54 protein-coding genes (2 of these 54 running past the window's edge) are annotated in these 56,520 nt (G+C 59.6%); 29 read left to right on the forward strand and 25 right to left on the reverse strand.

Features of this window, described 5'->3' with window-relative positions:
- Window positions 1-109, reverse strand: the 5' end (the start) of a protein-coding gene (locus B2P82_RS15355; protein ID WP_290497851.1) for a SulP family inorganic anion transporter. 1,154 nt of this gene lie to the left of the window's left edge; 109 of the gene's 1,263 nt are visible here — the first part of the coding sequence; the start codon lies at window positions 107-109; its stop codon lies beyond the left edge, outside the window.
- A 266-nt stretch (window positions 110-375) separates the two neighbouring features.
- On the opposite strand from B2P82_RS15355, the gene B2P82_RS15360 reads away from it, so the two are divergent.
- The 6 genes from B2P82_RS15360 (at window position 376) to B2P82_RS15385 (ending at window position 6,271) form a co-directional block, all read left to right on the forward strand.
- Entirely contained in the window at window positions 376-1,605 is a 1,230-nt protein-coding gene (locus B2P82_RS15360) for a sensor domain-containing phosphodiesterase (RefSeq protein ID WP_290497852.1), read from the forward strand.
- 70 nt (window positions 1,606-1,675) lie between these two features.
- A complete protein-coding gene (locus B2P82_RS15365) occupies window positions 1,676-2,095 on the forward strand; it encodes a hypothetical protein (RefSeq protein WP_290497854.1) in 420 nt (139 codons plus the stop codon).
- A 20-nt stretch (window positions 2,096-2,115) separates the two neighbouring features.
- On the forward strand, window positions 2,116-3,066 hold the full coding sequence (locus B2P82_RS15370; protein WP_290497855.1) for a pseudouridine synthase: 951 nt from the start codon (window positions 2,116-2,118) through the stop codon (window positions 3,064-3,066).
- Window positions 3,067-3,114: 48 nt separating this feature from the next.
- A complete protein-coding gene (locus B2P82_RS15375; RefSeq protein ID WP_290497857.1) occupies window positions 3,115-4,446 on the forward strand; it encodes a cytochrome P450 in 1,332 nt (443 codons plus the stop codon).
- The gene (locus B2P82_RS15380; protein WP_290497858.1) at window positions 4,443-5,201 is read left to right on the forward strand and encodes an enoyl-CoA hydratase/isomerase family protein; all 759 of its coding nucleotides are present in this window, start codon (window positions 4,443-4,445) and stop codon (window positions 5,199-5,201) included. The genes B2P82_RS15375 and B2P82_RS15380 overlap by 4 nt, the downstream gene beginning before the upstream one ends.
- A complete protein-coding gene (locus B2P82_RS15385; protein ID WP_290497859.1) occupies window positions 5,198-6,271 on the forward strand; it encodes a DUF2855 family protein in 1,074 nt (357 codons plus the stop codon). The genes B2P82_RS15380 and B2P82_RS15385 overlap by 4 nt, the downstream gene beginning before the upstream one ends.
- A 63-nt stretch (window positions 6,272-6,334) precedes the next feature.
- On the opposite strand, the gene B2P82_RS15390 is transcribed toward B2P82_RS15385, so the two are convergent.
- From B2P82_RS15390 to B2P82_RS15425, 8 genes are all read right to left on the reverse strand, one after another.
- The gene (locus B2P82_RS15390) at window positions 6,335-7,204 is read right to left on the reverse strand and encodes an OmpA family protein (protein WP_290497860.1); all 870 of its coding nucleotides are present in this window, start codon (window positions 7,202-7,204) and stop codon (window positions 6,335-6,337) included.
- Window positions 7,205-7,318: 114 nt separating this feature from the next.
- Window positions 7,319-8,602, reverse strand: coding sequence for a metal-dependent hydrolase family protein (locus tag B2P82_RS15395; protein WP_414652056.1), 1,284 nt, complete (start codon window positions 8,600-8,602; stop codon window positions 7,319-7,321).
- 24 nt (window positions 8,603-8,626) lie between these two features.
- Complete coding sequence (locus tag B2P82_RS15400) at window positions 8,627-9,664, reverse strand: alcohol dehydrogenase catalytic domain-containing protein (RefSeq protein ID WP_290497862.1); 1,038 nt, start codon at window positions 9,662-9,664, stop codon at window positions 8,627-8,629.
- Window positions 9,665-9,674: 10 nt separating this feature from the next.
- Window positions 9,675-10,586, reverse strand: coding sequence for a hypothetical protein (locus tag B2P82_RS15405; RefSeq protein WP_290497863.1), 912 nt, complete (start codon window positions 10,584-10,586; stop codon window positions 9,675-9,677).
- Between the two features lie 48 nt (window positions 10,587-10,634).
- Window positions 10,635-11,420, reverse strand: a complete 786-nt coding sequence (locus tag B2P82_RS15410) for an acyl-CoA thioesterase (RefSeq protein ID WP_290497864.1) — start codon at window positions 11,418-11,420, stop codon at window positions 10,635-10,637.
- Entirely contained in the window at window positions 11,413-12,669 is a 1,257-nt protein-coding gene (locus B2P82_RS15415; protein WP_290482411.1) for an MFS transporter, read from the reverse strand. Before B2P82_RS15415 ends, B2P82_RS15410 begins: the two co-directional genes overlap by 8 nt.
- Window positions 12,666-13,754 (reverse strand): phosphotransferase family protein, encoded by a 1,089-nt coding sequence (locus B2P82_RS15420; RefSeq protein ID WP_290497865.1) that lies wholly within the window; start codon window positions 13,752-13,754, stop codon window positions 12,666-12,668. The genes B2P82_RS15415 and B2P82_RS15420 overlap by 4 nt, the downstream gene beginning before the upstream one ends.
- A gap of 48 nt (window positions 13,755-13,802) precedes the next feature.
- Window positions 13,803-14,060 carry a hypothetical protein gene (locus B2P82_RS15425; protein WP_290497866.1) on the reverse strand — a complete coding sequence of 86 codons (258 nt, stop codon included), beginning with the start codon at window positions 14,058-14,060 and terminating at the stop codon, window positions 13,803-13,805.
- Between B2P82_RS15425 and B2P82_RS15430 the strand changes: the two genes are divergently transcribed.
- The 15 genes from B2P82_RS15430 to B2P82_RS15500 all read left to right on the forward strand — a co-directional run bounded on the left by B2P82_RS15430 (window position 14,059) and on the right by B2P82_RS15500 (window position 25,734).
- Entirely contained in the window at window positions 14,059-14,640 is a 582-nt protein-coding gene (locus tag B2P82_RS15430) for a murein L,D-transpeptidase catalytic domain family protein (RefSeq protein ID WP_290497868.1), read from the forward strand. The genes B2P82_RS15425 and B2P82_RS15430 overlap by 2 nt on opposite strands.
- A gap of 125 nt (window positions 14,641-14,765) precedes the next feature.
- Complete coding sequence (locus B2P82_RS15435; protein ID WP_290497870.1) at window positions 14,766-15,431, forward strand: hypothetical protein; 666 nt, start codon at window positions 14,766-14,768, stop codon at window positions 15,429-15,431.
- Window positions 15,428-15,919: a hypothetical protein gene (locus B2P82_RS15440; protein WP_290497872.1), complete on the forward strand. Its 492-nt coding sequence runs from the start codon at window positions 15,428-15,430 to the stop codon at window positions 15,917-15,919. The genes B2P82_RS15435 and B2P82_RS15440 overlap by 4 nt, the downstream gene beginning before the upstream one ends.
- Window positions 15,916-16,404, forward strand: a complete 489-nt coding sequence (locus B2P82_RS15445; RefSeq protein ID WP_290497873.1) for a hypothetical protein — start codon at window positions 15,916-15,918, stop codon at window positions 16,402-16,404. The genes B2P82_RS15440 and B2P82_RS15445 overlap by 4 nt, the downstream gene beginning before the upstream one ends.
- 7 nt (window positions 16,405-16,411) lie before the next feature.
- Entirely contained in the window at window positions 16,412-17,140 is a 729-nt protein-coding gene (locus tag B2P82_RS15450; RefSeq protein ID WP_290497874.1) for a hypothetical protein, read from the forward strand.
- The gene (locus tag B2P82_RS15455; protein WP_290497875.1) at window positions 17,137-17,907 is read left to right on the forward strand and encodes a DUF6090 family protein; all 771 of its coding nucleotides are present in this window, start codon (window positions 17,137-17,139) and stop codon (window positions 17,905-17,907) included. Before B2P82_RS15450 ends, B2P82_RS15455 begins: the two co-directional genes overlap by 4 nt.
- Window positions 17,904-18,650 carry a hypothetical protein gene (locus B2P82_RS15460; protein ID WP_290497876.1) on the forward strand — a complete coding sequence of 249 codons (747 nt, stop codon included), beginning with the start codon at window positions 17,904-17,906 and terminating at the stop codon, window positions 18,648-18,650. Before B2P82_RS15455 ends, B2P82_RS15460 begins: the two co-directional genes overlap by 4 nt.
- Window positions 18,647-19,360: a hypothetical protein gene (locus B2P82_RS15465; protein ID WP_290497878.1), complete on the forward strand. Its 714-nt coding sequence runs from the start codon at window positions 18,647-18,649 to the stop codon at window positions 19,358-19,360. Before B2P82_RS15460 ends, B2P82_RS15465 begins: the two co-directional genes overlap by 4 nt.
- Entirely contained in the window at window positions 19,357-20,109 is a 753-nt protein-coding gene (locus B2P82_RS15470) for a hypothetical protein (RefSeq protein ID WP_290497880.1), read from the forward strand. The genes B2P82_RS15465 and B2P82_RS15470 overlap by 4 nt, the downstream gene beginning before the upstream one ends.
- A complete protein-coding gene (locus tag B2P82_RS15475) occupies window positions 20,106-20,837 on the forward strand; it encodes a hypothetical protein (protein ID WP_290497882.1) in 732 nt (243 codons plus the stop codon). The genes B2P82_RS15470 and B2P82_RS15475 overlap by 4 nt, the downstream gene beginning before the upstream one ends.
- The gene (locus B2P82_RS15480) at window positions 20,834-21,610 is read left to right on the forward strand and encodes a hypothetical protein (protein ID WP_290478932.1); all 777 of its coding nucleotides are present in this window, start codon (window positions 20,834-20,836) and stop codon (window positions 21,608-21,610) included. Before B2P82_RS15475 ends, B2P82_RS15480 begins: the two co-directional genes overlap by 4 nt.
- Entirely contained in the window at window positions 21,607-22,353 is a 747-nt protein-coding gene (locus B2P82_RS15485; protein WP_290497884.1) for a hypothetical protein, read from the forward strand. Before B2P82_RS15480 ends, B2P82_RS15485 begins: the two co-directional genes overlap by 4 nt.
- A gap of 638 nt (window positions 22,354-22,991) precedes the next feature.
- A complete protein-coding gene (locus tag B2P82_RS15490; protein WP_290497886.1) occupies window positions 22,992-23,360 on the forward strand; it encodes a hypothetical protein in 369 nt (122 codons plus the stop codon).
- Between the two features lie 34 nt (window positions 23,361-23,394).
- Window positions 23,395-23,802, forward strand: a complete 408-nt coding sequence (locus tag B2P82_RS15495) for a GFA family protein (RefSeq protein ID WP_290497887.1) — start codon at window positions 23,395-23,397, stop codon at window positions 23,800-23,802.
- Window positions 23,803-23,856: 54 nt separating this feature from the next.
- A complete protein-coding gene (locus B2P82_RS15500; protein WP_290497888.1) occupies window positions 23,857-25,734 on the forward strand; it encodes an ABC-F family ATP-binding cassette domain-containing protein in 1,878 nt (625 codons plus the stop codon).
- Window positions 25,735-25,770: 36 nt separating this feature from the next.
- Here the strand turns inward: B2P82_RS15500 and B2P82_RS15505 are convergent, their stop codons facing one another.
- From B2P82_RS15505 to purD, 3 genes are all read right to left on the reverse strand, one after another.
- On the reverse strand, window positions 25,771-26,004 hold the full coding sequence (locus B2P82_RS15505) for a hypothetical protein (protein WP_290497890.1): 234 nt from the start codon (window positions 26,002-26,004) through the stop codon (window positions 25,771-25,773).
- Between the two features lie 91 nt (window positions 26,005-26,095).
- A complete protein-coding gene (locus tag B2P82_RS15510; protein ID WP_290497892.1) occupies window positions 26,096-27,580 on the reverse strand; it encodes an amidohydrolase family protein in 1,485 nt (494 codons plus the stop codon).
- A gap of 18 nt (window positions 27,581-27,598) precedes the next feature.
- Window positions 27,599-28,888, reverse strand: coding sequence for a phosphoribosylamine--glycine ligase (gene purD, locus B2P82_RS15515; protein WP_290497894.1), 1,290 nt, complete (start codon window positions 28,886-28,888; stop codon window positions 27,599-27,601).
- A 200-nt stretch (window positions 28,889-29,088) separates the two neighbouring features.
- Between purD and B2P82_RS15520 the strand changes: the two genes are divergently transcribed.
- The 3 genes from B2P82_RS15520 (at window position 29,089) to B2P82_RS15530 (ending at window position 33,489) form a co-directional block, all read left to right on the forward strand.
- Window positions 29,089-29,796 carry a hypothetical protein gene (locus B2P82_RS15520; RefSeq protein ID WP_290497896.1) on the forward strand — a complete coding sequence of 236 codons (708 nt, stop codon included), beginning with the start codon at window positions 29,089-29,091 and terminating at the stop codon, window positions 29,794-29,796.
- A gap of 185 nt (window positions 29,797-29,981) precedes the next feature.
- Window positions 29,982-31,418, forward strand: coding sequence for a TadE/TadG family type IV pilus assembly protein (locus B2P82_RS15525; protein ID WP_290497898.1), 1,437 nt, complete (start codon window positions 29,982-29,984; stop codon window positions 31,416-31,418).
- A gap of 226 nt (window positions 31,419-31,644) precedes the next feature.
- Window positions 31,645-33,489 (forward strand): PAS domain S-box protein, encoded by a 1,845-nt coding sequence (locus B2P82_RS15530; RefSeq protein WP_290497900.1) that lies wholly within the window; start codon window positions 31,645-31,647, stop codon window positions 33,487-33,489.
- A gap of 6 nt (window positions 33,490-33,495) precedes the next feature.
- Here the strand turns inward: B2P82_RS15530 and B2P82_RS15535 are convergent, their stop codons facing one another.
- Window positions 33,496-34,503, reverse strand: coding sequence for a sensor histidine kinase (locus tag B2P82_RS15535; RefSeq protein ID WP_290497902.1), 1,008 nt, complete (start codon window positions 34,501-34,503; stop codon window positions 33,496-33,498).
- A gap of 123 nt (window positions 34,504-34,626) precedes the next feature.
- On the opposite strand from B2P82_RS15535, the gene xseA reads away from it, so the two are divergent.
- The 3 genes from xseA (at window position 34,627) to B2P82_RS15550 (ending at window position 39,903) form a co-directional block, all read left to right on the forward strand.
- Window positions 34,627-36,024: an exodeoxyribonuclease VII large subunit gene (gene xseA / locus B2P82_RS15540; protein ID WP_290497903.1), complete on the forward strand. Its 1,398-nt coding sequence runs from the start codon at window positions 34,627-34,629 to the stop codon at window positions 36,022-36,024.
- 329 nt (window positions 36,025-36,353) lie between these two features.
- Window positions 36,354-38,795 (forward strand): TonB-dependent receptor, encoded by a 2,442-nt coding sequence (locus B2P82_RS15545; protein WP_290497904.1) that lies wholly within the window; start codon window positions 36,354-36,356, stop codon window positions 38,793-38,795.
- A 61-nt stretch (window positions 38,796-38,856) separates the two neighbouring features.
- Window positions 38,857-39,903: a glycerophosphodiester phosphodiesterase family protein gene (locus B2P82_RS15550; RefSeq protein ID WP_290497906.1), complete on the forward strand. Its 1,047-nt coding sequence runs from the start codon at window positions 38,857-38,859 to the stop codon at window positions 39,901-39,903.
- A gap of 148 nt (window positions 39,904-40,051) precedes the next feature.
- Here B2P82_RS15550 and B2P82_RS15555 read toward each other — a convergent pair whose 3' ends face one another.
- The 10 genes from B2P82_RS15555 to B2P82_RS15600 all read right to left on the reverse strand — a co-directional run bounded on the left by B2P82_RS15555 (window position 40,052) and on the right by B2P82_RS15600 (window position 53,005).
- Complete coding sequence (locus tag B2P82_RS15555) at window positions 40,052-40,258, reverse strand: DUF3126 family protein (protein WP_027836519.1); 207 nt, start codon at window positions 40,256-40,258, stop codon at window positions 40,052-40,054.
- Window positions 40,259-40,337: 79 nt separating this feature from the next.
- The gene (locus tag B2P82_RS15560; RefSeq protein ID WP_290497907.1) at window positions 40,338-41,714 is read right to left on the reverse strand and encodes a hypothetical protein; all 1,377 of its coding nucleotides are present in this window, start codon (window positions 41,712-41,714) and stop codon (window positions 40,338-40,340) included.
- Window positions 41,711-42,118, reverse strand: coding sequence for a hypothetical protein (locus tag B2P82_RS15565; protein ID WP_206992710.1), 408 nt, complete (start codon window positions 42,116-42,118; stop codon window positions 41,711-41,713). The genes B2P82_RS15560 and B2P82_RS15565 overlap by 4 nt, the downstream gene beginning before the upstream one ends.
- A gap of 3 nt (window positions 42,119-42,121) precedes the next feature.
- Window positions 42,122-43,852 carry an SUMF1/EgtB/PvdO family nonheme iron enzyme gene (locus B2P82_RS15570; RefSeq protein ID WP_290497908.1) on the reverse strand — a complete coding sequence of 577 codons (1,731 nt, stop codon included), beginning with the start codon at window positions 43,850-43,852 and terminating at the stop codon, window positions 42,122-42,124.
- A 115-nt stretch (window positions 43,853-43,967) separates the two neighbouring features.
- Entirely contained in the window at window positions 43,968-45,725 is a 1,758-nt protein-coding gene (locus B2P82_RS15575) for a helix-hairpin-helix domain-containing protein (protein WP_290497909.1), read from the reverse strand.
- A 30-nt stretch (window positions 45,726-45,755) separates the two neighbouring features.
- Window positions 45,756-46,901: an OmpA family protein gene (locus B2P82_RS15580; protein WP_290497910.1), complete on the reverse strand. Its 1,146-nt coding sequence runs from the start codon at window positions 46,899-46,901 to the stop codon at window positions 45,756-45,758.
- A 204-nt stretch (window positions 46,902-47,105) separates the two neighbouring features.
- Complete coding sequence (gene cysE, locus B2P82_RS15585; RefSeq protein WP_206992706.1) at window positions 47,106-47,918, reverse strand: serine O-acetyltransferase; 813 nt, start codon at window positions 47,916-47,918, stop codon at window positions 47,106-47,108.
- A 70-nt stretch (window positions 47,919-47,988) separates the two neighbouring features.
- A complete protein-coding gene (locus tag B2P82_RS15590; RefSeq protein WP_290497912.1) occupies window positions 47,989-51,108 on the reverse strand; it encodes an efflux RND transporter permease subunit in 3,120 nt (1,039 codons plus the stop codon).
- 5 nt (window positions 51,109-51,113) lie between these two features.
- Complete coding sequence (locus tag B2P82_RS15595; protein WP_290497914.1) at window positions 51,114-52,298, reverse strand: efflux RND transporter periplasmic adaptor subunit; 1,185 nt, start codon at window positions 52,296-52,298, stop codon at window positions 51,114-51,116.
- The gene (locus B2P82_RS15600) at window positions 52,295-53,005 is read right to left on the reverse strand and encodes a TetR/AcrR family transcriptional regulator (RefSeq protein ID WP_290497915.1); all 711 of its coding nucleotides are present in this window, start codon (window positions 53,003-53,005) and stop codon (window positions 52,295-52,297) included. The genes B2P82_RS15595 and B2P82_RS15600 overlap by 4 nt, the downstream gene beginning before the upstream one ends.
- Window positions 53,006-53,182: 177 nt before the next feature.
- Here B2P82_RS15600 and B2P82_RS15605 point away from each other — a divergent pair, with 177 nt between their 5' ends.
- Entirely contained in the window at window positions 53,183-53,770 is a 588-nt protein-coding gene (locus B2P82_RS15605) for a nitroreductase family protein (protein ID WP_290497916.1), read from the forward strand.
- Here B2P82_RS15605 and queF read toward each other — a convergent pair.
- A complete protein-coding gene (queF, locus tag B2P82_RS15610) occupies window positions 53,767-54,234 on the reverse strand; it encodes a preQ(1) synthase (RefSeq protein WP_290497917.1) in 468 nt (155 codons plus the stop codon). The two genes, B2P82_RS15605 and queF, sit on opposite strands and share 4 nt — an antisense overlap.
- 1 nt (window position 54,235) lies before the next feature.
- Complete coding sequence (locus B2P82_RS15615; RefSeq protein ID WP_290497918.1) at window positions 54,236-55,258, reverse strand: calcium/sodium antiporter; 1,023 nt, start codon at window positions 55,256-55,258, stop codon at window positions 54,236-54,238.
- Window positions 55,259-55,478: 220 nt separating this feature from the next.
- Between B2P82_RS15615 and B2P82_RS15620 the strand changes: the two genes are divergently transcribed.
- On the forward strand, window positions 55,479-56,520 hold the 5' portion of the coding sequence (locus B2P82_RS15620) for an autotransporter assembly complex protein TamA (RefSeq protein ID WP_290497920.1). It continues 794 nt past the right edge of the window; only the first 1,042 of its 1,836 coding nucleotides appear in the window; the start codon lies at window positions 55,479-55,481; its stop codon lies beyond the right edge, outside the window.

The following is a 56,520-nucleotide window of genomic DNA, read 5'->3' on the forward strand; positions in this document are numbered from 1 at the left end:
CCAGGCTAAGCGGGATGGCGACGAGCGCCACTGTCACACCTGCAAACAGGTCCGCCACAAAGAGCGGTCCCGAATAGGTCTGGATCGTTGTCAGAATCTTCGGCTTCATTCGTGCCCGGCCATGCCATGCCACCCCGTTACCCATACAAGTACGCCTACACCCGCGCCACGCGCATCGAAAAGGGCCGAATTTGTCGCGATGGATAGATTTTCGATCTGGCAAATCGCCTTCGAAAATTCTTACGAAAGTCCGAAGAAAGAGTGTTGGGCTTCAATGAAGTGTGGAACGGAGTTTAAGGGACACTGGGATACGGTTGTCGCTGAAACTGGTTTTCTACGCCAGTAAACTATTGCGAGTCTCAGGGGCTTGAACGAATGACCGGATTCTCACTTCCTTCAACGATTCGAGACGGACGTGAGGAAACATCCCGGCAGGCAATCAACTCTGCATTGACAGCCATTCGCCAACACCTAGGAATGCCGATCGCCTATATTTCGGAATTCGTAGATGGTGAGTCCGTGTTTAGATATGTAGACGCACCGGGCCTCGAAAACCTGATCAAGCCGGGAGACAGTAGAGACCTGACGGATGTCTATTGCCTTCACATACTGGAAGGTCGCCTACCCGAACTTATTCCGGATACCTCCAAAAACCCCCTCGCTCTGGCCATGCCGATCACGCGCGAAATTCCGATTGGGGCGCATATGAGCATTCCAATCCGGCTTGTGGACGGCACACCATACGGCATGTTCTGTTGCCTCAGCCCGGAAGCGAACACGAGTCTCAACGATCGCGATCTGGAAACCATGCGCTTGTTCGCAAACCTGGCCGCACAACAGATCGACAAGGATTACGAGGAACGCCGCATCCTGGAGGAGAAGCGCGAGCGTATCCTCGAGACCCTGAATACAAGCGCGTTCGCCATTGCCTACCAGCCAATTGTTGACCTCGGCCAGATGCACCCCAGCGGGTATGAAGCCCTCTGTCGCTTCTCGGCTGAACCTTATCGGTCACCGGATGTCTGGTTTGACGAGGCGGCTGCCGTCGGCTTGTCCGTGGAACTGGAACTGGCTTCAATCCGGCAGGCGGTGGAAAAGATCCGCGAGATCGCGCCCGACCAATACATTTCCGTCAATGCCTCACCTTCCACAGTGATCAGCGATCAATTCGCGAGCACCTTCCTGAATTTGCCGCTCGACCGCATCCTGCTGGAAATTACCGAGCACGCCGTCATCGACGACTATGAGAGCTTCACCAAGGTGCTGCGCCCATTACGCCATGCAGGCCTGCGGCTCGCCGTGGATGATGCTGGCGCCGGTCACTCCTCGCTGCGCCACATTGTCCAGCTCAATCCGGACTATGTGAAGGTCGACATGAGCCTGACCCGGAATGTGGATTCAGACTTGGCCCGTCGCGCACTGATCGGCGCATTGCTGTTTTATACGCGAGAAACGTCGGCTCACATCATTGCCGAAGGTATCGAGACCGAGGCAGAGCTGAATACACTGAAACTGTTGGGCGTTCGCAGGGGCCAGGGCTATCTGCTTGGCCGCCCGGAGCAGGATATCGCCAAGACGGTCAATTTGTTCAGCAAGGCATCCTGACAGCATTCAGACCCTGTGCATTCCGCAAAATCGTTCTAGATTGAGCTGACAACCCCGGAGCACGCGCCTCATGAATATCGGTGAAATCATTTCAGTCGTCACCCTTCTGTTTGGGGCCGTTCTCGGCCTGTCCGCCATGTTTTCCCCGGCTTGGGCCAGCCGCATTGTCCGCCTCGTCGAGGATCCGGACCCGCTCCGCCCCGGTGGTTATTCGGAATTTCGCGCCACTTATGGCGGCCTGTTCCTGTTCGCACATCTGATGACGGCCATTCTGGTTGTGAATCTGTCGACGGGTTCCGAAGACATCCTGACGACGCTCGTTGTCCTGCCGCTCGCTGCAGGGTGGGTTGGCGCTGGCACCGGTCGCCTGATGTCCCTGGTCTTCGACCGAGCCAAGAACCGGGAGCCCGGTCTGATCCCGATCTGGATTCCGATGGAGATCATACTGGGCCTTGCTATTGCGGCGCCCTGCCTTCACTTCCTGCTCTAAAGCAACAGAAAGAATATCCCATGACGGAGCGTCGAGAGACGGGCCGCCCGCGCCGGAAACCTTCCAGCCCGAGCAAGCAACGCCCAGCCCCAAAATCCAAGCGTCCAGCCGAAGAGAAAGACTGGAGCGAAGGCGAACGGATCGCCAAGTACCTCGCGCGCGCGGGCGTCGCTTCGCGCCGCGAAGTCGAACGCATGATCGAGGATGGCAAGATCACGGTCGATGGCGTCAAGCTGACCTCTCCTGCCTTCAAGGTCACAGGCCGCGAACTGATCCGCGTGGGCCGCAAGACCATTCAGGCCCCTGATGCGACGCGCGTCTGGCGATATCACAAACCGGCTGGCCTCATCACCACCACTGTTGACCCGGAAGGTCGGCGTACGGTCTTTGACGAGTTGCCCAAATCCCTGCCACGCGTGGTCACCGTCGGCCGGCTAGACCTGAACACCGAAGGCCTGCTGCTACTGACCAATGATGGCGCGCTTGCCCGCGCCCTGGAGCTGCCGAAGAACGAGCTTGAACGCACCTATCGTGTGCGAGCCAAGGGCACTGTGACCGACTACAAGATTGCCGAACTGGCCGAAGGCATCACGGTCGATGGCGTAGACTACAAGCCGATCACCGCCGTTTTCGACCGGGAAACCGGCGCAAACAGCTGGCTAACCGTGACCCTCTCGGAAGGCAAGAAACGCGAAGTTCGCCGTGCACTGGAAGCGGTGAATCTCATGGTGAACCGCCTGATCCGCGTGCAGTACGGCCCGTTCCTGCTGGACGATCTTCGCCCGGGCGCGGTCGAGGAAGTGCCGACAGACCTGCTACAACAAGCCATCGGCCACTTGATGACGAATGAGCACGCTGCCCGGCCTGCCGAGCCGACTCGCACCTCCAAAAAGCCTGCCCCTAAGTCACGCCTTGGCAGCAGGTCACCTTCAGGTAAGCTGACTTCCAGGAAACGCACAAAGCCTCGCTGAGACGGCCATTGATAGGTCTCCGGCGGCAAAGCCATACGGAGGTCCCTCATGCCACTTCAGAACGTTACCGAGACCTATCAGGTCGATACCGCGCCGCGGTCTCCGAAGAACAAGCCTGTCTTCGATCTCGCGCCGCCAGTCGACCTGACAGACCCGACCGTCTTCTCTTCCCGCGGCGGCTACACTCATGAAGCCTTCGCGGAAATGCGCGAGAAGGCCCCGGTCATGTGGCACCCCGAACAGGTCGGCGCCGGTTTCTGGGCGGTGACTTCCTATGATCTCGTCAAGAAAGTCGAACTCGACCCGGTTATCTATTCCTCGCAGCGCGGTGGCATCCTGATGACCTATGGTCAGGAAGACACGCCCCGCCATCCGCTGCTACACTCATCCAGCCTGAACAGCCTGATCAATCTCGACCGTCCCTACCATACGACACTCCGTATGGAACATATGCAGTTCTTCCGGCCCGGATTCGTGGCGGAGTTGCGCAAACGCGTTGATGTACAGGTCAACCTCCTGCTCGACGCGATGGAGAAACAGGGCCCTGTGGTCGACATGGTGGAGCTGTTCTCCGCCGAATTGCCGCTGTTCACGCTGTGCGAAATCCTTGGCGTACCACCAGAGGACCGGCCGAAACTTGTCCACTGGATGCACTTCCTGGAAAATTCGCAATATCAGGCCCAGCAGGAAGGCCTCGGCAATGTCACGCCCGAACAGATCATGGCCTTCATGTCAGAGATTCAGGCCATGTTCGATTACGGTCGACATATGCTGGCCAAGCGCCGTGCCGATCCGCAGAACGATCTTCTGTCCGCGATCGCCAATGTCGAGATCGACGGCGAGCCACTGAGCCCCGAATTCCTTGATGGTTCCTGGCTCCTGATCGTCTTTGCTGGCAATGACACGACCCGCAACTCGCTGTCGGGCACAATGCGCCTTCTGACCGAATTCGCCGACCAGAAGGAAAAGCTGATCGCGAACGAGGATCTGTTTCCCAATTTCGTCCATGAATCGATCCGCATGGTCAGTCCCGTCACTTATATGCGCCGCACCGCAACAGCGGAGACGGACCTCGGCGGCCAAACCATCGCCGAGGGCGATAAAGTGGTCATGTACTATGCCGCGGCCAATCGAGACCCGTCCAAGTTTCCCGAACCGAACCGTTTCGACATAACCCGCGCCAATGCGAAGGAACATCTGGCGTTCGGCCATGGCCCGCATGTCTGCCTGGGCCAGCGCGTTGCCAACATGCAGCTGGACTCAGCCTATCGCAACATCCTCTCACGTTTCCCGAACATAAAGTGGACTGGCGAACAAACCCTCGCGCCCAGCAATTTCGTGCACGCCATTTCAAGCCTCATGGTGGACCTCGGCACATGAGCGAGCCGCTGGTCCTTCGTCAGGACAAAGACGGCCTTGCGACTCTCACCCTGAATCGGCCCGACAAACTCAATTCACTCACGGTCGGCATGTTCCGCGAACTTCGCCATCATGTGCTCGACCTCGAGACGGATGACAGTGTGAATTGCGTTATCCTGCGCGGGGCGGGCAAATGCTTCTCTGCCGGGCATGATCTTGGCGACATTGCCGAAGGTGAAAAAGTCCCGTCACCGGGGTGGCACTCTGAAACGCTCCGCCTGATGGAGCGCCTGCCCAAGCCGGTCATCGCGGCCGTCCACGGCCACTGCTATACAGGTGCGTTGGAAGTTGCCCTTGCGGCTGACTTCATCATCGCCGCGGAAAGCGCACGTTTCGGGGACACACATGCCAAATGGGCGCTTACCCCGATCTGGGGCATGAGCCAGCGCCTGCCACGCCGTGTAGGGATTGCCACGGCAAAACGCCTGATGTTCACCGCCGACATGATCAGTGCTGATGAGGCCTTCCGCATCGGCCTCGTCGAGCAAGTTGTAGCAGACGCCGACTTCGACAGCGCCTGTCAGGACTTGGCGGATCGCATACTCGCCAACTCGCCATTCTCCCATGCGGCAAACAAGCATCTGCTGGAGGCGACCGACGCGCGAGACTTGGATAGTGGCCTGCAATGGGAGATACTCAATTGCGAAGGGGTTGGGCCTGACATGCAGGACCGAATCGCGGCCTTTACGGGCAAGAGCAAGAAAGCGAAGACATGAGTGATTTCCTGATCCGCCGTGATGATTTGCGCGACACGCGCTGGACCCCAGCCGACCTGCCTGCCCTGGCCGACGGCGCTGCCCGTCTCAAGGTCGATACGTTTGCCCTGACGGCCAACAATGTCACCTACGCCACTTTTGGCGACCAGATGCAGTATTGGAACTTCTTCCCCACCGCAGATGCAAGCTTTGGCCGCGTGCCCGTCTGGGGGTTCGCGACTGTGGTTGAATCCAAGGCTGAACATGTGAATGAGGGTGACCGCCTGTACGGATATCTCCCCATCTCCGAACATTTCGATGTTGAGCCGGTCAGCGTCGGCAAACATGGTTTCATGGATGGCGCCGCCCACCGCCAGGGCCTCGCGCCCATCTACAACACATACATCAACACTGCTGGCGACCCTTCCTACGATGCCGCGCTCGAAGACCAGCAAATGCTTTTCCGTCCACTCTTCACGACGGGTTGGATGATTGATGACTGCCTGATGGAAACCGGCGACCCGGTTCCGGAAACCGTTGTGATCTCCTCGGCCTCGTCCAAGACCGCCATGGCGCTGGCTCACTGCCTGAAGGTTCGCGGCGGTGTCGACACGGTTGCGCTGACCTCGCCCGGCAACAAGGACTTTCTGGAAAAGACCGGCCTCTATGGCCGTGTCCGCACCTATGATGACGCCGACCGCCTGCATGCGCGCGGCCTGACGGCCTTTGTCGATTTCCTCGGACGCCCCACACTGACGGCAGATGTCCATAATGCCCTGAAAGACCGGCTTGTTCGCAGTCTCGTCATCGGCGTGACCGATTGGGAAGGCGACCGCTCGCCCATCGCGCTGCCAGATCCTCAGCCGGAATTCTTCTTCGTGCCGACTTATGCCGCTGAACGCGCAGCCACGCTCGGCGGCGCTGAGATCAATCGTCGGCTCGGCTCTGCCTTGAAGAGTTTCTACACGGCCTCGAAGGACTTCGTCACGCCGCGCCACGCCAAAGGTGCAGACGCAATCACGAAAGCATGGACGCAGACCATCGACGCCCAGGTCAGCCCCTCCGAAGGGCTGATCCTCTCAATCTCCTGATCGCAAAAACAAAAGCCCCCGCTGCGGCCAAACAGCGGGGGCAGGTCGCACACCTGGAGCGCTCTAGCGTCGCTCCGAGACCTTGAATTCCATGCGTCGGTTCTTTGCCCAGGCTTCATAGGTTTCCGCCCTGTCCAGCGGACGGGACTCCCCATACCCCATCGCCGTCAACGCTTCAGCCTCGACGCCGTGCTCGACCATATAGTCACGCACTGCTTCTGACCTCTGTTGGGAGATCACCTGATTGTATTGATTGGAGCCGCGAGAATCCGTATGGCCGCCAATCTCGATGGCATACGCATCGCACAGCAACGCCACCCCGGTCAGCGCATCCAGCAATCGTTCGCTGGTCGGCGAGATGATGGCCAGATTGCTCTGGAACATGATGGTGCGGCCATCCATCGTGGCATTGAACGCAGATTGGCACCGCCCGGCATTGGCTTCGCCATCAGACAATGCCGCCAGCGCCTCGCCGACGCCCCGCTCGCCTTCTTCAACCGAGATGCCATCCACGACGAGGGTCACATCTGAGGCGACTTCGGCATTGTCCTCGAGGGCCGCCTGCCCGACCAGAAAGCCCTGCTCCTTGGCGGCCGGATCCGGCGCCAGGCCAGTCAGAACGGCAACCGGCCCACTGACATGCAGGCCCATCCACGGGAACCCGGCATCCGGGAATGTACGCTCTAGCGCGCCCACCCAGCCAACACTTGCTGGCCGCGTCTCGGTGGCGGCGGGTTGTGATGCCGGGGGTGTACTGGAGACAACAAACGCCGTCCCGTCCCAGAAATAGTCGCCTTCAGCGAGTTGAACACACTGAGGTCCGCTTTCGGCGGCCACTGCTTTCGGCGCATCTGCCGATTCCCCTCCACACGCCGCGACACTGAACAGCGCAGCCCCGGCAATCGCGCGGGCAAGGAAAAGATCTCGTTTCATGCAACTCACTCTAAATATCGCGGGGCTTGCGCCGCTTCCTCATCAATCGCCAAGTCTCTGGCGATTGATTGGGAAAGTCAAAACGCTTCGCGGCTGAGGCGAAGTTCGGACCGGTCATTGCGCCTGCTTGTAGACCGTTCCGCCTTTCATCACGAAATCAACATCCTGCAATTCAGCAATGTCTTTCAGGGGGTCTCCCATGACCGCAATGATGTCGGCATGCTTGCCCGCCGTGATCGTGCCGACGACATCGGACATCTCCACATGTTCTGACGCAATCACAGTCGCTGCGCGGATGGCCTCTTCCGGCGTGAACCCCGCCTCCACCATCAGCGCGAATTCCTGCGCATTATCGCCATGCTTGGACACGCCCGTATCCGTGCCGAACGCCACCTTGACCCCACCTTCATGTGCGCGACGCAACATATCCAGCATCAACGGCCCGACAATTGCGGCCTTTTCCCGGCTCGGTGCCGGCAGCCAGGGCTCATTGACCCAGCCCGTCACCGTTGCCCCGGCCAGCACTGTCGGAACCAGAACAGCGTCATGCTCCTTGAACAGGGCGATCGTTTCATCATCGGTATAGGAGCCGTGCTCAATGGAATCGATGCCAGCCTTCAACGCCGACACAATGCCGCCCTTGCCATGCGCATGCCCGGTCACCTTCCGGCCCATCGAATGCGCGGTCTCGACAATCGCGACCAACTCATCATCCGTAAACTGCTGTTCCAGTCCGGCCCGCGTGTTTGACAGCACTCCGCCCGTCGCGGCGATCTTGATGACGTCTGCGCCTTCCTTGATCTGCTGGCGCACGGCGCGGCGGCAATCATCGGCGCCATTACAGATATTCTTGCCGGTGAACATTGCCATGACTTCTGGCGAATAGCCGTTGATGTCGCCGTGCCCGCCGGTTACGCTGATCCCCTGTCCGGAGGCCCGGATGCGTGGGCCCGGCACATTACCTTTTGCAATGGCATCGCGCAGTCCGAAAATCGCATTGTTCGACGAGCCGACATCCTGAACCGTCGTGAAGCCGGTTAGCAATGTCTTGTAGGCAAAGCCCGCGCCATCGAAAGCCGCATCCACATCTGTGTCCTCGAACGCCTTGATCCGGTCATTCGGCCCATTCTCGAATGTGATGTGCACATGGCTGTCGATCAGGCCGGGCAGGACATAAGCGTCCTTGAGATCTATCAGGTCCGCATCCCGCGGAGCGCGCTTGTAGCCCGCTTCAATCGAGACGATCTCGCCATCTTCCACCGTAATGGTCTGGCGGGTCAGGTAACCTTCGCCCGGTTCGGCCAGCACGTGCCCGGCATGGATCAGGGTTGTCTCGGCCATTGCAGTACCGGTCATCACGGTTGCCAGCGCTGCGCTCGCAGCCAGTTTGCTAATCATAGAAGTCATCAGGTCAGCCCTCCCTCAAGGTGTTAGGATCATTTTCATCGCACCATTCTCGCGTGCGTCAAACATACGATACGCCTCTGCCCCTTCCGACAGCGGCATATGGTGGGTAATGGTGCGCTCCGGGGCCAGCTTGCCCGCCTGCACCAGCGGAATCAATTCCGGCCAATGTTCAGGCACCGAGCAAGTGCCGGTCCGAAAGGTCAAATTCTTGATAAAGGCCAGCGCCATCGGGAATTTGAAATCCATCGTTTGGTTCACGCCGATGCAGGAAACCGTGCCCGCTGCCTTGGCCAGTTTCAGCGACAGATAGATCGCCGGGTCCGCGCCGACACATTCCACGACGCTGTCACACATCCGGCCTCTGGTCTGTTCCTCGATCACCGCCTTGGCTTCTCTCGCATCAAGCGCAATCGCGCCCATCGCCTCTGCCATGGCGCGCCGCTCCGCAACCAGATCGACCGCATAGACTTTCGCCGCGCCCATCAGGAATGCGCCTTCCACGGCCATCAGGCCAATCGGACCGCACCCGACCACGGCAACAGTCGCACCGGGATGAATGTCCGCGCCCTTCAGCCCATGCCAGGCCGTTGGCAAATTGTCCGTCAACAGAACGGCCTGGTCATCACTGATCCCGTCCGGAATGCGCGCCAGGCCAAAATCCGCGACCGGTACCATCGCATATTCGGCCTGCACGCCCTGCAGGCCGGGGCCGAGCCCATAGCAACGCCCGCCATGCGTGTCGCATTCATTCATATTACCTGACATGCAGGGCACGCACGCGCCACAGCCCACAGCGGCCGAGATCATGACCCGGTCGCCTGTCCTGAATCGCGACACGCCGCTGCCAGTCTCGACAATCTCGCCCACGGCTTCGTGCCCGACGCAATAGCCGGTCTCGTCGCTGAAACCGTGGCCCTGATAGATATGAAGGTCCGACCCGCATATCCCGCAGGCGGTCATCTTGACGATGGCGCTACGCGTATCTTCCGGTTTCAATTCGGGCGCCTCGCCATAAGCGATGTCACGCGTGCCCTGATACAGCAATCCCTTCATGCGATCCTCCTCAGGCCGGCAGCCGGTCGGCGGGATAGTGCGGATAGCTCGCTTTCATCACGCCATGATTCAGCAACATCTCGGCGACCTGCTTTTCGCCCGCCGCATCGAAGAAGCGTGTGCGGATCCAGTAATTCTCGACCCGTCGGCTTTCCGACAGTGCCACGACCTCGCGACGCAACAGATAGGTCTCTCCCACTAGGAGCGGCCCATCAACCATACGAATTTCCAGATCGGCAAACAGGCCAATCGCAGGTTGTTTGACCGGGAATTTGGAATTCCGGTTGGAGTAGTTTCCCAGCACACTGACCATTTCCAAGGGCACAATCGGTTTGCCCCACGGCCCCGCAGCGCCATCAGAGTACATATCCATCGGTTCTGTGATGACCTTCAACTTATCAGCCAGTGAGAAGGGATAAAGATTTCCCATATGCTGATCCGGGTCCATCGAAACCGTCTCGTCGGCTGCGCCGGTCATGCCCACTTTCATATCGGCGAGGATCACGAGGTGTCCCGCCGGGCGCAGCTTTGCCATGCGCGCTTCGAGCAATGTCTCACCATGATCCGGCCCAATCGACGCGCTGGCCTCCAGCACCGGCGTACCATCCTCCTTGAACGCCCGGCACATTGTCCGCGTCGCCCCCGGCGCTGGGCGATCGACTTCGACACGCACCTTCTCACCCTCGAACACCATGTTCAGGAAATGACTGGAGAAACAGCCGCGCTCGAACCAGGCGTCGCCCCAGATTTCGGCAAGGTATGGCACGAATTGCGAGAAATGCGTCGGCCCTTCAATCGGCCCGGCCTTGATGCCGAGGCGCTCCGCTTCGCTGTCATCATGAAGGCTCTTATGCCCATCATAAGATTGCTCTTGCAGCATCTGAGCGGGCGCGCGCAGTGGCCCCTTGATTGTCTCTGTCATGTTTCCTCCGTCCTTCATCGTCTTCTATCTGGGGTGTTCCGGCAAGGTTTATCGCGGCGGCAACAGGCCTGTCTGGCTGGCCGTTGTCAGCAACGTGCCGTCTTCTCCGAACTGGTACAGCACGCCATGAGCGACGCCGGCAGCAAAGCCCGACATACGCGTCACATTCAGCACCCAGTCCGTCTTCGGAAGCGCGTGGATGCGCACTGTGTTGTCGAGGCTTCGCCCGCCTCGCGTGCGGGTATGTGCGCCAAGGAAAAAGTCTGAGATCAGCGACAGTCGCGCGGCATCCGCGGGTCCGGTATCCTTCACCCGCACCCAGACCATTTCCTCCGCTGTCGCATCATCCTGATGCACAGACCGGCGCTCGATCCGTCCGGCAAGATTGTCATCCCGCGAGAAGGGAATCTCGTGACTTTCCGCACATTCCGCTGGCGGCGGCACAGGGGGCATGTTCAAAAACTGCCGCCCCTCGCTGTCATCCCATCCGCCCAAGGCGGCTGAAACGTGCAAGACCGAGCGACCGTCTTCCGTCAAATCGGCAACCGCTTGCACAACGGTCCTTCCCTCGGCCAGCTTGCGCACCGTGATGTCGATGCGCGAGTTCAGCGTCGCGCCGCCCGCAAACTGTGCCGTTGCCCATAGCAGAGGGCGCCCGATCGCAGTCTCCAATGCATGCACGCCTGCGGCCATGGACACGCCGCCCATCAGGAATTGCCGCTCTGGCGGTCCCGCACAGGCGCCCTGGCGCGCGACGAATTCAAACCGGTTGGGGTCCTCTGTCGATTGGGTTGGTATCCAGAAGGTCGGGCGTGGGCCCTCACTATCAGCCATCTGCATCCTCCTCAGCATGTGTTTTCGACCGTTTTGGATCCAGCCGCACGGCAATCAATGCCAACACCAACAAGGTAGCTGACAAGCAAAGCGCCATCATCGCCGTGCCCGGCCAACCCCAGATTTCATAAACAGATGTGCCCGCCCAGCTGCCCAGCCCGCCTCCGATGAACATCAGCACAATATATGCGGTCATCAGGCGTGTGCGCACTTCCGGCGGCTGATTCAGAAATGTCATCCGCCCGGTCACATCAATCAGCGGCCCGACCACATTCATCAGCATCAATGGCACCAGCAACATCCACAGGCTGTGGCCGAACACGCCGAGCAGGCAGACGCCGGAAAACTGCACTAGCGCTACGAATGCTCTCAGCCGTCGGGGCCCGATCCGGTCGGCCCAACCACCGAAGAACGGCGTGGTGAACACATTGATCAGCGCAAGCGCCGCCAGATAGCCGACCGTATCAGCACCATAGCCCATTTCAGGACTGGTCAGGTAGAGGCCGAGCCCGAGCCACACCGCCAGGAAGACACCGAAGCCGAGCCCCTGCATCGCACCAGACAGCAGAACTTCCGGGTGTCGCCGCACAACCGGGAACACAGACATGACAAGTCCGACATAGCTTTGCTTTTCCTGCGCATCGCCGCGCCCCTGTCGCTCATCCATGATCTGCGGCAGCAACAGCGTCACCCCGCCCATCAATGCTGCAGCAACATAGTATACCGACCGCCAGCCATAATGCTCACCCAGCCAGCCGCCGCCCACGCGCGCAACGAGAATGCCGGAGATGACGCCCGTGGTCAGCATCGCCATGGTCTGGCCCAGCCGTTCGGGCGGCACGCGCTTCGACGCATAGGCCGGCAGCAAATAGGGCGTAATCGTTGAAAATCCGAGAAATGTCGAACCTGCAATGAACAGCCGGAAATCGGTTGCGAATGCCATGGCCAGCATGCCCGCGAACTGGCCTGCGGCAAACACGGTCGCCAGCCGCTTGTTGCTGAACCGGTCCCCCAGCGGCAGCAACAGGAAAATGCCGAGCGCCAGCGCAATCTGGTTGAACGCAGGCACCAACCCAATTTCCGACGGCGACGCGCCAAAATCGTCCGCCACCAGAGCGATGATCGGATGGATGTAATAGGCGTTGGCCGTCACCACCGCGCAGGCCAGCGTCAACAGCCAGATGTCACGTCGGCTCAGATACCGGTAATCAGACCCGCTGCCCGGCAGGCCGGGCGGGACGGAACTCACCCCGGCATCCCGGCCCGGCGCGCATACTCGGCCGCAAACTGCGCCAGCGGCACCACCCGCGCGGCGTTCGACTCGGCATTGGCACTGTTGGCCGTGCCATCGCGGACGCGCCCAATGATGCCCTGCAGGATTCCCGCAAGCCGGAAGCCATTATAGGCGAAGTAATAGTCGAGCTCCGGCAGGCCATCGCGGCCCGTATGCTTGCAATACATGTCGACATATTCGTCCATGCTCGGAATGCCCCAGGCCGCGAGGTCATCAATCGCCATGATCGAACCGCGCGAGGAATCCCCCGGTGGCATCACCCAGTTCATGAGGTGATAAGAGAAGTCCGCGAGCGGGTCGCCCAGCGTGCAAAGCTCCCAATCCAGCACCGCGATCACTTTTGGCTCGGTCGGATGCAGCACCATATTGTCGAGACGGTAGTCGCCATGCACGATCGTGGTCTTGTCGCCCGGTGGAATATTCTTGGGCAGCCATTCGATCAGTTGTTCCATTTCCGGGATATGCTGGGTTTCGGATGCCTTGTACTGTTTCGTCCAGCGATGGATCTGGCGGGCCACATAATCGCCCTCCTTGCCAAAGCCTTCCAGCCCTGCGGCGCGCCAGTCGACATTGTGGAGATCGGCAAACGTCTTCACCTTTGCCTCATAGATGGCGCGACGTTCAGCAGGCTCATATTCCGGCAGCGTGCCATCCCACAGAATGCGGCCCTCGACCATGTCCATGACGTAAAACATCGTGCCCACGATGCCCTCATCTGTGCACAGGCCATAAGGCCGGGCGACGGGATATCCCAGCGGGTAAAGCGCGGAAATCACGCGGAATTCACGGTCCACGGCGTGCGCACTCGGCAACAGCTTGCCCGGCGGCTTGCGGCGCATGACATATTTCTTGTTGGGCGTGACCAGCTGATAGGTCGGATTGGACTGACCGCCCTTGAACTGGCGCACTTCCAGAGGGCCCTGATAACCCTCGACATTGGCTTCCATCCACGCGGCGAGCTTTGCCTCATCGAATTTGTGCGACTCGACCACAGGCTTGGTGCCCGTGAACAATTCTGCAGCGGTTTCTCCCTCGGCCATTTTCTGCCCTCTTTTCTACAAGTTTTGGTGTCACACCATACTCACGGCTTACGCGACGCCAAGGCCTTCCGCGACGTCCGCATTGGCCAGCTCACATGAAAGGTTCGCACTGTGCGAAAATTGGAAACACTCGTCACCGCCCTCGCCCTGCCCAGTTTTGCCATGCTCACCCTCGTGGCGGTCATGATTGTCATCCTCGCCCGCGAAATCATATTTGTCTTCCGGCGTCTTCGCGGCGTCTTTCATCCGGCTCCCCGTCCAGCCAATCGACACCTCGTTCACACGCTCGAAAGCCCGATAGCCCATGCGCCGCTTGCTGATCCTGCTCTATCTCTGTTTCCTTCCGCTTCCGTCGCACGCCGCCGAGATTGATCCCGATCGCATGATCCGACCGGAATTGCTGGGCGAGGCCATACAGGCGATGAGCCGGCATTCCGACCGAACCAATCCGAGCCGACTGGTCATCGTCGATTACGGCCTGCATTCTGCGCAGAAACGCCTCTTCGTGATCGATCTCGAAACCGGCCTCGTCAACGCCTATCGCACCACGCATGGCCGGGGTTCCGACAAGGATCATGATGGCTTCCTTGATGCCTTCTCTGATGTGCCCGGCTCCTCGGCGAGTCCGCAAGGCGCCTATCTCACGGCCGAGGAATATTACGGCAAGCATGGCCGCTCGCTGCGTCTCGATGGCCTCGACAAGACCAATGCCAATGCCCGTCGTCGCGCCATCGTCATCCATTCTGCCGCCTATGCCGAACCTGCGATGATCGACAACTATGGCAAGCTGGGGCGCTCGAATGGCTGCATCGCCTTTTCGCGCGCCGACCTCGACACCTTCATGATCCTCGTCCCGCAAGGCACGCTGATATATGTCGGGCGTTAAGCCTCCCCGGAAAATACTTGTCACCCCCCATTCCCGGCCTAAAGTGCGCGGCTGGGGGACGAAAACATGCTGGCGGACGACATGTCTGATCATCTTGGGACAAATTGTGCGAGGCCGGACGCCTCGTGAAACTTCCATCCGTCCTGTCCCGTCTGCGACGTAAGCAAGCGCGTGTTGACACACCGCCTCTACCGCCCGTCGCGACTTCCCCGACAGTGCCACCCGCTACGCCGCGCCCAGCCCCGCTGGAGCGGCTCAATCGCTGGCTGACCCTTGCCGCGAATGTCGGCGTCCTGCTGGGCCTTGTCGTCCTGATCGTGGAAGTTCGCCAGAACGCGGCTCTGACGCGCGCGGCGATGGACCAGCAGAAAAATGATTTGCTGGCCCAGATTGAGTTCAACATCGCAAGGCCGGAGATGTCGGTCATCTGGGTCAAGGCGATCCGTACGCCGGAAGCCTTGAGCGACACCGAGAACCAGGCGGTTGGCAGCGTCCTAGTCGCGATCATGCTGCAATGGGACCAGATGTTCATGATGCGCGATGCCGGGCTGATCTCGGACGAGCGCGTGCGCCAGCATATCGCGAACACCGCCCCCTTCTATTTCGGATCGCGGTTCGCCAAACACTGGTGGGCACTGCAGGCGCCCGGCTGGGAAGGCACGGCCATGCAAAGGGACGCCGGCCCGATCATCGCCGCCCTCGATGAGGATTTCCTCGTCGGGTACCTGGACGCACTGAAAGTGCCGGCAGAAGCGGCGGCCGACGAAACAGATGAGGGGGCGCAGGAATGACGCTGGAGCAGCTCTATTTCGTTGCCGGGATTGTCTCGTCGGTTGCGGTGATTGCGTCGCTGATCTTCGTCGGTTTCCAGCTCAGACACTCTGCCGACCAGCAGCGCATCGCGGCGGCGGTTGGCTATTATGACATCTTCCGCGACCATATGAAGATCCTCAGCGAAGCCGGGATGGTCGATCTGTTCCTGCGGGGGCTGGACACTGATCCACAGGAGTTTGAGGCCGCTGACAGGACACGGCTCAACGTATTCTACACAATGGTCACGCGCGGCTATCAGGTGATGCATTACCAGGCCCGCAAGAAGGTCTTCGAGGAAGACTTCTGGCTGCATTCGCAAAACCATTTCCGCGACCATCTGGCTTCCAAATATTATCAGGGCTTCTGGAAGGCGCGGCGCCACCACTTCCCGCCCGGCTTCCGCGACCTTGTCGACGGGCTGATCAAGGCCGGGCCGACCGCCCCGCTGTTGGAGATGGAGCCATGACCCTCGAACAGATCGCCCTCATTGCACAGATCATTGGTGTGGCCGTTGTGGCTGGAACGCTGATTTACCTTGCATTGCAGGTCCATCAGGGGGCGCAGCAGATGCGCTCTGAAAGCCGGCAGGCCCAGCTCACCTATGACCAGACCGGCGTCTACAAATTCGTCGATTCCCCGGAACTTGGCCGCATCTTCTCGCAGGTCGAAACACCGAGCTTCGAGGAGAAGACCAAGCTGTTCTTCTGGATGATCGGCCAGATGCGGGCGCGCGAGTATGAATGGCTGCAATACCAGAACGGCGCGATCACGAAAGAGTCGTGGGAGACGTATCAGGGCGTGATCTATTTCGTCCTCGGCACGCCGCGCGGACGGGCCCTGTGGCAGCTCTGCCGGGGCTATTTCAATGCGGGGTTCGCGGACATGGTCGACGGCATGGTGCGAGACGTGCCGCCGATTGATCTCTGGGACCAGCTGCAGGCTGTGGAGTAGAGTGACCATGATCCTCCGGCGCCTGACCAAACATGTCAAAGACCAGAACTGGTTCGCGGTGGGGCTGGATTTCGTCATTGTGGTGATCGGTGTGTTTGTCGGTATGCAGGTCTCGAACTGGAATGACGCGCATCAGACGCAGTCAGAACGCCAGCTGATCGAGATGCGCCTGCTGAGTGATTTTGTCCTGATGCATGAGGATGTGGTCCGTGCCGCAGAAGGCCATGAAGCGGTTCTTGAATCCCTTCATACGCTTCGCCGCGCCATCGAGCGCGGCGAAGCGCTCCCCGAAGAAGACGCAGCGATCAAACATGCGCTTGGGCGCGGGTTCAGCTACCAGTCCTCGATCCACCGCTCCGGCACGTTCCTTGAACTCCTGTCGAGCGGACGGATGGACCTGATTGCCGACGAGGCGCTGCGCGTCGAGCTGCTGAGGTATGACACGCGGGCGCAGCGTGTCCTGTTCAACCTCAACCAGATCCGGAATTACATGCATTCGAACATGCCGAACCTGAATGCCTACAAGGTTTTGGCGCCGCTCACGCGGGACGAGCGGGGGAGAATTATCCTGAGCCCCGTGCAGAGCTATCACATTCAGGGCATGGCGGGCGATGCCGAGTTTCGCGACGCGCTTGACCTGATGATCGAGAACCAGACCTGGATACAGATAAACGTGACAGGGCAGGTCGACGCGCTCGAAGACGTGCTCACTGTCCTTCAGGATGTCGCGCCATGATCCTTCGCCGCCTGACCAGACATGTCAAAAGCCAGAACTGGTTCGCGGTGGCGCTGGATTTTGTCATCGTGGTGATCGGTGTGTTCATCGGTCTTCAGGTGAGCAACTGGAATGCGACCAGAGCGGACAAGGCGACAGGCGCGGCCTATCTGGCACGGATCGCCGCGGACATCCGAAGCGATGATGCCCGCCTGGCAGACATCATGGAGACCTGGCGCGAGGATGCAGCGCAGACTGAAACCATCGTGCACTATCTTGAGGGAGATCCTATAGGGGATCTGACCGACTGGGATATGTTCCAGATCATCTATTATGGGGCCGGCTGGACCCCGTTCTCGCCCAACCGGGTTACCTATGACGAACTGATCAGCACGGGGAAGTTCAGCCTCGTCGCCGATCCGGCGCTGCGCCGGGAGATCGGGGATTATTATGCCGCCCTGGATGATTTCGCTGGGTTCTACAGCTTCCAGACGCCCATGCGGGAGACCGTGCGCAGCAAGTATTCGCCCGGCGTGCAGACCTATATGTGGGAGGCGTGTTTTCCCGAAGCCCATTACCGAGGTGCAGATTCCGGCTGGCGGGACTGTGCGCCGCCAGAGGATGCCGAAATGGTCGCGGCCACGCTCGATGCTCTGAAACGGTCTGACGAGGTGCTTGATGCCGCCCGCTATGCTGCGTCCGTCCGCGTCATCTTGCTGCGCGCCGCCCCGATCGACCGCACCCGCGCGCAGGACCTTGCCGCAAAGATAGAAGGATATTTCGAATGATCCTCCGCCGCCTGACCAAGCATGTCAAAGATCAGAACTGGTTCGCGGTGGGGCTGGATTTCGTCATTGTGGTGATCGGTGTGTTTGTCGGTATGCAGGTCGCAAACTGGAATGATGCGCGCGCAGACAGGGGACAGGCGGCTGATTTGATGACCCGGATAGTGTCTGAGGCCACCACAGCGCGCAGCGAAATGTCGCGTTACATAGAGGTCCATCAGGGGATCAGCGATGATGCTGCCCGGTTCGCCCTGGCGCTCAGGGACAAAGACTCCTGCATGGCCATGGGGAACGAACTGACGATCCTGATTATCAGTATCGCGGATTTTCCGCCGCCACGGTTTTCCCTGGCAAACGCTGAGCAAGCGCTGAACACAGGCAGTCTGTCGCTTATCCGGTCGACCAGTATCCGCGCCAATATTCAGACCATGACGGATGAAATGGGTTTCGTCGATCGCCAGTGGCAACGCTATATCCGCGTAAAGCAGGATGCCAATCGGGAAGCGCAAAGAGTGGCCGGGGTTTCGTTGACCGGGCGCAGCGAAATCGTGGTGGTCCCCATGGGTGGCTACGATCCCGGCAGCTATGAATTGCTGACCCCCGGAAAGATTTGCGGGAATACCGAAATCATCGGTCTCGCCGCCAATGTGGCAGTCTTGCAGGCCATCTATGTTGACTATCTGGGGCAGGTTGCGGGCGCACTTGACGACTATCTCGCGACTCTCAGTGAGGAGACCAGCACATGATCCTCCGCCGCCTGACCACCGCGCTCCGCAAGCAGGACTGGTTCACCGTTGTGATCGAGACGCTGATCGTGGTCCTCGGTGTCTTCCTCGGCCTGCAGGTCAATAACTGGAATGAGGCGCGTGCGGCAGAATCGCGCCGGGCCGAGATTATCAGGGCGCTGGCCACCGACCTAAGAGACGCCATCTACGTTCAGGAGCAATTGCAAGTTCGCGTGATCGACACAGGGCTTACCGTCTGGCACGCGGCCTACGAACGCGGCGAGCAGCCGGTCCCCTTCTATTTCCGGATTGACGGATCGGACAAGGCCCCCCTCACATGGACAGTGCTACAACAAATGGACATCGCAGGCCTGTTTGATCCGGTCATGCTCTTTGATTTGAACTTCTACTACTCCGAGTTGGACGGCGTAGGGGAAAAATACGTTCGTTATGTAACCTTCGTCGAGACAGAGATCCTGCCCTATGAAAAATCTGACTCAATGCATTTTTATACACCAGACGGAAAATCACTGCGGCCAACATACCAGGCGAACATGGAGCGGTTGCGTGAGTATCGGGGCGAGGTCCGGCGCCTTTCAAGCTGGTCTGCCTGTTTGACAGAAAGGCTTGAGTCCGGAAAGGAATTCTCCGCAAGCTGTTTGAGAACCGATCAATCGATACCTGAAGGTTCGCTGCTGAATCAACCCCTGAATCCGGAGATCATCCCATGATCCTCCGCCGCCTGACCACCGCGCTGCGCAAGCAGGACTGGTTCACCGTCGCGGTCGAAACGCTGATCGTCATGTTCGGTGTCTTCCTCGGCCTGCAGGTCAATAACTGGAATGAAACGCGCGGCGAGCGGTCCATGGAGCGCCAGTACATCTTGCGGCTGCACAGCGACATGCAGCGAAGCGCTGAAGCCATCCGGAGTTCGGGCACATTCCTGGCAAGTCAGGTCGAGAATGAAGGCGTGCTTCTGTCCAGCCTCGCCACTTGCGAAATAGCTGAAACAGATCGGCAGGCGGTGGTCGCGGCGCTCGGTTCGCTGGGAAAGTACAATTTTGCGGTTGTCGACAGGGAGCTGGTGGACCAGCTGCGGGCATCCGGCCAGTTCGAAGTGATCTCAAACCCCGACGTCCGTGAGGCCATAAATCTGATGTCTCAGGAATCCGACGGCCAGCTACGCGTCGAACCCCAATGGCTCGAACACGCCGCTCCGTGGACCAGTTATGCGCGGCGCTTCTACTATTTTGACAGTCCGGAAGGCGTCGATTCCGGGCGTTGGGAACGTTGGGAAAATCTGGAATTCGAGCTGGAGCGAGCCTGTCAGGACTTCGAATTTTTTTCAGCCGTGGGCAATACACGCGAAGCCACGCGCAACCTTTACCACTGGAATAACGCCGTCCTTGCCCGTGTCGGAGAGGCCGAACAGACGCTCGCGCAAGAGATCGACGCCCGCGGATGGGACACAGCGAAATGATCCTTCAGCGCCTCACCACCGCCTTTCGCAAGCAGGACTGGTTCACAGTCGTGATCGAGACGCTGATCGTCATGTTCGGTGTGTTTCTCGGCCTTCAGGTCAATAACTGGAACCAGGCGCGGTTCGAGCGGGCAGATACGCAGAATGTTCTGGAAAGGCTGGAGCGTGATTTCGAAGTGCAGCTCACGCTCACCAATCGCGGTATTGGCCAGCAAGTCCTGGTGCTCGAAGCAACCAGCCGACTCATCACGGGCATTCGTACAGGCGACCTCGATGAGCAGACGCTAAACGAAGACCTCGCGCTCGTGGACTCTGTGTCGACGTTCCCCGGACCTTCGGCGGCCTTTCATGAGCTCGTCTCTACCGGGCGCATGCGCCTGATCGCGAATGGCAACCTGCGAGACAAGCTCTACGAATTCGACAGCTCGATCACCTTTGGTCGCGAAATTTTCAGTGGCTCGTTCACCGCGCCAGTCGATGAGCTGGCACGGGTCCTCTCCAGGGCGAAAACACTGGTTGCACCGGGCACCCCATCCGAGACTTTCGCCCAGATCGGAGCGGTTGAAACAGTCGATCACACGGTCCTGCTTGAGGATCCCGAGATCCATATTGCCTTGCAGAACGCATATCTTATCCAGGACAATTATCACCTGATCCTGATCAGGTACCGTAACCAGATCAAAGACATCCTTGAGCTCCTCGCGGAAGAGCGGGAGCGGGCCTCATGATCCTTCGCCGACTGACCACCGCGCTGCGTAAGCAGGACTGGTTCACCGTGGTGATCGAGACGCTGATCGTCGTGCTCGGTGTCTTCCTCGGTATCCAGCTTGGCAACTGGAATGGCGCGCGGGCAGACCGGGAGCTGGGTGACCAATACACAATTCGTCTGGTCGCCGACCTTGAACAGGACCTGGCCGACAATCTGGTTCTGCTCGCCTATTATGATCAGGTGCTCGCCAGTGTCGTGGAGGCCGATCGGCTGTTGGCCAGCCCTGATGCAAACCCGAAGGACCTCGTTGCCGCTGCTTACCGGGCGAGCGAGTTCAGCAACAATCCGACCGATCGGGCGACGTGGGATCAGATCGTCTCTTCCGGGCATCTCGGCCTGCTGCCAAGCCAGGAGGTGGCGGATGGATTGTCCGAATATTACAAGTTTCAGGATCTGAACGACGAGACCAATAGCCTGCTGCAGGGCACACCCTACAGGTTTGCAGTCCGGGCACTCATTCCGCTGCCCCTCCAGCTGGCGATCAGGGAAGGGTGCAGTGACACGGTCGGCGAAGCCGGCACCATTACCGGCTTTGTGGAGGAGTGTCGTATAGATGTGGATGAGGCCCTGCTCGAGGCAACGGCGCATGAACTGAAATCTTCGCCGTCAATTCGGGAAGCCTTGCGCCACCAGTATTCCATGGTTGCCACCGTGCGCAACAATATTGGCGGAAACATCGCCAGCCTCGAAGTCGTGATCGACGGGCTTCGCAATGACGGGGTCGCCCCATGATCCTCCGCCGTCTCACCAATGCGATCCGCAGGCGGGACTGGTTCACGGTCGTCATCGAAACGCTGATCGTCGTGCTGGGTGTCTTCCTCGGTCTGCAGGTGAACAACTGGAACGTGGTGCGCGGCAACCGGGTCGCCGAGGCCAATTTCATGGAACGCCTGCACCCTGATATTGTCAGGGTTGAGCAATCGTCAGAGCGCGTTCGTGCGCGCAGGGTGTCTGTCGTTGATGATCTTCGCTCAGCGACCGAAGTCATTTTTGACGTTGTTGAGCGAGACCGGCTGACTCAAGCCGAATGCATGGCGATCGCCACATCTCATTACTACAATATCAATGTCCTCAGTTTGCCCTCGGTCACGGAGCTGACAAATGCCGGGCGGCTTTCCATTATCAGGGATCCGGCGCTACGCGCAGCACTTGTTGACTATGAGCAACGCGTTGAAGCGCTTCTAGCCTATATCGAGAAAGATCACGCCCTGGCGAATAATTTGCTGATGCTCAGACCAGAGCTTGTAAAGGTTCAACCGGTCTTTGACGCCGAGCTGGGCGAAATGCAGACACGACCCGACTGCGATTTGGAAGCTATGAGAGAGGATCGAGCCTTTCTGAATGCGGTGGCCGAAAACCTTGACGCCTATGACGCTTACCTGCGCGACGGTTTGCTGCCATGGGACGCCCAGCTCGCTGAGATTCATCGCCTGATCGACACCGCACTTGAGATAACACATGAGGCGGCGCAATAGACGCCAGCGTCGATGAATTGGCCGAAGGCGTTCGCGCGCTGCGAAGCGATCCGAATAGTCTCAAGGTGCTGAAGCTTCGCAACGCGCAAGTCGACGGCCGGGCAGCTGACCTTGTGACCAACGTTGAAATATTTGGCATGAACGAAATATTTGCCAGGGACATCGCCCCCTGACCCCGCGCCAGGGGGGCTCGAGGGCTCTCCTCCAACATTACCCAAACTTCACGCTTCACGAAGGCGTGAGCCGCTTGGACCCGGCTAGCCTGCTACCTATATCTGGTTGGAGAGAGAGGTTTGCGTTCGCTGCGTTTGTCCCCCTCCCCCCAGAGTAATGCAGCGAACCGCCCGTCATGCCATTTACAGTTCTCCCCCTACTGGTGGCATGGCGGGCCCTTCTCGCTTCGGACGAAAACACCCAGCAAACTCCAGCACTACTCCCATTATGCCCCGTGGTTTCTGGTCCTCCGAAGCGCTGTGAGGATCGGCATTGTATCGTCCGTCAGGCCCCTTCGGGTGTTGCAGGTACCGGCCGCCTGCTGAGCGCTATTTGATTAAACTTCGGAAAGGATGACTGGCGGCACGACGGAATTTTCTCGGTCCGTCGTTTTACGAATGACATTTCTACAGAGGAGACACATCATGACCATCGTCAAACCTGCCCGCCTTGCCGGTCTCGCTGCGCTTGCCATCATTGGGGCCGGTACGGCCTCTGCCGGTGAATGGCGTCTCGACCCGGCCCGCTGCCCCGATTTACGCGAAGACCGGATTGACCAGCGTATCGATTATGGCCGCGCTGACAGGCGCGAAGATATCCGCGACATGCGCCAAGTCAGCTGTCCGGCTTCGGCCTGGACCTATGTCCCGGCACCTGAAGAGCGCATGGCCCGCAAGCTGGCCTACTCAGGCCCGCGCCAGGTTTATGTCGCTCGGCATGACTACTATCAGATGCCAGCTCACAAGCATGGCAAACATACGGCTCCGGCGCTGATCAACATCGTAATCCGCTAAGATAATCCCAAGCGTTTCATGCTATCGATTTGCCATGAGAGATTCCCATAGCGGCGCATGCCTGTGTGGGGCTGTCCGATTTGAAATCGATGGCCCACTTGAACATTTTTATCTTTGCCATTGCAGCCGGTGTCGCAAGGACACCGGCTCTGCGCACGCCTCCACGCTTTTCTCGGGACGCGCGCATCTTGTCTGGCAGTCCGGCGCGGAACACATCCACACATTCGGTCTCGCAGGGACGCGCCACCAGAAGAGCTTCTGCACGCAATGCGGATCGGCGCTTCCCTACGCGCTGGAGGGCGGCCAAGGCATTGCTGTGCCCGCTGGCAGCCTGGATACGCCGATCACGCTGCCGCCCGAGGCCCACATATGCTGGGCCAGTCGTGCTGATTGGGAAGACCAGTTGGCAGACGCCCCGCGACTCGACGACCTGCCAAGCTAAATCGACTTCACCCACACCCTTGCTTTCACGGTAGTCTCTAGTAGACCGCCGCGCATGCTTACCATTTCAAATCTCGATTTTCAGGTCGAAGCCCGGCCCCTGTTTGAATCTGCCACGGCGCAGATCTCGGCCGGCTGGAAAGTCGGCCTTGTGGGCCGCAACGGCACGGGCAAATCCACCCTGCTGCGCCTGATCCGCGAGGATGTGGAAAACCCGCGCAATGACAGCGCCATCCGCCTGAATACCGGCGCCCGGCTCGGCTGGGTTGCACAGGAGGTCGCCGCCAGCGACGAGACCATTCTCGACGTCGTGCTCGCCGCTGACACAGAGCGCCACGCCCTGATGCAGGAATCCGAGACCGCGACCGACCCGGACCGCATCGGCGAAATTCATGAGCGCCTGCTCGACATTGATGCCTGGACCGCCGAGGCGCGCGCCGCCGAAGTGCTGAACGGCCTCGGCTTCACGACCGAAGATCTTGGCCGCGCCACGAAAGAATTCTCCGGCGGCTGGCGCATGCGCGCGGCGATTGCCGGCGTACTGTTCTCCCAACCGGATTTCCTGCTGCTCGACGAGCCGACCAACTATCTCGACCTTGAAGGTGCCGCCTGGCTCGAAACCTATATCAAGAAATATCCGTACACCGTCCTGATCGTCAGCCATGACCGCGAGCTGCTGAACCGCTGTGTCACGCACACAATGGCGCTGGAGCATCGCAAGCTCTCCATCACGCCGGGCGGCTATGATGACTGGCTGAAACTGCGCGCGGCCAAGCTCGCCCAGCTGGAATCCCAGAAAGCCAAACAGGACAAGGACCGCGAACACTTGCAGGCCTTCGTGGACCGGTTCCGCGCCAAGGCCTCCAAGGCCCGTCAGGCCCAGTCGCGCATCAAGATGCTGGAAAAGATGCAGGACATCTCCATCCCGGTGGGTGACCGCACGACGCCGTTCCACTTTGCCCCGCCAAAGGACAAGCTCGCCCCACCCATGCTGGAGCTGCGCAATGCCACGCTCGGCTATGGCGAGGACGCAGTCATCCTCGACAAGGTCAACCTTCGTCTGGACCCGGACGACCGCATCGCGATTGTCGGCGCAAACGGACAAGGCAAGACGACGCTGGTCAAATCCATCGGCGAACGCCTCTCGCTGATTGGCGGCGACCGGGTCGTGCCAAAGGCCGTGCGCATCGGCTATTTCTCGCAGGACCAGCTCGACGAACTCTCCGAAGGTGACAGCGTTCTGATGCACGTCCAGCGCATCATGCCGCCCGGCACACCGCCAGCGCGAGTCCGTGCAGCTGCCGCCGCGATGGGCTTCAGCCACGAGAAAGTGGAAACCAATGTCGAGAAGCTGTCGGGTGGCGAAAAGGTGCGCCTCCTGCTCGGCCTGATGTCATCGGCCGCGCCGCACATCCTGATCCTCGACGAGCCGACGTCCCACCTCGACATCGACAGCCGCGAAGCGCTGATCTACGCACTGAACGAATTCCCCGGCGCCGTCCTGCTGATTACCCACGATGTCTATCTCGCCGAGGCCACGGCCGACCGGCTCTGGCTGGTCAATAATGGCCGCGCCGCGCCCTATGATGGCGACCTCGCCGACTATCGCGCGCTCGTCATGAAGGCCGACCGCGACGATACGAAGGGCGCGAAGCCTGCCAAACAGGCCAAGCCCGCTGCGCCGAAGGAGATCACTCCCGAAGAGAAGAAACGCCTCAGCGCCCTGAAGAAAACCGCCCGCGACGCCGAAGACCGACTCGAAAAGGCCAATGCCGCCATCGCGAAGATCGACGCGAAACTTGCAAACGGCAATCCGCCGCCAAGCGAACTTGAGAAGCTCCTCAAAGACCGCGCCACCCACGCCGCCAAGGCCGACACCGCCGAAACCGAATGGATGGACGCTGCGGAAAAACTGGAAGCGGCGGAAGGGTAGGCGCTTTTGCCTCCCCTCATCGAGTCTGGGGCGATCTCAACTCCCCAAGACTGCCTGCATCAAAATCAGGGACAACAGCAGGATACCGCCAGCGGCGGAACAAGCGACAACAACATAGTGGAATGGCTTCTGGTCCCGATTTGTGAACACCAGGACCGCCTGAACCAATTGGACCGAACAGAACGCGGCAACGTACGCATTGCCCCAAATCAGATTTGCGGCGATGACGCCAACAAGGACCACCTCAAGGCCGAAAGCCACACGTCGCATTCTGAATTCCCGCTCCATTGCAAGTGTCCTTCCTGCCCAACGCGCCATGTTTGCTCTGGCGCGAATCCCAACTCAGACGCGCTTTGACACCCTACTCCGTCGCGCCTTCCAGCCCCAGCACCGACACATCCGCGCCCTGCGCCGCCAGCCCGCCCAGCACGTTCTCCTGCGTGCGCTCCAGATTATGGTGCCGCGCCGCTTCGCGCAGGGCCATCAGATCTTCCCGGGAAAGCCATTCCCCGTCCCGGATCATGGCGTCCGGCACGTGAAGACAGGATATATCCGCCAACGGATCACAGGCATAGAGCACCAGATCCGCCGCGCAGCGTTCTAGCGCGCAGCCATCCAGACCCTCCCGGTCCAGCACGACAGACGGCGCATGGGTCGCGGATTTCAGCGCCTCGAACGGCGTCAGCCCTCCCGCCACCATCAGGCGCAATTCGTCGACCATGGACAGGCCCGGCACATTGGTGAAAATGCCCGCATCCGTGCCCGCGACCAGCATCACGCCCTCTTCCTGGAAGATCTTCGTGACGCGCCCGTAAAAGGCATCGCTCTGCGCCGCCGGGCCCGGTGGCTGGCTCGCCCAGAATTCCTGATAGTCACGCTCGGTCTGCTGCACGACCGGGTTCAGCATCTCCGTCCCCGGACGGGTCAGCGCCGCGCCTTGTGTGTCGGCCACCCGCCAGAGATTGTGATAGGCCAGCAATGTCGGCGTCACCGGCACCTCCGCCGCCGCGATGCGCTTGGCCAGCGCCCGCGCCGCCGCTTCATCCTGCCGGTCGCTCAACCCGTGCCAGACAATCGACTCGACATGCTCGATGGTCTCGAAGCCATCGCCCAGCACCTCGCCAAACGCAATGTCGAACGGCGCCTCAAACGGCACACCCGGCCCGCGTACACCCTCCGGCGTGTGGCCCGTCACGATCAGGTTTCGCGCTTCCGCCTCTTGCCGCACCGCGTCATAGGCCTCGCGGGTCAGATTGGAGTACACTTTCAGCCGCGTGAAGCCCTGCTCAGCCTGCCACGCCACCGCCGCGCGCGCCTCCTCCTCGGTCTCGACCAATTGGTGGTTGACCTGCGCATTCGGGCCGGCGCTGTTGAGGATCGGCCCGGTGGTGACCAGGTGCGGCCCAAGTACATTCCCGGCCTCGACCTGCTCGGCCAAAGTCAGGTGAAACGGCAGGCCCGACATGTTGCGCACCCGCGTGACGCCCCAGGAGAGATACGCGCCCAGCTCCGCCTCATCCCAGATATGGACATGCATGTCCGTCAGGCCGGGGATCATGGTTAGCCCGCTGGCATCCTGCTCAGCGTCCGCAATCAGGCCCTCCCGCGTATCCGCCACGGCGATAATCGCGCCCTCATCCACCAGCACGAATACATCTTCGCGTACGTCTGGCGCCTTGCCCGAAAAGTCGACCACTCTTACATGCGAGATCAGCAGATCGCCTTCGAGCGGCGGGGCGGCGGGCTGGGTGGCACAGGCCGTCAACAGTGCGCCAAACACCAAGCTTGCCCGGCCTGCCCATTTGCGCGCGTTTGATCGGAATACCTCGGACACAGATTTGCGCATGATCCGGGCTCCAATCTCCTACTTCAGGGCGCGCCAGCCAATGTCGCGGCGGCAGAAGCCTTCCGGCCAGTCGATGGCATCGACGCCAGCATAGGCCCGTGTGACAGCTTCCTGCAAATCGTCACCGCTCGCCGTCACGGCCAGCACGCGCCCGCCATTGGCCACCAGTGCGCCGCCCTCGTCCATGTCCGTGCCCGCCTGGAACACGGTCACGCCGGGCAAGTCATTGGCAGACTTCACGCCGCGAATGACAGAGCCCTTGGCGTAGCTCCCCGGATAGCCTTCCGTAGCCAGAACAATTGTAGCCGTCGGTTCGAAACGGTCCAGCTCCAGCAGCGCCTCGAACGCTTCTTCATTACCCTCAAGGCCGCCCGTCGCTGCGCCGAGGATCGCCGGCACGATATCGCCCGCGAGGCCCTTCATCAGAACCTGGCATTCGGGGTCACCGAAGCGCGCATTGAACTCAACCACTTTCGGCCCGTCCGCCGTGACCATGATGCCGACATAGAGCACGCCCTGATACGGCATGCCGTCCGCCTTCATGCCCTTGAGCATGGGCTGGACGATCTCGGCCTTCACGCGGGCAAGGATTTCGTCCGTCACGACCGGCGCCGGCGCATAGGCGCCCATGCCGCCCGTATTCGGCCCGGTATCGCCATCGCCCGCGCGCTTGTGGTCCTGCGCGGCTGGCAGATAGATCGCGCCCGTGCCGTCGGTGATAACGAAAATGCTGGCTTCCTCGCCATGCATGAATTCCTCGATCACCAGCGTGGCCGACGCGTCGCCGAACTTGCCAGACAGCATCTCGTCGATCTCGGCATCGGCCTGCTCCAGCGTTTCCGCGATCACGACGCCCTTGCCGGCGGCAAGGCCATCGGCCTTCAGCACGTAGGGCGCTTCCAGCGTGCGCAGATAGGATTTCGCCAGCACCGGATCGGTGAATTCGCCATAGGCCGCGGTCGGCACACCATACTGAACCATGCGCGCCTTGGAGAAGGCTTTCGAGCTTTCCAGCTGCGCCGCCTGCTGGCTCGGCCCGAACACATCAAAGCCGCGCGCCCGCAAGATGTCCGACAGGCCCTCGGCCAGCGGCGCTTCCGGCCCGATCACGATCAGATCCGGTTCGACCTGCAGGGTCAGCTGCACCAGTTTCTGAATATCGGTAACGCCCACATCGAAACACGGGCCTTCCTCATCCATGCCGGGATTACCCGGAGTCGAATGCACCATGTCCACCAATGGCGACTGCGCCATTTTCCACGCCAGGGCATGTTCACGCCCGCCCGATCCGATCAGAAGTATGTTCATGACTGCGCTCATTGCGCAGGTTGGCGGCGGGAATCAAGCCCTCAGCGGCGGCCAGCAAGGGGAATGGCTCTCTTGCTATCCCCGTGTCACATACGGCGTAGATTGGAAAAAGCCGTTCTGTCATGGTCACTTGCGACCATGGTCCGCAGACCAGGTCGACACGAGTTCATCTGAGAGCCAATGCATTCAGGCTCTACAGCATGAAATCGCCATTTCCTCTCGCCGTTCACAGCCTCACCCGTTTCTGGTGGGATGCCGCCGATTATCTCGCATCGGCTGCTCAAAAGCGGCTTGGACTCTGTCCAGTTGCCGCCAAGCCCTTCCTGCCCCGCGCAGAGTTGGAGGATCTGGCTGGCCTCGTGGGATTTCTCGAAGCGATCCTCAGGCGCCTGTTCTGCCTTGCCGCTCTTGAACTCGGGCCCCTGCCGCGTCTCAACGCGAAACCGCAGGACCCGGACAAGGGTGCCAAGCATTTATCAAGCTCCACAATCTCACCCGCCGCGGAACCGGCGAGTCGCCGCCCGCGCTATCGCATTCCCCGCTTCCGCCTCATCGAAGCGACGAAAGCTACCCCTGCCACACCGCCAAGAGCCCGGTTTCGTACCGGTCCCCGCATCCGGTTCCTTGACGAAGAGACGCCCGTAGACTTGCGGGATTATCCTGCAAGCCCAACTGACATTTTACCGGCCGGAAAGCTCGTGCGACGCTTGCTGGCTGTTAACCACGCGCTGGATCACGCGGCCGAATACGTCGCCAGAATGCGCCAGATAATGGCGTCGGCCAGCCCTGTGCTGAAGCGTGCTGTGCCGCCCGTCTTCAAGACGCGAAAACTGAGGCATTTACAACAGGATAGCGCCTGCCAATTGCACGCGGCCACTTGGGATTTCCTGTCGCCGGACACGTCGTGAAATTTGCTGAAAACATGAGCTTTCCCGCGCGGTGCCACAAGGCATTCGCGGCGCTGGTCGTGGTTAAGCAAACCTTTCCGTCAGCGGAGAAATCCTGACCCCTGATTTTACCGAGAAGTTATCCAGTTCTGGCAATGTGCAAACCAGAACCTTTGGGCCAGGTGCGGCCAAAACCGGGGTGGGTAATGATGACGAACACGAATTTGATCAAGAGGACCGTCGAAACAATTCGCCGGTTCAAGGACGAAACACAGGGCAACATCGCGATCATTTTCGCGCTGATGACCATTCCGCTCTTCCTTCTCATGGGCTTTGCGATTGACCTGCAACAGGTCAACACCGCGAAAAACCGCGTCCAGTTCATTCTGGACAGCGCGGTTATCGCGGGTGCCCGCGAAATGCAGGAAGGCAAGAACGACACCGAAATCAAGACGTATATCGAGAACTATTTCAAATCGGCAATGAAGGCCCAGGGCAAAGGCACCGATTGTGCCGAACCCGTTGCGACCATTGCGAGCGAGTCTCAGGATCTTTCGGTGAAGGTGCGCTGTGCACAGCCGACATCGATCATGCAGATGACGGGCACGAAGGAATTGAACTTCTCCGTCACCTCCGCTTCGACCTACGGTATCGGTAAAGTCGACATCGCTTTCGTGTTCGACATCTCCGGGTCGATGGGCGGCACCAAGATGTCCGCTCTGAAAAGCGCGGCCGACACGGCGATCAATGTACTCGTGCCCGCAGACGATGACGGTACGACCGGCGAAGTCCGTATCGGAATGGCCTCCTATTCCTCCATGGTGGACGCAGGCGAGGACTATTTCTTCAAGGCAACCGGACAATTGCCAATTCGCACATACACCTTCTCGTACGATGAAACCTACGAGTCTGGTGGCGACTGGGAAGAGGTCTGCAAATGGAAAAAGAAAAGAGGAAAATGGTATTGGACGTGTGAAGATGAGTGGGTGCCTGAATACGACACCCGCACCGTCACCGAAACCAAGACGATCAACAATACTTGCGTCAAGGAACGTGTGGGTGACGAGCAATTCACCGACGAAGACCCAGGTCCATTCCAGTGGATCGAAGCCGCCGAAGCGTATGGCAGCGTCAACTGGAGAGGCGATGTCAGCTGGTACACAGAATCCTGCAACCCGATCGGTCCACTGCCCATGACCAGCAATCGCGACAAGCTGTTCGATTACATTGATGGCCTTAACGCCAGCGGCGGTACGGCTGGTCACCTCGGCATCGCCTGGGGCTGGTATCTGATCGCACCGGATTGGGATGTCGTCTGGCCCGCCGGCTCTGACCCTTATCCCTATGATGAGCCGGATTCGGCCAAGGCCATGATCATCATGACCGATGGTGAGTTCAACCAGGAATACGACACGTCCAACGGCGACTCCTTCGACCAGGCTGAAACAATGTGTGACGCCATCAAGGACCAAGGCATCAAAGTCTACACCGTCGCCTTCCAGGCCCCGGCTTCGGGTCAGGCCATCCTCAATTATTGTGCGTCGGGCGACGACTTCGCGTTTACTCCGGAAAGCTCCGAGGAACTGACCGAAGCCTATACCAAGATCGCCCAGTCCATTTCGGACCTGCGTATCCGGTATTGATCTCTCACTTTGGCAGCGGTGCGGGCGCATCGCTGCCAGTTTCTTCATCGAGATTTTTTTGCTTACAATACAATGTAATGGCCCGAGGGTCACAAGGGCACGCCCTTCCTGGGCGGGCGGCTCGGCCGCCTGATCTGGGTTATGGACAAATGCCTCTGATTCACAGTAAAAAAGATGTTGATAACAGCGCATTGTGCGTTGGACATTTTTTTTCGGGAGCCCCGTCATGAAGCGGGATCGTCTGTCTAGCGCTCCCTCACCGGTTGCCCCTGCCTTGTCAGCAGCGGAGAGCTCTTGGCTTAGCGCCATTATCACATCGTCATCCGATGCGATCATTTCAAAGAACCTGGACGGTATCATTGCCAGCTGGAACCCGGCCGCCGAACGCGTGTTCGGTTACACACCTCAGGAGATCATAGGCCAGTCGATCCGCGTATTGATCCCGGAAGATCGCCAAAGTGAAGAGGATGAAATCCTCGCTACAATCCAGGCCGGCCGCACCGTGGCGGATTTCGAGACAATCCGTCTTCACAAGGACGGCAGCGCAATCCCCATCATGGTCACGGTCTCTCCCGTTCATGATAAAAGCGGCACGATTGTTGGCGCCTCGAAAATCGTGCGTGACATCTCTCGCGAGCACGAGAATCAAGAACGCCTCCGCCAGAGCGAAGCCCAGTTCAAGGCGCTCGCAGACAACATCCCTCAGCTGGCTTGGATGTCGGACCCTGAAGGTCAAATCTTCTGGTACAACAAGCGCTGGTATGAATATACCGGGGCCGACGAAGAAACGACACGCGGACATGGCTGGCGCTCCGTGCACCATCCCGAACATGAAGCGCGCGCCACCGAACATTTCCTGAATTCGCTGAAGACCGGACAAGTCTGGGAAGACACATTTCCCCTGCGCGGCAAGAATGGAAAATTCCGCTGGTTCCTGTCTCGCGCGCTGCCCATCCACGACAAGGATGGCCAGATCGAGATGTGGTTCGGCACCAATACCGACGTGACCGAACAGAAACAACGCGAGGAGCAGATCCAGCTTCTACTGGGCGAGGTAAACCACCGCGCCAAGAACATGCTGACCCTTGTTCAGGCGATTGCGCGCCAGACCATGGCCAGCGGCGACAATTTCATGGATCGCTTTGCTGAGCGTATGCGCTCGCTGGCCTCCAGTCAGGACTTGCTGGTCAGTTCCGGCTGGCGCGGCGCGCGGGTCGAAGACATCATGAATTCCCAGCTCGCGCACCTGGAAGACTTCATCGGCACCCGGATCAAACTGGAAGGCCCGCATGTGCGTCTGACTTCCGCAGCGGCGCAGTCGCTCGGCATGGCTCTCCACGAGCTTGCCACCAATGCTGGCAAGTATGGCGCCTTGTCCAATGATACCGGCCAAGTCGATATTCGTTGGAACATCCGTCAGGAAGACGGTACGAACCGATTTGAAATCAGCTGGACGGAAAGCGGCGGCCCACCCGTCATTGCCCCCGACCGGCGCGGCTTCGGCTCAACGGTCATCGAGCGGATGACACGGATCGCCTTTGGATATCCAGTCAAGCTAGACTTTGCGCCTGAAGGCTTGCACTGGCACCTCATCAGCGTTGATGACCGAGTTTTCGAAGCCGACTTCGTGGCAGAAGTGAAAGACTCGTCTGTAGACCTGTCCCGTTCTCCCCGTTCGCCTGCGACGGCTCAATCATCCACTGCCGGACGACGCGTACTCGTCGTCGAAGATGAAGCAATCATCGCCATCGACATGGCAGCCGCCCTGGAAGATGCCGGTTTCTGCGTGGTCGGTCCGGTGGGATCTGTTTACGAGGCGATGAAACTCCTGGACGAGCAAGTGTGCGATTGCGCCGTTCTGGACATCAACCTTGCAGGCGAAACCTCAGCGCCCCTGGCAAGTCGCCTGCTCACAAGCGAAATTCCTTTTGTGACCGTGTCTGGCAACACACAAGAATCGATAACTGAAGAATTCAGTCAGTCACCTTTCCTGTCAAAACCAATTGTGACGAGCAAGCTGTTGTCGAAACTGTCGACAATCCTGCGCGAGCCTGACCACGTGGTCAGTTAAGAAAAATCACATCACGAAAGAATCGAATTCCGTTTTCAGCAGAGGCGCTTCAACAGTTATCTGAAGGCCATCCTCCGTGATCGTGCGAGTTGAAACCAACTTTGGAAACATATCGAACAACCGCGTTCCGAAGCCCACCCGTTTCGGGGGCTGAATGCCAGGGACGCCGGTTTCGGTCCACGTAACATACAACGTATCGCCCTTCAGGGTCCACTCTACGGTCAGATACCCGGTCGGCGTGCTGAAGCAACCAAACTTTCGCGCATTCGCCGTCAGTTCGTGCACGATCAGTGCCGCGTCCTTGCTGCCTTTCACCGACAGGATCGTATCGTTGCCTTTCAGCGTGTAGCGCTCGCTGCCCCGGCCCAGCATCCCGTCGAGTTCCTCGATCATGATCTTGCGCAGGCTCAAACCCGTCCAGTCATTTCGCGTGAGATTGGAATAGACCCGGCTCATGGAGACAAGCCGCTCATTGAAGTCATCGACAAATGTGTCGACGCTTTCAGCGCTCTCTCCTGAAATACGGGAGGTCGCCATGATGACAGAAAACATGTTCCGGATCCGGTGAGCCAGTTCATTTTGCATGAAGTCATTCTGGCGCTGCAACTCCATCTGGGCGGTAATGTCCTCGGCCCGCTGGATCATGTGGGTCACGACACCATCATCATTCCGGTAGGGGTCCTGAACGGCCTGCCACATTCTGGTTTGAACCGTGCCATCCGGCTGTTTCAGCTCGTAGGGCTGTGCTTCCAAACGGGTCTGCACGCCCTCAAACACCCGACGAAACTTCGCCTCAACTGGATCTTGACGCTCTTCGACATCCGGGAAAATCTCAAAGATGTATTTCTGCCGAATATTTGCCCATTCCGTATTGGTCGCAGTCAAATATGCCTTGTTCGCATACACAAAGCGCAGGTCCCGATCGAGCACCATCAACGGAACCGTCCACCTGTCAGCGACCTCTCGGAAACTCAAATCTCCGGTGATTTCCTGCGTCTGAGAATCCTGATCCATGACATCCTCACTGGACTACGTAGAAAGTCTGCACCCTCGCGCACTTCCGTTAACCTTGAATGACCAAATAGGGCCAATGTCAGCGCACTTGCCCTTGCCGCTGCGAGGTTTATGACTGTCGGAATGCCTTCTGAATCGCCCCCCTCCAATGATGTCGCCCTGTCCGTATCTGATCTCGCCGCAAGCCTGAAACGGACGGTGGAGACCAATTACGATCATGTCGTCGTGCGCGGTGAGCTCGGCCGGGTCACAATTGCGCGTTCCGGCCACATGTATTGTGACCTGAAGGATGAACGGGCAGTTTTGAACACTGTAATGTGGAAAGGCCAAGTGAGCCGCCTGCCCTTCAAGCCCGAAGAAGGACTTGAAGTCATCGCTACTGGCCGACTCTCCATTTATGAGGGGCGCTCAAATTACCAGATGATCGCCGCCTCCATGCGCCCGGCTGGCGCGGGGGCGCTGATGGCGCTGCTGGAGGAGCGGAAGAAGAAATTCGCTGCCGAAGGCCTGTTTGCCCCGGAACACAAGAAGCCTTTACCCTATCTGCCTCGCACAATCGGCGTGGTCACCAGCCCGACCGGCGCAGTCATCCGGGATATTCTGCACCGCATCGGGGACCGCTTCCCGGTTCGCGTCATCGTCTGGCCGGCGCTGGTTCAGGGCGACAGCGCCGCAGGCCAGATCACGGCAGGTATCCAGGGCTTCAACGCCATGACTGGCGCCGACCGACCCGACGTGCTGATCGTTGCGCGCGGCGGGGGCTCGATCGAGGACCTCTGGCCATTCAACGAGGAAAATGTCGTCCGCGCGGCCTTCAACAGTGAGATCCCGCTGATCTCTGCCGTCGGTCACGAGACCGACACGACCCTGATCGACTATGTATCTGATGCACGCGCGCCCACTCCGACCGGCGCGGCAGAAATCGCGGTACCGGTTCGCTCCGAGCTGCTGCTGACAACCGGCGAACAGGGTGAACGCCTCAAGCGCGCCTTGGCCCGCCGCACCGGGCAGGCCAGGGACAAGCTGGCTGCGGCCCGCCTACCCCGACCAGAAGCCTTGCTTCAGCCCAAACGCCAACGCCTGGACTATGCCAGCGCCAGCTTGCCCAAGGCCGCGCTCGCCCTTGTCCAGACGGCCCGCCTTCGGCTGTCTCGGCTCGCGATTAGTCCGGCCAGCCTGAAATCGGATATACGCGCGTCGAAACAGCGCCTGCGCGACACAGCTGTTCGCGCCCGCCCGGCACTGGCCCGTTTGATCGAAACCCGCCGCACCGCCCTCGCCTCTCAGGGAAAGTTGCTTGAGACCCTGTCGTACCAGTCCACACTGAAGCGCGGTTACACTATTGTACGCGACACGAACGGAAACCTGATCCGCTCAGCCGGTGCCGCTGCGGCGAGCGACGCTTTCAAGATCAGCTTTGGCGATGGTGACGTAATCGCCCACCCGGATGGATCCAGCCCCCCAACGGCCGCAAAGCCTGCCAAAGCGAAGCCCAAGGGCGATCAAGGCTCCCTGTTCTAGCTTTCCGGCGCTGAATGCCTCCTCACAACTTCCGCGGTGATTCCCTCACTGCGCTGCCAGATTGTTAAGCAAACGTGCACGGTGTGACAAAATGGCTTCGCTTGATCGCCTGCGCCATAGTTGGAAATAGTTCATCCGTATACCTCTTGCACGTATCAACAATCTAACTTTCCAGAAGTTTTCGTGACAATTTCGTTGAATTTATCGCGCTCCGCGCGAACGCCTGTTCTGCAGTATTTGCTGTAGCAAAACTTTCATTTGAGCCCATTCACCCCACTGCGTACCCAGCGCGCGACAGCGCACGGGGCGCCTTCACAATGGGTTCAATCATGAAACATGCATACCTTTCCGCGACGGCCGTGGCCGCGCTTAGCCTTTCCGGGCAATTGTCCGCTCACGCACAGGAATCGGGAGCCGAACAGACTCGCCACCTACAGGTCGTCACCGTCACCACACAAAAGCAGCAGCAATCCTTGATTGATGTGCCAATTAACGTCTCGGTCGCCGACCAGGACTTGATCGACCTGCTGGCCGCAGACGATTTCGAAGACCTCGGCAACTTTGTTCCGGGCTTGCAGGTTCAGGCCCAGAGCCTCAACGCACCGAGCTATTCCCTGCGCGGCGTCGTCTCAGATGGCGGCACGCCTCGCGTTGCCATGTTCCAGAACGGTGTTGCCATCGGTAATGTGTCGTTCGCCACCAACCTTGCCATCTATGACATGGAACGGGTCGAAATCGTCAAAGGCCCACAAGCGACCCTGTTCGGCCAGGGCGCCCTGGTCGGCGGTGTGAACTTCATCCAGAACCGCGCCTCTCTTGAAGGAAATTCCGGCAAGGTCAGCCTCGAAGGTGGCGATTACAGCTCGGTGCGCGCGGAAGGCCACTACAACTACGTGCTCAGCGACACACTGGCACTACGCGTAGCTGGACAGGTCAAGAATATGGACGGCTATGTGCCGAACACAGCCAATTCACCCGACCTGATGGGTCAGGACACGCTGGCCCTGCGCTCCGCATTGCACTGGGAGCCGACCGAAAAGCTCCGCGCCGACCTGTTCGTCAACTATCAGGATGACGACTCCACCGGCACGCAGTTCACCTCCGGCTTCTTTGAAGTGAACGGGAAAGTCGACCCGTTCGGCGCCACCGCCATGAACGTCAATGACGATCAGGTCCGCGGCAAGCTCGGCAATGACCGCGAGCTGTTTTATGTCACCGCCAATGTGGAATACGATCTCAATGATGCCTGGTCACTGACCTCGCTCACTGACTATCGCAACCTGTTCTCGAACGAAGCCTGGGATTCCGACGGCGCAGCCTTCAATCTTCTGCAATTCTACCAGGGGCGCCAAGCGAATACGTTCAGCCAGGAACTGCGCCTGAACTATGATGATGGTGGCAAACTGTCCGCCTTCTTCGGTGGCAATTACTTTACGGTCAGCGGCAAGGACGAATTGATCTTCTCAACCGACGAAGCCTATGCGCAGTCCCTGTTTGCGCCGTCTCTCGCTGCCGCTGTGGCCCCCGGCGCATCTGTCGAGCAACTGGGTGCGCAGCTGGCCTTTCTTGGCCTGCCCGGCGGTGAAAACCTCGGCAGCTTTGATACGCCGCTTCAGTATTCCATGCTCGCATTCCTGCTGGGGGGCAGCATTGTTCCGCTCTATGACGAACACCTCGAGCAACAGGTCGCGACTTACGGACGTGACACGTATGATCTCTTCGGCGACGTGACCTATCAATTGACCGACCGGCTCGAAGTCACCGGTGGTCTTCGCTACACGCAAGAGGAATTGTCGGCCAGCACGCGCGCAGCGATCCTGAAGTCCAACCCATATCTTGGTGGCCTGAACGGCGTGACGATGGGCCCGAGCATGCTGCTCAGCGCAGCGACGTTGAATAACGAAGCCTTCGGGTCCGCTGATACGGATGGCGCTTTCACCTGGCGCCTGAACGCGGCCTACCGTGTCTCTGAAAACGTGAACGCCTGGGTTGCCTATGGTCGTGGCCGCCGCCCGGAAGTGCTGTCAGCCTCTGGCGCGGACTATAATGTCATCGACGCGGAAACGCTGGACAATATCGAGGCTGGCTTCTTTGGTCGCTTCTGGGACAACCGCTTCCAGATGACCAGTTCGGTCTATTATGGTGAGTACAAGGACTTCCAGACCACACGCTTCGATCCGATCCAGGGTATCTTCATCACCGAGAATTCGGGCAATGCCACCCAGTATGGCCTCGAATTCGATGGTCAGGCCCTGATCACCGACAACATCCGCCTGCTCGGCACCTATGCCTACACGCATTCGGAATATGACGACGAAGATGACAATGGAAACCCGCTGCAGTTTGCCGGCAACAGCTTCCGCATCAGCCCGGAGCACAGCTTCTCCCTCGCAGCCGACATCACCATCCCGGCTGGCGAGCGCGGCGACTTCTCGATCGTACCGAGCTATGTCTGGAAAGATCATCACTATTTCGAAGATGACAATGGCTACGACTATGCGGCGGACGGCGCGGGCGGCTTTGCTCGTGTGCGTGAATCCTATCCGGACGGAACCTTTGTGGAAGAAGAGCAGGACGCCTATGGCGTCGCCAATCTCCGTCTCGGTTTCGACAGCGCAGATGACGCATGGGGCGTCTATGTTCTCGGCGAGAACATCTTCGATGAGGAATACCTGATCGACGTTGGCAATACCGGCGGCGCGTTCGGCCTGCACACGATCATCCGTGGCAAGCCGCAAATGCTGAAAGCTGGCGCCTACATCAAGTTCTAGGCGATTGACCCACCGGGGCGGACCCGAGTTCGCCCCGGATCTCTCACACAGGAATCATTCCATGAGAAAATACCTGATCCTTGCCAGCCTGTTTCTGGCCGCCTGCAATCAGGCGGCACATACGATCGCACCTGCCGGATCTCCGGCGGAGACACAGACCAATGGCGCCGCAGAGACTGAAGCGTCCGCTGCTTACAAGACGCTCGACGGTACGCCGCCGATCATTATTGCGCATCGCGGGGCCAGCGGCCTCTATCCCGAACACACGCTGAAAGCCTATCAAACGGCCATTGATCAGGGAGCTGACTTCATAGAGCCTGACCTGGTGATGACAAAGGACGGCGTGCTTGTTGCCAATCATGATGGGTATCTGTCTGACACGACGAATGTCTCCGAGCATGCGGAATTCGCTGGCCGCAAGACCGTTCGCAAGACACCGATGGGGGATCTTGATGACTGGTGGTCGGATGATTTCACACTGGCCGAACTGAAAACACTGAAAGCCATCCAGCGCGTCGAAGGCCGCTCGCATGAGCATGACGGCCAGTATGACATTGCGACCTTTGACGAAATCGTTGATCTGGTTCTCGAAAATGCTGACGCAGGCCGCCCGGTCGGCCTGCACATTGAAGCCAAATGGCCCGCGAACTTCTCCGCTGCCGGGCTCGACATGGTCGACCCAATCCTCAACACGATCAGTGAGCGTGGCCTGGTCGAAGCAGGTATTCCGATCTTCATACAATGCTTCGAGCCGACCTTCCTCGCTCAGGTCGCCGCCAAGAGTGACCTGCCTTTGATCCAGAACCTTGTCGGCCCGCCCTATGCCGCACTGCTGGGCCTCGACATGAAGCTGGAAGATATCCCCACAATGGGCGTCGGTGCTCACAAGGCGATGATTCTCACGCCGGAGGGCGGCACGACCGATTATGTCGCCCGTGCCCACGAACTCGGTAAAATCGTGCACGTCTACACCGTCCGCGACGACGAGCCCGTTGAAGGCTTCGACTCTGCGGAACAGGAACTGAAAGTCCTGATCGAGGCGGGTGTCGACGGCATCTGGACTGACTATCCCGAGACGGCAATCAATGTTCGCGACGGGGCCGAGTAGTCGCAAAAAATCAAGTACGGCAGAAGCCGTACCTACTCCCTGACAAGACTGGCGATCCAGAAGGGTCGCCAGTTTTTTCTTGCGGACAAGAAAAAGGCCCCGCCAGCAAACAGCCGGCGGGGCCTGATACGAAATCGTTGATCTGGCCTTAGCTGATGTCTTCCGACAGAACCGTCATCTGGAACTGGTAGGAAGTTTCACCCTCGTCCACATCCTTGTAAACGACGGCCAGAAATTCGGCGCCGAGATAGCATTCGACGGAATCATCGGTCTTGTCGCGGGCGACCAGGCGCAGGCCCGGATGCAGTTTTTCCTTGAGATAGGCTTCAAGGCGCAGCGTTTCTTCGCGCTCCATAATCGGGCTCCTTCAGGTCTTTTGGTTCGCGGCGCAACGTAGAGGTTTTCGATACGGTTGCAACCGCCATGCCTGTAAATCAGCTGCGCTCTGCTTCCAGCGCGCAATGGGCTGAAAGGCTTTCCAGCACAGTCTCGAACCGGCTCGGAAGCAAGCGCTGAAGTTCCGGCTTGTCGATCTGGTTGCACTCCATCAGGGACAGCACCATCGCGGTCTCATCCTGGATCATTTCCATATTTTCCAGAGCTTCCCGGCTCGCACCGGCCTGACGCAGGGCGATACCATTCTCGCGCGCAGCAATATGGCGAACCGTCAAATTCCAGGCGAGCGGAAGGATGTCGTCGATCCGCTTGGTATGGTCCAGCGCCGCAGCCCAATCCTCATCCAGAATGTGAATGAAACCGATATTCTCTTCAGTATAGGCAACGCCAACTTGTGTCGCGCCCCGCTCAGCCCGGATACGCGCGGCGATGCGAAGTTCCGACAAGGCTTCCTGCAGGGCTTCTTCATAGAGGCGCCCTTCCGGCAGCTGGCGCTGGGCAGCAAGGGCCACCAGAGTTGTCCCGACGCCGTGATGCGCCATCTGTTCCTGTTCCAGCGTGATGTCTTCAGGATCGGCCAGGATCAAATGCGCCGCCTCGCTGAAGGCCCGATAGGCCAGCAACGCATCCCCACGCTTGCGCAGGCACTGGCCTTTCCAGAGAAGCAGCATCGGCTCATCCAGATCACGGGCACTCGCCTGGTTCACATAGTCCACGACGGTGGAGCAGCCACCATTCCAGACAAGGGACGCATCATTGGCATCGCGGTATTCCAGCATGGCGAGCCCCGCTGCCCCGATCGCCTGATCGGACAATTGCTCGGCATCCATGAGTTGCTGAAAGGCTGCGCGAACATCGCTCGACTCGACCTCGCCGCCCCAGTCGTTCAATGCAGCTTGCAGCAGCAGGTGCTCTTCATCCTTCAGCAGGCGAACTTCCCCATCATCGGCGCGCAGCACCATGCTGACCACTTGCGACGTCACATCATTCATCGGCTTCCCAAGCACATGGCTGCGCGCGATAGAGATGGCGCGGTCCTTGTAAGCCGCAATCTGGCGGGCAGATCCGGCCTGTTGGAGTTCGCGAGAAAGCTCGCCCTGACGACGGGCAGACTCATTCTCTTCGCGGATAGCCACCAGCTGCGCCTGCGTCGATTCCCGCTGGCGGCTGGCTTCCCCTGCCACAATGCGCAGGTTTATCTCGTTGAGGCGCGCTTGATAGGCATATTCGGATTTCAGCCCCTGTAGCGCCACATAGAAATAGATCACGCTGCCGACCGCGATCACCGCCGCCGTCACCAGCAGAACCGCCAGTGCCCGGATCAGGAAGCGAAAGGCTTTCTGCTCGCCTTGCAACTCACGAAGCAGGTCCAGTGACGTAACCGGGGTCTTGCCGATATCTGATTGCGGGCTCATGCCGGGCTCCTGTGAGCGAGAATGGGCGTGTCGGCTCCGTCCCAGACAGTTGGTCCGAATACGGGCTCCAACAGCAGACGAAGACCGGTGTCCGCATCATCCTCCCGAATGAACGCCTCGGCGATCAGGAGTTTAATCCGCATCTGCCGTTTGCGCCACATGCGCAGCGCCGCGCCAATGGCGGTCGCCACGAAAAAATTGGACGCGCCGATCATGCGTTCCGGATTCTCCGCAAACAAATCCTCACCGAATGGCAGGGGATAATGCCCGAGCAAAGTGGAGATGAAGACACTGAAAGATACGAGTGCCATGAAGATCGCCCCGAGCAAGAGATAGCGGTTGAGCCGCGCCTCTGCCTTCAATTCAGCCCTGTGGTGACTGATCAGGGGGCTGATCGTTTTCATCCGCTAGTCCCCGTCCCTCGCCACTCGGAAGCCGATTCCGTCGTCGCGCCCGGTGTCCGGAAACCCGTCACGAAACGCTGAGCGCACATAGGAGGGCACCTTCTCCCAACTGCCGCCGCGCACAGCGCGGGTGCGGCATCCCGGCTCGTCATAAATGGTCGCCATGCCGAACCGCCCCAGATAAGACCGCACGCTGCAATCGGCGATCCATTCGGCGACATTGCCATGCATTTCGTGCAGGCCGAAAGCATTCGGGGGATAATAGCCTGCAGGCATCGGACGGCGTGGCCATGTGCCTTTGGGGCTGCCATTATAGACCCGTGATGCGTTGAAATTTGCTTGTGAGTCGCTGAGCGTCTCGCCGGTATGGAAAGGCGTGGTTGTGCCCGCCCGCGCCGCATATTCCCACTCGGCCTCGCTCAACAGGCGATAAGGCTCGCCCTCCACGCGAGTGTTCAGCCAGTCGATATAGGCCATCGCCTCAACCCAGGTAATATTGATCACCGGTATTGCTGGTTGCTGCCACTGATCGCTGCGTGTTTCGTCGCTCGCTTCATTGCCAACGCACCCTCCGGCCGCGATGCACGTATTGATCTGCCCCCAGGTGATCTCGGTTGCGGAAGCCGCAAAGGGTTCAATCGTGGCGCGCCATTGCGGGCCTTCATTATCCTTGCGCTCTTTCTCTCCGTCAGGTGAGCCCATCAGGAATTCGCCACCCGGAATGGCCACCATTTCCGGACAATCGGGGCAGTCCCGGAACTTGCGCTCGGAAATGTCCCCGCCCAGTGTGGCCGCATTGAAAGCCGCTGCGCGAAGCAGGCTGGAAACTTCCGTGAAGGCGGGCGTTGAAGCGCCGCCACCTGTCTCTGCCGTGGCACCGCCTGCGCTACGCGCGGACGAGTTGCGCGCGCCATGCGGTGGCAGGCGGGGCGAGTTGCTGATCGGCGCCGGCTCGGGCGCTGCGCCGCCATCACATCCAGCAAAGCAGAAATCAGCGCCTGTAAGGCCGGAATTGTAGAAAGGAGTCTGCAGGCCGTTGGTGGACTGGTTCACGCGATCCGCGACACGTTTGAAAACCTGTTCAGCGATCAGATTCTGCTGACCAATTGTCTCGGCCAGCGCCAGGGCAAAGGTCGAATTTCCGCCCTCGCCATCATAGGCGACATAGCCGGGCGCCGTGGAATAGGAAATGAGCAGGCCGCGCGCAGGCTTCACCTCGGCCAGTCCGCCGGCAGCGCTGCGCGTTGCGCTGGGCAACGGATTGTCGCGACAGGCATCGAGAATGACGAAATTTACCGCATTGCCGGCATGCTCAACATAGCGCAGTGCATCCCCAAGACGTGGCGCCTGTCGCCATATATCCTGCTCTGAACGGGCATTGGCGTCCACCGGGACGAGATAGTTCAACCCCTGCGACTGCACGCCATGCCCGGCATAATAGATCAGGCCGACGGAGGCCGGTCCGCCAGCTTTGAGCCGCGCGCCATGACTGGCAAAGGCCTGCTCCATTTCTTCTTCGGTGCCATCCAGCACCAGATCGACAGAAAAGCCGACCTTGCCGAGCGTGTCCGCCATGAGCCGGGCGTCTCTTGCCGGATTGGCGAGCTGCCAGCCGGTCTGCTGGTAGCCTGAATTCCCTATGATCAGGGCGTATCGAGGGGGATCGCCGCTTTCGGCCAAGGCAAATGGGCCCAGTATCAGGCATAGGAAAGCTGTCAGTACGGTCCGAAGCATTGCGGGCGTCCCCTTCCGCTGGTCGCTACATCGTCCCCCGAGCGCGCAGTGTTAACTAACCCCAATTCCCGGTTTGAGAAAAGGGGTCAGCTGGACCGATTTGCCAAAAGCCGGATTAGGCCTTGCCGGGACGTTGGGCAGCTTCCGGCTGTACCGCCAGCAATTTTGCCTGTCCGACCCAGTCATCGCGCTGGATACGGCCCTTGAAATGCTCAAGCTTGTCATCGACCCACTTGATCTCGTCCGGACCCCATTCGGCAATCTGCCAGAAATAGAACACGCCGATTTCATTGAGCAATTCGGCCAGCATCGGGCCAATCCCGTTGACGCGCTCCAGATCATCATCCTGGCCGAAAGCGGCGCTGACCAGCAAGTTCGCCTTGTCATCCGGCCGACGGGCCGCCGCGATGGGATCGACGCCTCGGCGAACCTCAACTGTGCGGACGGTTTCGGCTGCAGCCGGAGGAGGAGGGGGTGGAGGCGGCGGTGGTGGCGCAGCCGGAGGCGTTTCGGCTTTTGGCGTGAAATGCGCCTGAGACAGCGGCACGCGCTGGCTATAGTCGATTTCGGTGCGGGAATAGGCCGTTTCCTGCAGGGTGCGCACCATATGGTGCATCGCCGCCATGCCATATTCGATAGAGGTCAACCGATCCTCGACGGCGCCCATATTCAAGCGGGCTTCCATCTTGCGCAGCGAATTGGTGACGCTGGACAGGTCAGGATCCTGCAAGTTGAGGACAGATTCCTGAAGCGCAGCGAGACGACGTTCCAGCGGCGCAACATCGGGAAGCGACTGCATGTCGATGCGGAGCGCTGCCATCGACGATTCGAAGTTGGCGAGACGCGCCTGGATTGGCGTCAGGTCTACGGGCGTACGGTCCATCACCGACACATGGGCTTCGAGCGCCGCCAGTTTCGAATGCAGAGCTGCGGTGCCTCCCTCAAGATCGGCAAGTTTGTTATGGGTGATCCGCACATGGTCAGGTGCGCTCTTCATATCACGCTCGATCTGGCGAAGCGTTTCAGTAACCGGACCCAGGTCAATTTCGGTCTGGGACAGCTCACCAATGGCGGTTTCAAGACGGGCCAACCGGTCACGCAGGCTGTCGACATCCGGCACGCGCAGCGACGCGAGCGACGACGACAAGGTCTGCAGACGGATGGTCATGCTTTCATTGTCTGCCTTGCGCTGGGCATCCAGCCCTTCTGCGAATTCGGCGAGGCGCGCCTCCATCTGGCCAAAATCACTGCGGATCGGCTCAAGATCCGTCATCGGCACGTCGAGATTTTCGAGTGCCAGTTCAAGCCGGGCAAGACCGCTATGGATCGGTCCCAGATCAACTTCCGGCACTTCAGGAAATGCCGGCATTTCCTGTGGCTCTGAATTGACCAGAACGTTCACATTGTCCTCGATCCTCGACAGGCGTGCCTCCAGGCTTTCAAGGTCAGTGTTCTTCAACTGCCCCACGGCCATGTCGAGATCCGCCAGCCGCGAAATGACGGGGTCAAAGCTGGACCCGCTATCGGTGAGCCGGGTCTCAATAGATTCAAGGCGGGAATTGATCGGAGATACATCAGGGATGGGCAAAGCCGTCAGACGGTCGCCAAGACTGTGAATATTGGCGTGGAACTCATCTCGCGTGACAGGCGCGGGCAAACTTGAAAGGCGCTCCTCGATAGCCGCAAAATGCGCGAGCAGGTCATCGCGGGTCACACCGGACCGCATTTCCGAAAGCGCGCTGGTCTCCATCAGCTCTTCATAGCTCTCGGTGACATCCTCATAACGATTGCGCATCCACCAATAGGCCAGCATCGCGCCCGCCAATGCGGCGAACAACATGAGCAGCAAGATCTGGATGAGAAGAAACCACATGATGTTTACTTTCGACGTATCAGGAGGAAATCATTCGGAAACACGGATCACCCGTATCTCTATTCGGCGGTTCAGGGCGCGACCCTGAGCGGTCGTGTTCGGCGCGACGGGGCTGGCATCGCCATAGCCGGTCGCGACCAGCCGGTTCGGCGGTACTCCCCGCGCGATCAGCGCGTTGCGGACAGCCTCGGCACGCGCCTGGCTCAGCTGGCGGTTGGTTTCAGGCAGACCCGTGCTGTCCGTGTAGCCCGCAATACGGAGCGAACCGGGACATGCTCGAACGGCTTCCGCCACATCATCCAGCAGACTGGCGCTTCCCGCTCCGATGACTGCGCTGGAGGACTGGAACTCGATCCGCGCATCACCCAGCAAATCGGACAGCGAGGACTCGCAGGAATCCACGGCCTCCCGCGAAATGATATCGACCGCCCCGACTTCGCCCATGGGGACGGGCGCCAGCGCAATGTCGCGGACCGTCGCCGCATCCGCGGCAGGCAGTTCACAGCTGAGCGAGAAGCGGTTTGTGTTGAAGCCCGACACACCGCGATCGCAACGCGAAACCGTGTCCACGCCGCGCAGGGCAATTTCGAGGAAGCCGTCGGGTGACGGGTCATTGGTGATAGACAAGCTGTCCTGCACGGACACGATGCGCGGCGGATCGATTTCCGTACGGGCCGCCGCGACTACCTGCTCCCGAACCGTATTGTTTGGCATGTCGCCGTCCAGCGTCAGCACTCCATTCGCGACCCGGAACGACCAGTTGATGCTGCTGGCGGAGGCCGTCTCGCCCAAACCAGCCCAGTCGAATCCGTCGCGCACGCGTGTGACGGGCCTTGCCATTCCGAGCAGGGTCGAAGCACGCGCCTCGCGCACAGCGGCGAGGGCTCCTTCGGCGGCCTGCCGACTTGGCGGGCGGCCTTCCAATGTCACCCACTGGCCGGACACACGCGGCCGGGCCCAGGCCGCATCAATATCAGCAAGTGCCTGAGCAGCAGCGCGTTCGGTTGAAAGCTGAATGACACCAAACGCAAATGGCCAGAGTGCAAACGCCATGAGCAAGCCCAGCGCGATGATTGGCGCGCCACCATACGGGACAAATGGCAGCCGGTCGCTCTGTGCCCGACGCACCTTGCGCATGCGCAGAAGCCGGCCTTCGGTGCTGGTGTTCTCACTCAAACTGCCGCCCTCGATTCACATGCAATCAACGCCCCACCCGATACCGGGCATTGCGCTAAACATTATCTGAAACAGAGGCGTGCAACAACATTCCGATCCCGAAATGAAACGCTGGTAGAGACAATAAAGCTGCCAAAACTTGCTACAATTCAGCCGTGACGAGAGTTGTATTCACCGCGAACGCCTGTCAGGCGAAACTTGGGATTACTTGCCCATCTCGTCGGGAATCGTCTGGTCCATGGTCTGAGCCGGATGACAGCAGGACGGGCCGCTGACAATCCGGGCCGGAACGCCCGCAACGGTGCACTTGGCGGGCACATCTTTCAGCACGACACTGCCGGCCGCAACCTTGGCTTCGTCACCGATATGGATATTGCCCAAAACCTTGGCGCCAACCGAAAGCAGGACACCCTTGCCTATCTTCGGATGGCGGTCGCCGACTTCCTTGCCTGTACCGCCCAATGTCACACCGTGCAGGAGCGAACAGTCGTCGCCAACAATCGCTGTTTCACCAATCGTGATGCCGGACGCATGGTCCAGCATGACGCCGGTACCGATGCGGGCGGCGGGGTGAATGTCGACGCCGAACAGTTCCGAAGCGCGGCTCTGGAAATGGAAGGCCAGCGTTTCACGGCCTTCGCGCCAAAGATGATTGGCGACGCGATAGGTCTGAAGCGCGAGGAACCCCTTGAAGTAGAGGAAGGGTTGAAGCATGCCCCGGCAAGCCGGATCACGCTCGAGAACGGCCTGCATGTCGGCTTCCGCCGCAGTCACCAGAGAGCGGTGTGTATCATAGGTATCGCTAAGGATATGGCGCACCTGCTGGGTGCTCATGACCGGGCTCTTGAGCTTCTCAGCCAGATGAAATGACAGCGCCTGACACAGGGTCGAATGCGCCAGGATCGCGGAGTTCAGATAGCTCGACAGGGTCGGCTCATCCGCAGCAGCAGCGCGCGCTTCAAAACGCAGGCGGTTCCAGGCGGGCGCCGGGGCGCCGATATCCGGGTTCTCTGGCATGTCTCTTCCTTCCAGTCCCTGACTAAACGAGATGGGCGATTTTTGCCCGAGTGCAAGTGTCGGCAGCCAATTACTCAGCCGGCATTTCCGAGCGGTTAAACACATGACGCATCGCGGTGCGAACGGGTTTTGCTGTCGTGATGCGGAATATTGCGGGCGTGAAATACAGCGCCAGCAGCGCCGACCCACCAACTCCGCCTGAAATTCCCGCTGCCAGCGGCATCCAGAAAGAGTCCCCAGTCAGCAGGATCGGCACAAAACCACCCATGGTCGTCAGCGTCGTTGCCACGATGTGCCGGGTGGCGTCCACGACCACTTCGCGCTGGGCAATCACATCGTCGGCCATCGCTGCGGGATTGGCTCTCAACAGGGACAAGACCACAATCGAGCCGTTGATCGCGATCCCGAACAAGCCAAGCCCGCCAATGATGGCGTTGAAACCAAATGGCAGATTGAACAGCCAGACGCCGAAGAAGGCGAAACCGAGCGACAAGAAACCGGAGGCAAGCACAAGCAGCATCATGCGGAACGAGTTGAACACAAGCATGATCGCGCCCGCCATCACCATGACAAGCGGCACACCTACGGCGGCAAGATTGCCAACCGCATCGCTGGAGTTTTCTGCCTCGCCACCGACGACGACTTCATACCCTGCTGGCACATGAAAGCCGGTTTCCGCGAAACGGGCCTGATAGTCTTCCAGCACCGGCGCCGGCAGTGTGTAGGGGTCCAGATAGGCCAGGATCTGATTCATCCGCTGGCCGTTCCGGCGCGTGATGACCGCTGTCTCCGGAACGAGCGTAACCTCGCCCAATGCGGAGATCGGTGTGCCTGAACCATTGCCAACCGTTGCCGAGCGCAAATCTGACATGCCGGACCGGCGCGACATCGGCGCGATGACTTTCACGGGCAATTCCTCGGTGCCTTCAAGGACCGATCCAGCCCGGACACCTTCGAGCTCCGCGCTGAGGTCTGCCGCAATATCAGTGAGGCGCTCGCCCGCCATTGCAGAGGCGGCTTCATCGGCCTGCAAGCGCATGGTCGGCGCGCCAAGCTCCAGCGAAGCCACTGTATAGGTAACTCCGGGGGTTTGTCCGAGCACGGCGCGTGTCTGGCCCCCAATCATGTTCAACGTGTCAAAGTCATTCCCCATGATGCGGAACTCAATCGGTGCATCCGCAGGCGGGCCCTGTTCGAATGGCAGCGCCAGGAAACGGGCGCTCGGAAATTCTTCGCGCACCCTGCGCTGGACTTCTCCGACGATTTCATGCGTCCGCTCATTCGAATCCAGCTGGATCCAGCCTGACGCAAAGCCTTCAACGCCTTCGGTATTGTTGATGATATTGTAATAGACCCGCGGAGAGGGCTGGCCGAGCACCCATGTCACATCCTCAACCCCCTCGATGCCACTGATCATCTCGGTCGCGCGATGGACCAAATCGACCGTATCGTGGATGTCAGCCTCGGGCGAGAGTTGCAGCGACACTTGAAACTGGTCACGTTCCGTCTGCGGAAAGAATTGCGATGGCAATTGGCCAACGAGCCAGAAGCCGAACACCGCAGGGGCGACACCGGCCAGAATACCAAGCGGCGGATAGCGCAGCACCATCTCAATAGAGGCGCGATAACCATCGGAAATGAAATCATTGGTGAAGCCGTCGCGCCACCATCGACGCGGCCGCTTTGCATGCCCCGTCTCCCAGCCCCGCTTGCGGTCAAACCAACCGGCCATGGCCGGGATGACGGTAATGGATACCACGAAGGAGGCTGTAATCGAGAACACGACTGACAGGCCGATCATGCCGACAAACTCTCCTGCCCCACCCGGCAGCATGGCGATGGGCGCGAAAGCAAGCGCCGTTGTCAAGGTGGAGGCCGCGAGCGGTGCTGCCAGATGATTCAGGCTCTTGCGGATCGCTTCGAAACGGTTCTGCCCCTTGGCGCGCAACTGGTCGAATTCGTCCACCACAACGATCGCATTGTCGATCAACAGGCCAAGTGAAATGACAAGCCCCGTCACCGACATCTGGTGCAGCGGGTGACCAAAAAGGCTGAACAGGATCAGCACGAGGCTAACCGTCAACGGGATGGCCATGCCGACCACGATGGCCGAGCGCCACCCCATCGTGACGAACAGGACGAGGACGACGATGAAGGCGGAAAACAACAGGCTCTGCGCAAGACCGTTAAGGCGGTCATTGGTGTAGAGACTCTGGTCGAAGATTGTCTCGACCTTGAGCCCTGGCGGCGCGGATGCCGCAAAATTTTTAGATATCTCACGCGCACCTTCAGCCCATTTATCGACGCGCTGGCCCGGCGAAATATAGACGCCGACCATGACCGTGCGGAGATTGTTTTCATAGGCCTGCTGAGTGGACGGATCGGCAAAGCCCTTCTCAACCCGGGCGACATCGGCCACGCGAACAGCCGAGCCGTCGGCACGTTGCAAGAGCGGAACCTGGCGAACACGCGATATGCCATCGAATTCACCGCCGACCTCAAAGCCGATCGTGCCGCCTTCACCGCGCAAGCGGCCCGCTGGTGTCTTGCTGTCAGCCGAGGCGATCAATGCCGCGGCCTGCCGGAAAGACAGGCCGGATGCTGAAAGCGCTTGTGGGTCGACGACAACGCGCACTTCCTCGACGGGCATGCCATAGGTTTCGGTTTCTTCTGTTCCGGGCAGACGTTGAAACTGATCTTCGAGATCAAGCGCGAGACGCCGCATGACAGTGAGCGGCGGATCTCCCTCGCCGGTCCATGTCAAGCCCACCACAAGCGTCGCGGCGCCGACATAGAGGCGTTCGACTTCGGGCGTGCCGACGCCTGAGGGGAACTGCGCACGGGCCTCCTCAACCTGCCCTCGGATCAGAGTCCAGGTATCATCGACTTCGGCTTCGGACAGGTCTTCCCGAATTTCGACCCGGACCTGCGAGAAGCCCGACCTGCTGGTCGAGGTCACATCTTCGATTTCGGGCAACTCCATCAGCGCCGCTTCAACCGGTTCTGTTATCAGCGCCTCGATCCGCTCAGCGTCTGCGCCGGGGAATGGCGTCAGCACATAGCCATAGCGTTCAATCAGGGTCGGGTCTTCCTGACGCCCCAAAGTCAGCATCGCGCCCAGTCCGCCAATCAGGACTACGAGAATGGCCAGGATCGCCAGGCGCGGCAATTGGAAGAAGAGTGTCGACATCGGGTCTAGCCACCATTCACGGTGGAGGCGCGGTGAACATCCCGCGGCTCAACCGGCAAGCCAGGCACAATACGCTGCAGGCCATTGGTGATGACGCGCTCGCCATCCGTCACCGCGCCGCGCACGAAAGCGCGGTCACCATCAGTATGCACCATTTCGACCGGGCGCGTTGCAACCTGCCAGCCTGAGCCGACCGGCTCCGCCACATAGATAGTCCAGAGGCCGCGAGAGGCCGTCGACAATGCTTTCACCGGAACCCAGAAGCCCGGCTCGTCTATATCCCGCTCCATGGTCAGACGGACCACAGCGCCGGAAGCGACGATTTCGGCATCATTGATCTCGAACACAGCTGCGACCGTGCGCTGCGCCGGGTCGATCACGCCGGTCACGCTACGCAAGACAGCCTCAACCGCCCCTGTATCGGCCTGCAAAGTATACGCATCTCCAGGTATCAGACGCGCCGCGCTGTTGGCGGGTAGCCCGATGCGCGCTTCAAGATGCGCCGCTTCGACCAGATCCAGAATCGGCTGGCCCGCGCCGGCAATCGCGCCTTCATCCGACCTGCGCGCCGTGACCACGCCATCGAACGGCGCCGGGATGCGGGACAGGTCAATCTGGACACGGAAAATATCGGCTTGCGCCTTGGCCGCTTCGACTCGGGCCAGCGCAGTATTCGCCTGGGCTTCAGCTTCATCGACCGCCTGCTGGGATACGTGGCCTTGCATCTTGAGGGTACGTTGTCGCTCGACCGTGCTCAGGGCGAGAGAGTGCGCAGCGCGCGCCTCCTCGACCACAGCGGTGGCCGACGCGAGTTGGGCGCGCAGGCCGCGCGTGTCGAGGCTTGCCAGAATGCTGCCCCGCTTGACGCGGTCGCCCACATCAACGGCAATGGTCTCGATACGGCCACCAGTGGAAAAGCCAAGCGCAGAATTGCGTCGCGCTTCGGCAAGGCCGGAATAGGATTCGTTCAGCGTGAAGGCCGTGGTCAACTCGACTGGCGCGACCTGCACCGCCAAGGGCTCAGGCGCGACCGTAGCCACTTTGGGCCCCTCCTTGCTGCGCAACTGCGTCGCAGCCAGCACAAGGCCGCCGCAAACGAGCAACAGGATAATGAAGAAGAACAGCCCCTTCAGGGCCGTCGGCCGTTTGTCACGTGCGGTATCTCCGGCGGTGTGATCAATGTCGGTCATGGGTTTTGTCCTGACAGGCGGCCACTTCCAGTCCCGGCAGCAGGCTTTAGCAGCCCACGGATCTGAAGATCGGCATGGAATTCAATGAAGTCTGTTGCGGTCATCGGCTGTTGGTTCGGGACGAGCTGATGGAATTGCGGCATGTGGATGAGCAATTGCGCGAGCCCGTGAGAGGCGGCCCAGATTGATTTGGCCGCCATGACGGGATCAAGCGAGGGATCAAAAACCTCAAGCTCCTGCCCTTCAGTGACCATACTGATCAGCACACCAAAGGCCTGTCCTTTCTGAGACGCCACAAATCCGTCCCAGGATAATGGTGCGGCACATCCTTCCGGGACGGTGCTCTGGATACTGGAAAAGGCTGCGGCGTAGTGGAAGGGGCGAGTTACTGCAGTCTCCACATAAGTTGCCACGCACGCCTTGGCGCGTTGCAGGAAAGGACGGTCTGCACTGGAGCTGCGATCAACCTTCTGAAGGAGCCGCTCGAAAAACGCCTCCTTCAACTCATCAATCAATTCGTCCTTCGAGCCGAAATACTTGTAGATTGCGGAGGGTGAGTAATCGATCTCATCGGCGAGCCGTCGAATTGACAAGCCGTTTTCGCCCTCCTTGGCGAAAACGCGCTCTGCGGCGGAAATAATCGATTCCCGCACGCGCAAGCGACGACGATCAGCTGGCGTCGCTTCGGAAGCGTTATCTGTCTGCATATGGCACATTACTCGCGCAAACCGTTCAGAAAGTGAACACTGTTCACTCTTGTACGCCTCCCCACGCAAATGCTCAAGCCTGCAATCGTTAATGACCGCCTTTAAGAACGAGTCTCACCCTCCTATGTTGCCGCAATGACAAAGCGATTCCCTCCCGCCCCAGCTATTGCGACACCCATGCTGGCAACGCGTCCCAGCGCCGAGGCGCGGCAGTTGCTCGCCTTGCGGCGCTCTGCCGGAAAACATTTCATTGGCGAGCCGGGGCCGTCTCCCGAGGCGCTGGATGAATTGCTCGAAATTGCCGCGCGGGTACCAGACCACCGCCGGATGACCCCCTGGCGTTTCATCGTATTTGAAGGAAAATCCCGCGAAGATTTCGGGCAGGAGCTGGCGCGCATTCGGGGGGAAACGCTTGCAGACGCTGAATCCCGGGATCTGCTGGAAGCCGCAGGTCTTTTTCTGCGCGCGCCCGTGGTTGTCGCAGTGATATCTGCTCCAACGGATGACGGTCGCACGCCCGTCTGGGAACAGGAACTCTCCGCCGGAGCGGTCTGCTACAATCTGCTGCTCGCTGCGAATGCGAGCGGATGGGCCGGGGCCTGGCTAAGCGAATGGCCAGCCTTCGATAAGCAGGTTGCGGGAAGTCTTGGCCTGTCCGAGACCGAACGGGTCGCCGGCTTCATCTATCTCGGAACCTCAAAAATATCCCCACCAGAACGCGGACGGGCGGATATGTCCAAACTCGTGACCCGCTGGACGGGCTAACCGCGACCACGATAGGACGCAACGCCTGTTTCCGGAACGTGAAGTCCGGCAGGCACCTCGCCGGACTGCCAGAACACGTCGATCGGGATGCCACCGCGCGGGTACCAATATCCCGAAATACGCAACCAGGTCGCTTCCGTGAAATCGAAGATCTTCTTGCCGATGGAAACGGTGCAATCCTCATGGAAAGCGCCATGATTACGGAAACTGGTCAGATAGAGCTTGAGGCTCTTGGATTCCACCAGCCATTCGCCGGGCGCATAGTCGATTACAAGATGTGCGAAATCCGGCTGGCCTGTCACCGGACAAAGCGAGGTGAACTCGGGGGCCACGAAGCGTGTCAGATAGAGCGTGCCAGCGTGCGGATTAGGCACGCGCTCCAGCTGGGCGTCTTCCGGGTTTTGCGGTTGGTGGGTCTGCTGGCCGAGTTGGTCCAGGCCCTGATAGATCGGATTGTCAGCCATATTATAGGATCGCCGGTACGGGAATGAGATTGAAGGTCAATCCCATATAGAGCGCATAGCCCAAAAGGAGAACTGCTCCTTCCCAGCGGGCGATCAGCTTGCCCGTGATGGCAAACAGCGCCATCAACGCAACCGACAGGACGAGCGCGGACATGTCGCCGACACTGATCAGGCTGTGGCCCGCGCCGGAGGCCAATGCGTCCGTTGTCACATCTCCACTCGGCATACTGCGCACGCTGAACGGGTGGACGAGAGCTGTCAGGCCGAGAATACCCAATATGTTGAATATGTTGGAACCAATGATGTTGCCGAGCGCGACATCGGCCTTGCCGCGGAAAGCCGCGATGGCAGACGTGGCAAGCTCTGGGAGACTGGTCCCGACCGCCACGATAGAGAGCCCGATGACCGTCTCGCTGATGCCAAACTCTCGTGCAATGACTACGCCGCCGTCGACAAGCAGTTTCGCGCCGACCACCACGCTTACAAGACCCGCCAGAGCAATGAATACCCCCTTCACCACGCCGTAATTGGCCTCAACCGTTTCGCCTTCCCCGGCGTGCATTTCAGCCACCTCGTCGCCAGCTGCCTGGTCGGCAAACACGGAGAAGGCAATATAACCCAGTAAACATGCGACCAGCACAATTCCTGCAAGGCGTGAAAACAGGTCAAACCAGATCAACACGCACAGAAGGGCGGTAACAATGACCATGATTGATGTATCGCGCATCAGGGCGCGTGGATTGGTAATGATGGGGTGGATCACCGCCGCCACCCCGAGCACCAGAAGGATGTTGGCGATGTTGGAACCAACGACATTGCCCACCGCTATGCCGACTGCACCTTCATTGATCGCGCGCAAACTGGTCACCAACTCAGGGACCGACGTGCCGAAACCGACCAGAGTGAGGCCTATGACCAATTCGGAAATGTTGAGCTTTCGCGCAACGCTGACCGATCCTCGAACAAGCCCCTCCCCTCCGATAAACAGGAGGACGAGACCGCCCAGAACCATCAGATATGTCATGAAAATCCCCGCAGGAAAGATTGAAGTTACGAATATGGGGAACAGCCCGACGTCGCGCAATCAGGCCCATGATGACTATTTTTGCGAAGCCAGGACGCATCGCCCACATGCAAAAAAGCAGCTATCGGATTGGAAGTGACAAATTTCAGCAAACTTGTTCACCGTACACTCAGCTAGATGGCGCACATAACTCAATGAATACACAGGGATCGAACACAGGATGGTAAACCGGGCAGAACGCCCAGCGGAGAGTCGTGCCCTGCCCTTCGGCAGGACTGCTGTCTGCTGTCTCGCGCTCAGCCTGATACCCGCCTGTGCCTATCTTCCTTTTACGGGCAACGACGAAACTCAAGCGTCCGACACGACCACAATTCCCGTCACGATCGAGGGGTTGCCGAGGAATCTGGAATCGGGTGCGCGCGACGCGGTGGAAATTCGCGCCGGAGCGCCGACCAGCCTTCTGGATGTGCGCCGCCGCGCCACGCAGGCCGCTGGCGCCCTTGAGGAATACCTCGCTTCCGAAGGCTATTTCACCGCCATTGTCAGTCCGGATCTCGTGGAAGACATGGACACGCGCCCGCGTCTTGATGTGGATTTGGGCGATCGGTTCACGATCGCATCGGTGGCCCTTTCCGGCGTGGATGACTTGCCCGCAGATGTCAGCAATCAGATCGACGCCGTTACAGATGAGTTGGGTATCGGCACATGGGCGGTCACCGAAGACATAGAGACGCTGGAGAAGCAGCTCGTCAGTCAGCTCCGCGATTCCGGATACGCGTTTGCAGAAAGCGAGGGCATCGATGCGCTCGCATCCCGCGCCGACAAGACCCTGGAGCTAACCTACAAGCTGGTTCCAGGCCCTCGCGTGAAACTTGGCGAACTCGTTGTTCCAGACTCGCTGAAAACCAAAGACAGCGCCATCAACATCCTCCGCAACTGGCAGTCTGGCGACTATTATGCCCCGGAGAAGATGGAAACCTTGCGAACGCGCGTAAGGGGAACAAATCTCTTCGACGGCATCGGCGTGAACATCCATAAGACAGCCGACAGCGATGGGCTGCATCCCGTCGAACTCCAGCTATCTGAAGGCAAGCGTCGCTCCGTTGGCGCCGGTGTCAGCGTCTCGACATCTGATGGTGTTGGCACGACCGCCAGCTGGGAGAGACGCAATCTGACCGGCATTGGCGACACACTCGGTGTCGATGCCCAGATCGCAACGCGCACAAGCGAGCTGACGCTGAGTTATGAGCGGCCGAATATCG

This window comes from Hyphomonas sp. UBA4494, from assembly GCF_002388935.1.
Taxonomy (GTDB): domain Bacteria; phylum Pseudomonadota; class Alphaproteobacteria; order Caulobacterales; family Hyphomonadaceae; genus Hyphomonas.

Excerpts from the sequence above, each read along its gene's own strand:
- B2P82_RS15360 (WP_290497852.1), top strand. The coding sequence starts at position 376 with ATGACCGGATTCTCACTTCCTTCAACGATTCGAGACGGACGTGAGGAA.
- B2P82_RS15365 (WP_290497854.1), top strand. The coding sequence starts at position 1,676 with ATGAATATCGGTGAAATCATTTCAGTCGTCACCCTTCTGTTTGGGGCC.
- B2P82_RS15370 (WP_290497855.1), top strand. The coding sequence starts at position 2,116 with ATGACGGAGCGTCGAGAGACGGGCCGCCCGCGCCGGAAACCTTCCAGC.
- B2P82_RS15375 (WP_290497857.1), top strand. The coding sequence starts at position 3,115 with ATGCCACTTCAGAACGTTACCGAGACCTATCAGGTCGATACCGCGCCG.
- B2P82_RS15380 (WP_290497858.1), top strand. The coding sequence starts at position 4,443 with ATGAGCGAGCCGCTGGTCCTTCGTCAGGACAAAGACGGCCTTGCGACT.
- B2P82_RS15385 (WP_290497859.1), top strand. The coding sequence starts at position 5,198 with ATGAGTGATTTCCTGATCCGCCGTGATGATTTGCGCGACACGCGCTGG.
- B2P82_RS15390 (WP_290497860.1), bottom strand. The coding sequence starts at position 7,204 with ATGAAACGAGATCTTTTCCTTGCCCGCGCGATTGCCGGGGCTGCGCTG.
- B2P82_RS15395 (WP_414652056.1), bottom strand. The coding sequence starts at position 8,602 with ATGATTAGCAAACTGGCTGCGAGCGCAGCGCTGGCAACCGTGATGACC.
- B2P82_RS15400 (WP_290497862.1), bottom strand. The coding sequence starts at position 9,664 with ATGAAGGGATTGCTGTATCAGGGCACGCGTGACATCGCTTATGGCGAG.
- B2P82_RS15405 (WP_290497863.1), bottom strand. The coding sequence starts at position 10,586 with ATGACAGAGACAATCAAGGGGCCACTGCGCGCGCCCGCTCAGATGCTG.
- B2P82_RS15410 (WP_290497864.1), bottom strand. The coding sequence starts at position 11,420 with ATGGCTGATAGTGAGGGCCCACGCCCGACCTTCTGGATACCAACCCAA.
- B2P82_RS15420 (WP_290497865.1), bottom strand. The coding sequence starts at position 13,754 with ATGGCCGAGGGAGAAACCGCTGCAGAATTGTTCACGGGCACCAAGCCT.
- B2P82_RS15430 (WP_290497868.1), top strand. The coding sequence starts at position 14,059 with ATGCGCCGCTTGCTGATCCTGCTCTATCTCTGTTTCCTTCCGCTTCCG.
- B2P82_RS15425 (WP_290497866.1), bottom strand. The coding sequence starts at position 14,060 with ATGGGCTATCGGGCTTTCGAGCGTGTGAACGAGGTGTCGATTGGCTGG.
- B2P82_RS15440 (WP_290497872.1), top strand. The coding sequence starts at position 15,428 with ATGACGCTGGAGCAGCTCTATTTCGTTGCCGGGATTGTCTCGTCGGTT.
- B2P82_RS15445 (WP_290497873.1), top strand. The coding sequence starts at position 15,916 with ATGACCCTCGAACAGATCGCCCTCATTGCACAGATCATTGGTGTGGCC.
- B2P82_RS15450 (WP_290497874.1), top strand. The coding sequence starts at position 16,412 with ATGATCCTCCGGCGCCTGACCAAACATGTCAAAGACCAGAACTGGTTC.
- B2P82_RS15455 (WP_290497875.1), top strand. The coding sequence starts at position 17,137 with ATGATCCTTCGCCGCCTGACCAGACATGTCAAAAGCCAGAACTGGTTC.
- B2P82_RS15460 (WP_290497876.1), top strand. The coding sequence starts at position 17,904 with ATGATCCTCCGCCGCCTGACCAAGCATGTCAAAGATCAGAACTGGTTC.
- B2P82_RS15465 (WP_290497878.1), top strand. The coding sequence starts at position 18,647 with ATGATCCTCCGCCGCCTGACCACCGCGCTCCGCAAGCAGGACTGGTTC.
- B2P82_RS15470 (WP_290497880.1), top strand. The coding sequence starts at position 19,357 with ATGATCCTCCGCCGCCTGACCACCGCGCTGCGCAAGCAGGACTGGTTC.
- B2P82_RS15475 (WP_290497882.1), top strand. The coding sequence starts at position 20,106 with ATGATCCTTCAGCGCCTCACCACCGCCTTTCGCAAGCAGGACTGGTTC.
- B2P82_RS15480 (WP_290478932.1), top strand. The coding sequence starts at position 20,834 with ATGATCCTTCGCCGACTGACCACCGCGCTGCGTAAGCAGGACTGGTTC.
- B2P82_RS15485 (WP_290497884.1), top strand. The coding sequence starts at position 21,607 with ATGATCCTCCGCCGTCTCACCAATGCGATCCGCAGGCGGGACTGGTTC.
- B2P82_RS15490 (WP_290497886.1), top strand. The coding sequence starts at position 22,992 with ATGACCATCGTCAAACCTGCCCGCCTTGCCGGTCTCGCTGCGCTTGCC.
- B2P82_RS15495 (WP_290497887.1), top strand. The coding sequence starts at position 23,395 with ATGAGAGATTCCCATAGCGGCGCATGCCTGTGTGGGGCTGTCCGATTT.
- B2P82_RS15500 (WP_290497888.1), top strand. The coding sequence starts at position 23,857 with ATGCTTACCATTTCAAATCTCGATTTTCAGGTCGAAGCCCGGCCCCTG.
- B2P82_RS15505 (WP_290497890.1), bottom strand. The coding sequence starts at position 26,004 with ATGCGACGTGTGGCTTTCGGCCTTGAGGTGGTCCTTGTTGGCGTCATC.
- B2P82_RS15510 (WP_290497892.1), bottom strand. The coding sequence starts at position 27,580 with ATGCGCAAATCTGTGTCCGAGGTATTCCGATCAAACGCGCGCAAATGG.
- purD (WP_290497894.1), bottom strand. The coding sequence starts at position 28,888 with ATGAACATACTTCTGATCGGATCGGGCGGGCGTGAACATGCCCTGGCG.
- B2P82_RS15520 (WP_290497896.1), top strand. The coding sequence starts at position 29,089 with ATGAAATCGCCATTTCCTCTCGCCGTTCACAGCCTCACCCGTTTCTGG.
- B2P82_RS15525 (WP_290497898.1), top strand. The coding sequence starts at position 29,982 with ATGATGACGAACACGAATTTGATCAAGAGGACCGTCGAAACAATTCGC.
- B2P82_RS15530 (WP_290497900.1), top strand. The coding sequence starts at position 31,645 with ATGAAGCGGGATCGTCTGTCTAGCGCTCCCTCACCGGTTGCCCCTGCC.
- B2P82_RS15535 (WP_290497902.1), bottom strand. The coding sequence starts at position 34,503 with ATGGATCAGGATTCTCAGACGCAGGAAATCACCGGAGATTTGAGTTTC.
- xseA (WP_290497903.1), top strand. The coding sequence starts at position 34,627 with ATGCCTTCTGAATCGCCCCCCTCCAATGATGTCGCCCTGTCCGTATCT.
- B2P82_RS15545 (WP_290497904.1), top strand. The coding sequence starts at position 36,354 with ATGAAACATGCATACCTTTCCGCGACGGCCGTGGCCGCGCTTAGCCTT.
- B2P82_RS15550 (WP_290497906.1), top strand. The coding sequence starts at position 38,857 with ATGAGAAAATACCTGATCCTTGCCAGCCTGTTTCTGGCCGCCTGCAAT.
- B2P82_RS15555 (WP_027836519.1), bottom strand. The coding sequence starts at position 40,258 with ATGGAGCGCGAAGAAACGCTGCGCCTTGAAGCCTATCTCAAGGAAAAA.
- B2P82_RS15560 (WP_290497907.1), bottom strand. The coding sequence starts at position 41,714 with ATGAGCCCGCAATCAGATATCGGCAAGACCCCGGTTACGTCACTGGAC.
- B2P82_RS15565 (WP_206992710.1), bottom strand. The coding sequence starts at position 42,118 with ATGAAAACGATCAGCCCCCTGATCAGTCACCACAGGGCTGAATTGAAG.
- B2P82_RS15570 (WP_290497908.1), bottom strand. The coding sequence starts at position 43,852 with ATGCTTCGGACCGTACTGACAGCTTTCCTATGCCTGATACTGGGCCCA.
- B2P82_RS15575 (WP_290497909.1), bottom strand. The coding sequence starts at position 45,725 with ATGTGGTTTCTTCTCATCCAGATCTTGCTGCTCATGTTGTTCGCCGCA.
- cysE (WP_206992706.1), bottom strand. The coding sequence starts at position 47,918 with ATGCCAGAGAACCCGGATATCGGCGCCCCGGCGCCCGCCTGGAACCGC.
- B2P82_RS15590 (WP_290497912.1), bottom strand. The coding sequence starts at position 51,108 with ATGTCGACACTCTTCTTCCAATTGCCGCGCCTGGCGATCCTGGCCATT.
- B2P82_RS15595 (WP_290497914.1), bottom strand. The coding sequence starts at position 52,298 with ATGACCGACATTGATCACACCGCCGGAGATACCGCACGTGACAAACGG.
- B2P82_RS15600 (WP_290497915.1), bottom strand. The coding sequence starts at position 53,005 with ATGCAGACAGATAACGCTTCCGAAGCGACGCCAGCTGATCGTCGTCGC.
- B2P82_RS15605 (WP_290497916.1), top strand. The coding sequence starts at position 53,183 with ATGCTGGCAACGCGTCCCAGCGCCGAGGCGCGGCAGTTGCTCGCCTTG.
- queF (WP_290497917.1), bottom strand. The coding sequence starts at position 54,234 with ATGGCTGACAATCCGATCTATCAGGGCCTGGACCAACTCGGCCAGCAG.
- B2P82_RS15615 (WP_290497918.1), bottom strand. The coding sequence starts at position 55,258 with ATGACATATCTGATGGTTCTGGGCGGTCTCGTCCTCCTGTTTATCGGA.